44 protein-coding genes and 3 tRNA genes are annotated in these 57,671 nt (G+C 33.0%); 38 read left to right on the top strand and 9 right to left on the bottom strand.

The features are described 5' to 3' along the window. Positions 1-129: 129 nt before the first annotated feature. A complete protein-coding gene (locus ACYSNX_RS05530) occupies positions 130-1,026 on the bottom strand; it encodes a lysophospholipid acyltransferase family protein (protein ID WP_461753688.1) in 897 nt (298 codons plus the stop codon). A gap of 95 nt (positions 1,027-1,121) precedes the next feature. On the opposite strand from ACYSNX_RS05530, the gene ACYSNX_RS05535 reads away from it, so the two are divergent. Beyond that, complete coding sequence (locus tag ACYSNX_RS05535; RefSeq protein ID WP_461753689.1) at positions 1,122-1,769, top strand: rhomboid family intramembrane serine protease; 648 nt, start codon at positions 1,122-1,124, stop codon at positions 1,767-1,769. 146 nt (positions 1,770-1,915) lie between these two features. Beyond that, positions 1,916-2,611 carry an SIMPL domain-containing protein gene (locus tag ACYSNX_RS05540; protein ID WP_461753690.1) on the top strand — a complete coding sequence of 232 codons (696 nt, stop codon included), beginning with the start codon at positions 1,916-1,918 and terminating at the stop codon, positions 2,609-2,611. A gap of 96 nt (positions 2,612-2,707) precedes the next feature. Here the strand turns inward: ACYSNX_RS05540 and ACYSNX_RS05545 are convergent, their stop codons facing one another. Together ACYSNX_RS05545 and ACYSNX_RS05550 are read right to left on the bottom strand one after the other, a co-directional pair. Beyond that, a complete protein-coding gene (locus ACYSNX_RS05545; RefSeq protein WP_461753691.1) occupies positions 2,708-4,399 on the bottom strand; it encodes an acyl-CoA synthetase in 1,692 nt (563 codons plus the stop codon). Between the two features lie 309 nt (positions 4,400-4,708). Beyond that, positions 4,709-5,677: an aminodeoxychorismate synthase component I gene (locus tag ACYSNX_RS05550; protein ID WP_461753692.1), complete on the bottom strand. Its 969-nt coding sequence runs from the start codon at positions 5,675-5,677 to the stop codon at positions 4,709-4,711. A 42-nt stretch (positions 5,678-5,719) separates the two neighbouring features. Here ACYSNX_RS05550 and ACYSNX_RS05555 point away from each other — a divergent pair, with 42 nt between their 5' ends. From ACYSNX_RS05555 to ACYSNX_RS05595, 9 genes are all read left to right on the top strand, one after another. Beyond that, a complete protein-coding gene (locus tag ACYSNX_RS05555) occupies positions 5,720-6,301 on the top strand; it encodes an anthranilate synthase component II (protein ID WP_461753693.1) in 582 nt (193 codons plus the stop codon). A gap of 181 nt (positions 6,302-6,482) precedes the next feature. Beyond that, positions 6,483-7,892 (top strand): multidrug transporter subunit MdtD, encoded by a 1,410-nt coding sequence (gene mdtD / locus ACYSNX_RS05560; protein ID WP_461753694.1) that lies wholly within the window; start codon positions 6,483-6,485, stop codon positions 7,890-7,892. Between the two features lie 599 nt (positions 7,893-8,491). Next, on the top strand, positions 8,492-9,145 hold the full coding sequence (locus tag ACYSNX_RS05565; RefSeq protein ID WP_461753695.1) for a succinate dehydrogenase cytochrome b subunit: 654 nt from the start codon (positions 8,492-8,494) through the stop codon (positions 9,143-9,145). Positions 9,146-9,153: 8 nt separating this feature from the next. Further along, complete coding sequence (locus ACYSNX_RS05570; RefSeq protein ID WP_461753696.1) at positions 9,154-11,073, top strand: fumarate reductase/succinate dehydrogenase flavoprotein subunit; 1,920 nt, start codon at positions 9,154-9,156, stop codon at positions 11,071-11,073. Positions 11,074-11,081: 8 nt separating this feature from the next. Beyond that, the gene (locus tag ACYSNX_RS05575) at positions 11,082-11,834 is read left to right on the top strand and encodes a succinate dehydrogenase/fumarate reductase iron-sulfur subunit (protein WP_461753697.1); all 753 of its coding nucleotides are present in this window, start codon (positions 11,082-11,084) and stop codon (positions 11,832-11,834) included. A 3-nt stretch (positions 11,835-11,837) separates the two neighbouring features. Further along, a complete protein-coding gene (locus ACYSNX_RS05580; RefSeq protein ID WP_461753698.1) occupies positions 11,838-13,025 on the top strand; it encodes a porin in 1,188 nt (395 codons plus the stop codon). Positions 13,026-13,043: 18 nt separating this feature from the next. After that, entirely contained in the window at positions 13,044-14,474 is a 1,431-nt protein-coding gene (locus tag ACYSNX_RS05585) for an anion permease (protein ID WP_461753699.1), read from the top strand. A gap of 85 nt (positions 14,475-14,559) precedes the next feature. Then, positions 14,560-15,867 (top strand): cryptochrome/photolyase family protein, encoded by a 1,308-nt coding sequence (locus ACYSNX_RS05590; protein ID WP_461753700.1) that lies wholly within the window; start codon positions 14,560-14,562, stop codon positions 15,865-15,867. Between the two features lie 81 nt (positions 15,868-15,948). Then, on the top strand, positions 15,949-16,980 hold the full coding sequence (locus ACYSNX_RS05595; protein ID WP_461753732.1) for a linear amide C-N hydrolase: 1,032 nt from the start codon (positions 15,949-15,951) through the stop codon (positions 16,978-16,980). A gap of 74 nt (positions 16,981-17,054) precedes the next feature. On the opposite strand, the gene ACYSNX_RS05600 is transcribed toward ACYSNX_RS05595, so the two are convergent. Further along, entirely contained in the window at positions 17,055-18,536 is a 1,482-nt protein-coding gene (locus ACYSNX_RS05600) for a catalase (protein ID WP_461753701.1), read from the bottom strand. Between the two features lie 437 nt (positions 18,537-18,973). Here ACYSNX_RS05600 and ACYSNX_RS05605 point away from each other — a divergent pair, with 437 nt between their 5' ends. From ACYSNX_RS05605 to ACYSNX_RS05635, 7 genes are all read left to right on the top strand, one after another. After that, complete coding sequence (locus ACYSNX_RS05605; RefSeq protein ID WP_461753702.1) at positions 18,974-19,612, top strand: hypothetical protein; 639 nt, start codon at positions 18,974-18,976, stop codon at positions 19,610-19,612. Further along, on the top strand, positions 19,600-20,295 hold the full coding sequence (locus ACYSNX_RS05610; RefSeq protein WP_461753703.1) for a DUF4328 domain-containing protein: 696 nt from the start codon (positions 19,600-19,602) through the stop codon (positions 20,293-20,295). Before ACYSNX_RS05605 ends, ACYSNX_RS05610 begins: the two co-directional genes overlap by 13 nt. 82 nt (positions 20,296-20,377) lie before the next feature. After that, positions 20,378-20,704, top strand: a complete 327-nt coding sequence (locus ACYSNX_RS05615; protein WP_461753704.1) for a DMT family transporter — start codon at positions 20,378-20,380, stop codon at positions 20,702-20,704. A 186-nt stretch (positions 20,705-20,890) separates the two neighbouring features. Next, a complete protein-coding gene (gene pdxY, locus ACYSNX_RS05620) occupies positions 20,891-21,727 on the top strand; it encodes a pyridoxal kinase (protein WP_461753705.1) in 837 nt (278 codons plus the stop codon). Positions 21,728-22,161: 434 nt separating this feature from the next. Then, complete coding sequence (locus ACYSNX_RS05625) at positions 22,162-24,591, top strand: hypothetical protein (RefSeq protein ID WP_461753706.1); 2,430 nt, start codon at positions 22,162-22,164, stop codon at positions 24,589-24,591. A 35-nt stretch (positions 24,592-24,626) separates the two neighbouring features. Further along, on the top strand, positions 24,627-25,919 hold the full coding sequence (locus ACYSNX_RS05630) for a gliding motility-associated C-terminal domain-containing protein (RefSeq protein ID WP_461753707.1): 1,293 nt from the start codon (positions 24,627-24,629) through the stop codon (positions 25,917-25,919). An 11-nt stretch (positions 25,920-25,930) separates the two neighbouring features. Further along, entirely contained in the window at positions 25,931-26,842 is a 912-nt protein-coding gene (locus ACYSNX_RS05635; protein WP_461753708.1) for a PorP/SprF family type IX secretion system membrane protein, read from the top strand. A gap of 213 nt (positions 26,843-27,055) precedes the next feature. Here ACYSNX_RS05635 and ACYSNX_RS05640 read toward each other — a convergent pair whose 3' ends face one another. Beyond that, positions 27,056-28,471 carry a response regulator transcription factor gene (locus ACYSNX_RS05640; protein ID WP_461753709.1) on the bottom strand — a complete coding sequence of 472 codons (1,416 nt, stop codon included), beginning with the start codon at positions 28,469-28,471 and terminating at the stop codon, positions 27,056-27,058. Positions 28,472-28,930: 459 nt separating this feature from the next. Between ACYSNX_RS05640 and ACYSNX_RS05645 the strand changes: the two genes are divergently transcribed. The 8 genes from ACYSNX_RS05645 to ACYSNX_RS05680 all read left to right on the top strand — a co-directional run bounded on the left by ACYSNX_RS05645 (position 28,931) and on the right by ACYSNX_RS05680 (position 34,120). After that, positions 28,931-29,233: a GNAT family N-acetyltransferase gene (locus ACYSNX_RS05645; protein ID WP_461753710.1), complete on the top strand. Its 303-nt coding sequence runs from the start codon at positions 28,931-28,933 to the stop codon at positions 29,231-29,233. Between the two features lie 91 nt (positions 29,234-29,324). Further along, positions 29,325-30,398 carry a hypothetical protein gene (locus ACYSNX_RS05650; protein ID WP_461753711.1) on the top strand — a complete coding sequence of 358 codons (1,074 nt, stop codon included), beginning with the start codon at positions 29,325-29,327 and terminating at the stop codon, positions 30,396-30,398. A 67-nt stretch (positions 30,399-30,465) separates the two neighbouring features. Continuing rightward, positions 30,466-30,960: a hypothetical protein gene (locus ACYSNX_RS05655; protein ID WP_461753712.1), complete on the top strand. Its 495-nt coding sequence runs from the start codon at positions 30,466-30,468 to the stop codon at positions 30,958-30,960. Positions 30,961-31,255: 295 nt separating this feature from the next. Then, positions 31,256-31,801 (top strand): HutD family protein, encoded by a 546-nt coding sequence (locus ACYSNX_RS05660; protein ID WP_461753713.1) that lies wholly within the window; start codon positions 31,256-31,258, stop codon positions 31,799-31,801. Positions 31,802-31,958: 157 nt separating this feature from the next. Then, positions 31,959-32,378, top strand: a complete 420-nt coding sequence (locus ACYSNX_RS05665; RefSeq protein WP_461753714.1) for a hypothetical protein — start codon at positions 31,959-31,961, stop codon at positions 32,376-32,378. Between the two features lie 12 nt (positions 32,379-32,390). Continuing rightward, positions 32,391-32,909 (top strand): macro domain-containing protein, encoded by a 519-nt coding sequence (locus ACYSNX_RS05670; protein WP_461753715.1) that lies wholly within the window; start codon positions 32,391-32,393, stop codon positions 32,907-32,909. Positions 32,910-33,051: 142 nt separating this feature from the next. Continuing rightward, complete coding sequence (locus ACYSNX_RS05675; protein ID WP_461753716.1) at positions 33,052-33,504, top strand: DUF7832 domain-containing protein; 453 nt, start codon at positions 33,052-33,054, stop codon at positions 33,502-33,504. A 10-nt stretch (positions 33,505-33,514) separates the two neighbouring features. Continuing rightward, complete coding sequence (locus ACYSNX_RS05680; protein WP_461753717.1) at positions 33,515-34,120, top strand: rhomboid family intramembrane serine protease; 606 nt, start codon at positions 33,515-33,517, stop codon at positions 34,118-34,120. Positions 34,121-34,135: 15 nt separating this feature from the next. On the opposite strand, the gene ACYSNX_RS05685 is transcribed toward ACYSNX_RS05680, so the two are convergent. Next, a complete protein-coding gene (locus ACYSNX_RS05685) occupies positions 34,136-34,519 on the bottom strand; it encodes a nuclear transport factor 2 family protein (RefSeq protein ID WP_461753718.1) in 384 nt (127 codons plus the stop codon). 436 nt (positions 34,520-34,955) lie between these two features. Here ACYSNX_RS05685 and ACYSNX_RS05690 point away from each other — a divergent pair, with 436 nt between their 5' ends. The 8 genes from ACYSNX_RS05690 to ACYSNX_RS05725 all read left to right on the top strand — a co-directional run bounded on the left by ACYSNX_RS05690 (position 34,956) and on the right by ACYSNX_RS05725 (position 49,539). After that, positions 34,956-35,615, top strand: coding sequence for a TetR/AcrR family transcriptional regulator (locus ACYSNX_RS05690; protein WP_461753719.1), 660 nt, complete (start codon positions 34,956-34,958; stop codon positions 35,613-35,615). 706 nt (positions 35,616-36,321) lie between these two features. Beyond that, positions 36,322-39,300, top strand: coding sequence for a hypothetical protein (locus ACYSNX_RS05695; protein ID WP_461753720.1), 2,979 nt, complete (start codon positions 36,322-36,324; stop codon positions 39,298-39,300). Positions 39,301-39,394: 94 nt separating this feature from the next. Further along, positions 39,395-40,066: a hypothetical protein gene (locus tag ACYSNX_RS05700; RefSeq protein ID WP_461753721.1), complete on the top strand. Its 672-nt coding sequence runs from the start codon at positions 39,395-39,397 to the stop codon at positions 40,064-40,066. Next, complete coding sequence (locus ACYSNX_RS05705) at positions 40,066-44,244, top strand: DUF7507 domain-containing protein (RefSeq protein WP_461753722.1); 4,179 nt, start codon at positions 40,066-40,068, stop codon at positions 44,242-44,244. The genes ACYSNX_RS05700 and ACYSNX_RS05705 overlap by 1 nt, the downstream gene beginning before the upstream one ends. Positions 44,245-44,306: 62 nt before the next feature. Next, positions 44,307-45,626, top strand: a complete 1,320-nt coding sequence (locus tag ACYSNX_RS05710) for a gliding motility-associated C-terminal domain-containing protein (RefSeq protein ID WP_461753723.1) — start codon at positions 44,307-44,309, stop codon at positions 45,624-45,626. Between the two features lie 11 nt (positions 45,627-45,637). Next, on the top strand, positions 45,638-46,570 hold the full coding sequence (locus ACYSNX_RS05715; protein ID WP_461753724.1) for a PorP/SprF family type IX secretion system membrane protein: 933 nt from the start codon (positions 45,638-45,640) through the stop codon (positions 46,568-46,570). A gap of 11 nt (positions 46,571-46,581) precedes the next feature. After that, positions 46,582-48,528 (top strand): OmpA family protein, encoded by a 1,947-nt coding sequence (locus ACYSNX_RS05720; protein WP_461753725.1) that lies wholly within the window; start codon positions 46,582-46,584, stop codon positions 48,526-48,528. Positions 48,529-49,413: 885 nt separating this feature from the next. Next, entirely contained in the window at positions 49,414-49,539 is a 126-nt protein-coding gene (locus ACYSNX_RS05725) for a hypothetical protein (protein WP_461753726.1), read from the top strand. Positions 49,540-49,841: 302 nt separating this feature from the next. Here ACYSNX_RS05725 and ACYSNX_RS05730 read toward each other — a convergent pair whose 3' ends face one another. The 3 genes from ACYSNX_RS05730 to ACYSNX_RS05740 form a co-directional block, all read right to left on the bottom strand. Then, positions 49,842-50,666, bottom strand: a complete 825-nt coding sequence (locus ACYSNX_RS05730; protein WP_461753727.1) for a class I SAM-dependent methyltransferase — start codon at positions 50,664-50,666, stop codon at positions 49,842-49,844. A 576-nt stretch (positions 50,667-51,242) separates the two neighbouring features. Continuing rightward, positions 51,243-51,327, bottom strand: a tRNA-Ser gene (locus ACYSNX_RS05735). A gap of 261 nt (positions 51,328-51,588) precedes the next feature. After that, positions 51,589-53,610, bottom strand: a complete 2,022-nt coding sequence (locus ACYSNX_RS05740) for a hypothetical protein (protein WP_461753728.1) — start codon at positions 53,608-53,610, stop codon at positions 51,589-51,591. A gap of 341 nt (positions 53,611-53,951) precedes the next feature. Between ACYSNX_RS05740 and ACYSNX_RS05745 the strand changes: the two genes are divergently transcribed. The 4 genes from ACYSNX_RS05745 to ACYSNX_RS05760 all read left to right on the top strand — a co-directional run bounded on the left by ACYSNX_RS05745 (position 53,952) and on the right by ACYSNX_RS05760 (position 57,273). Next, the gene (locus ACYSNX_RS05745; RefSeq protein WP_461753729.1) at positions 53,952-54,503 is read left to right on the top strand and encodes a GNAT family N-acetyltransferase; all 552 of its coding nucleotides are present in this window, start codon (positions 53,952-53,954) and stop codon (positions 54,501-54,503) included. Between the two features lie 227 nt (positions 54,504-54,730). Further along, a tRNA-Arg gene (locus ACYSNX_RS05750) sits at positions 54,731-54,804 on the top strand. 639 nt (positions 54,805-55,443) lie between these two features. Next, positions 55,444-55,517 (top strand) — tRNA-Arg (locus ACYSNX_RS05755). A gap of 1,291 nt (positions 55,518-56,808) precedes the next feature. Continuing rightward, entirely contained in the window at positions 56,809-57,273 is a 465-nt protein-coding gene (locus ACYSNX_RS05760; protein ID WP_461753730.1) for a lipocalin-like domain-containing protein, read from the top strand. The last annotated feature ends 398 nt before the right edge of the window (positions 57,274-57,671 follow it).

A 57,671-nucleotide genomic window follows, 5' to 3' on the forward strand; every position in this document is an offset into this window, starting at 1 on the left:
GCTATACTTCTATACATGACATCTACTTAAAAGTATCGTAAAGTTAAGAACCGCCTTGGTACGGATCCGTATGCCAGGTGGTGTGAGAGGTCGGCTGAAGAAATAATCTTCAGCCTCCTACTCGATTATTTATAAATTAGCTGGTTTATTTCCAGCGTGTTTCCAACGCTTATGTGTCCAAAAATACAACTCAGGTCTGTTTCGGATTTGCTTTTCTACCTCTTGGAAAAAACGTCTAGATAATTCGTAATTAGGAATACTTGAGACATCTTCTGCTTCTTTGGTCAAAGGAATAAAAGTACACTGGTAATATCCTCTTTTTTCTTGATTTACTTCTAAGTAATAAGGTACCATACCAAACTTCTTACATAGTGCTTCTCCTCCTGTGAAAATAGGAACTTCAATACCCATAAACTCTTGCCAACAGTTGGATTTTCCAATCATTGGAGATTGGTCACTAATAAAGGCATATAAACCTTTATTACCCTCTACTTCATTTTTTCTAATTACTCGTATAGTTTCTCTCATTTCTACTACTTTAGAACCAAAACGAGTTCTAATTCGAGCTATTAATCGATCAAAATAAGGATTGTTTATTTGCTTGTAAACTGCAAAACCTTGCAGATCTATAACACTATTCAAAATAGTAAGCCATTCCCAGTTTGCATAATGGGCGCAAAATAAGGTAACACTCTTTCCTTGTTGTTCAACTTGGTGAATTTCTTCTAGATTAGTAAAGGTATATCTTTTTGACATTTGCTTTTTTGAGATGCTCATTGGCTTGATAGTCTCTAAGAATATATCACAAAGGTGTCTGAAAAATTTCTTTTCTATTTGCTTTACTCTTTCCAAGGAAAGTTCGGGCATAGTCATTTGTATATTTTTTCTAACCGTTTTTTTACGGTATCCTATAACATAATATATAAGGATATAAAGACAATCCGATACAAAGTAAAATAAAGGGAAAGGTAATATAGAAATTAGCCACAATATTGGATAAGCAATTAGATAAGTTAAATATTTCATACTAGAGATTTTGTGCAAATATAGGCCTTGGAGTTTATTTTAAATAATTTTTAAAACGAATAGTTAGAAACATTGCTTAATTTTGAAAAAAAAACATGGATGATATTTCTTTTTTAGTTCTGTTAATTATGGGAATCAGCGCTTTAGTTACCTATAAGGGCTTACAGGATTATTCTTTCTTTTCTAAATATTGCTTCGATATGTCTGCTTTAAGACAAGGACAATATTACCGTATGATTACATCGGGATTTTTACATGTAGATTGGATGCACTTTTTATTCAATATGATTACGCTGTATTTTTTCGCAGATATTGTACTAATGCAAGTGGGCCCTGCTTATTTTGCCTTAATTTATATGGCAAGTATGGTCTTAGGAAACTTAATAACCTATCAAATCTATTACAATACCTTAAACTATAGGGCAGTAGGAGCTTCTGGGGCTGTAATGGGGGTTTTGTACGCCTCTATTATGATGTTTCCAGATATGACCATAGGGGTGTTTTTTATTATTCCAATGCCTAGTTATTTATTTGCTATTTTGTATTTGTTTTATTCGGTTTATGGTATGAAAAACAAAGGGGACAGCATAGGGCATTCTGCTCATATTGGGGGTGCTTTGGGTGGTTTGATTTTAATTATTGCGAAGTTTCCATTTTTATTAACCCAACAATTATGGCTAGTAGGCTTGATGATTTTACCAATTGCAATCTTAATGTATTTATATAAAGCAAGAAAAATATAGCTTCACTTCAGTTAGGTTGTCTTTTTTACTTTTGCCTACTAAGCTTCTAATTCTTTTTTATACAGAGGACTAATTGTATTTTAATAGTGTTTTAACATAAGGGTTGGGATTATTTAAATATCTTTAGAATAAATAAAATTATTACTATGAAAAAATGGAGTTTACTTTTCTTGGCTTTTATCAGCCTAACTACAACGGCTATGATGGCCCAAAATACTTCTACTATGCCAGTTAGTAGTGTTTCAGTTTCAGGAAGTGGTAAAGTATCAATTGTCCCAGATCAAGTGGTTCTTACTCTTGGAGTTATCAGTGAGGATGCAGATGCAAGTGTAGCTAAGACTCAAAATGATAAAGCTATTGCTAAAGTATTATTGTTTTTAAAATCGTTGAATATTCCAGTAAAAGATTACCAAACTAGAATGGTAGATTTGAATAGAAATCAAAACTATCAAACTAAAGAAATTACTTATGTTGCTTCTCAAGATATCGTAATTACTTTAAATGATATTAAACAATATGAGCCTCTTATTTTAGGAGCAATGAATCAAGGAGTTAATAGTATTTCTAATGTGACTTTCAAAACATCTAAGGCAAGTGAATTAGAAAGACAAGCAAGAGTATTAGCAGTGAAGGATGCCCAAACAAAAGCAAGCGATTACGCTAATGCACTTGGACAAAAACTAGGTAAAGCATTACAATTGCAAGAAGGAGGTAGTGATTATCGCCCTGCTCCAAGGTTGTATGCTATGAAAATGCAGAGTGCAGATGCTGTGGATCAAACCTTAGCTATTGGTGAGATAGAAATAAGTAGTTCTATTTCCGTGAGTTTTGAATTAAAATAAATAGGTTAACTATTTAAAATAAAAAACAGGATAATAAAAATACCCCAAGTAGTCTACTTTGGGGTATTTTATTATACTTTTATTTTTTAGATTAGATTACTTTACATAGTCAAACTCTAGAGAAACAGGTGTTTTTTGTGCTATTCTCTGTGCTTGTAAAGCGCGTAATTCTACTCTTTTTATCTTACCACTTATTGTTTTTGGTAGTTCCTCAACAAATTCAATTTTTCGAGGCATTTTATATGGTGCTAATAAAGATCTTGTGAAGTCAAAAAGCTCTTTGGCGAGTTCTTTACTAGGTGTATACTCTTTGTTTAAGATTACAAAAGCTTTCACCTCATATCCTTTTACAGGATGTGGACTAGCTACCACTGCAGATTCTACTACACTTGGGTGTTCTAAAAGAACACTTTCCACCTCAAAAGGGCCAATTCTATAATCCGATGCTTTAATTACATCATCATCTCTACCGATAAACCAAATGTATCCATCCGCATCTTTATAGGCCTTATCTCCAGTAAAGTAAACATTGTTTTTAAATACTTCTGCTTGTTTTTGCTTATCGTACATATATTCTTTAAATATACCATTGAGCTGTTTTGTATCTGTTCTTACACAAATGTTTCCTTCGTGATCTGCTGGTAATTCCTTTCCTTCATCATCTGCAATAATAATATCATATAAGAAGGTAGGTTTTCCCATAGAACCATATTTCACTGTTGCTCCTGGGTAATTAGCTACCATACAAGAACTCTCAGTTTGTCCAAAGCCATCTCTAACCAAAAGGCCAGTAGCATCTTTCCACTCTTCAATAATTTCTGGATTTAAAGGTTCTCCTGCTGCAACACATTGTCTTAGGCTAAACTTGAATTTTGATAAGTCCTCTTGTATAAAGAAGCGCAGCACTGTTGGTGGAGCACATAAAGTAGTTACTTTGTGTTTTTCAATTAAACTTAAGGTTGTTTTAGCATCAAATCGATTAGTGGTATGGAAGGCAAAAATAGTGGCTCCTACATTCCATGGTGCAAATAAACTGCTCCAAGCAAATTTACCCCATCCAGGTTGAGAGATATTATAATGAATATCGTCTTTAGTTACTCCAATCCATGCCGAAGTAGTTAAGTGTCCTAAAGGTTGGCTTAAATGAGTATGGCATACAATCTTTGGCATTCCTGTAGTTCCAGAGGTAAAGAATAAAAATAGTACATCATCTGGTTTGGTATCTGCTGCTTTTGCGTGATCTTCTTCATTGTCAATTTCACTTAAGCTATACCAACCCTCTCTTTGCCCATCTACAATGATTTTTACTGGAATCTCTATTCCTGCTTGGGCTTGAGCTTGATCAATTTTCTCCACATTATCGGAATCTGCTAAAATAACTTTTGGTTGAATTTTTTCAAAGCGATAGGCAAGGTCTTGCACCCCTAAAATACTAGCAGCAGGGGATAGTCTATAACCGGCTTTAATACAAGCTAGGTGGGTAACCCAATTTATACGTTGTAGCATCATTTGGGTTAATACAACATCTTGTTGCTTAATGCCTTTTGAACGTAAAAAGTTAATTAATTTATTATAACGCTTATATAGCGTTAAAAAAGAATAATGATGAGTCGTTTCTCCATCTGTCCATAAAAGGGCTGTTTTTTCTGGTGACTCCTTTACATGAATGTCTTCAAATACTTCTGTTACCCAGTTAAAATACTCTGGTTTTACAATTTTCAGATCATGTAGAGCCTGATAATTTTCTTGTTTCAGTAATTCACCGATGTTTTTATATAAATCTTTCATTTAGTTGGTTTTTGGTTTTAGAAATATACATAAAACAAAACATAGATAAAAAAACAAAAGCCTTTACTTGTTAATATTTAACAATTAAAGGCAGTGTGTTGATTTAAATAAAGTATCAATATTGTAATATATTAGAAGATAATATAATTAATTACATATTTTTATCTTTACTTTTTTAATAAAAACATATTTGAAGGTGTTTATTAAGGGTGAAATATAAAAAAATGTAAAAAATATAAATTCTGCTTTATTTAGCCCTTTACTTTACCTTAGCCAGGTCAATTACTTTGTTAATTCCTGTAAAAAGAGCTAAAAGGGGATGTAGATTTTTTGTAATAGTTCTTGATATTCCTTATCACATTGACTATCTAGAGTAATTCCACCGCCGCTTTTGTAATAAAACTGCTCTTTATCCTGTTGTATAAAACGAATCATTACACCACTATCTAAACTCTCTCCATTAAAAATGCCACATACCCCGGTATAAAACCCTCTATCGTATTGCTCTACATCTTGTATGATTTCTTGGGTTTTTTGTTTTGGTGACCCTGTAATAGATCCAGCTGGTAGAAGGGCATTGAAAATATCCCCAATGTTTTGTTGCCAATTTTCTTGTAACTGTGTGCTTATTTTTGAACTCATCTGTAAAATTGGCCCTTTTGAAGTGGAAATCGGATCTAAATATGCAAAGCGTTCTACTTTAGTGTTTTGCCCAACAATACTTAAGTCATTTCGAATTAAATCCACAATAGTATAATGTTCTGCTTTCTCTTTAGGGTCGTTTAAAAGGATTCCTTTGGCATTTTCAATAGTAGCATCTATGGTGCCTTTCATTGGAAAACACTCCATGATATTTTTGTGTATTTGTATAAAGGTCTCTGGTGAAAAACAAGTGAAATTCTCTTTTAGATAGACTCTATATCTAGCCTTTGTTTGAGAATATACATCAAGTAAACTTCCCTTTAAGTCAATAGAGGTTTGAATAGTTAAATTAGTTAAGTAACTATTACCTAGTTTTAGCTGGTCTTGTATTTTATCAAATTTTTCCTTGTAGCTTTCAAAGGACAAAGGATATGCTTTTAAAGAGGGAGTAAGTGCAGACTTAGTTACCTTTTTATTGGTAACTCCTTGGAAATCGAATAAAATTTCATCTGCATTAACTTCATCTAAGGGAAGTACAATATTGTTTTGTCCCTTATAATCCAAAATAAAAATAAAAGGTATTCTTGCCTTTCCAAGTTCATTCATTTTGTGGATAGTTGTATCTTTGATGCTCATTACAGATTTTGAATTTAGAGTTCAAAAATACAAAAATACTTTATGAGCAAAGCAAAGCAAATTGTTATAATCGACAATCAAGATTCTTTTACCTATAATTTACATCAAATTTTTGTGCAACATCCCCTTTGTCAAGTAAAGGTACTTTCAAGTAAGGGATTAAAGGTAGAAGATCTACAGGATTTTGATCAAATTGTTTTATCTCCAGGGCCTGATGTACCAACAGCTTATCCTATTTTGTTTGATGTTATTGGGCGTTATAAAAAAGACAAGCCTATTTTGGGAGTTTGCCTAGGACATCAGTGTATTGCGCAATACTTTGGAGCCGATTTACGGAATTTAGCTCATCCCTTACATGGACAAAGAATCGAACTATCTTATATAGACCAAGAGAATATTTTATTCCAAGACATTCAAAAGCCATGTTACGTAGGACTTTATCACTCTTGGGCAGTAAGTAAAGAGAATTTACCCCATGCATTATCCATTACTGCTTTAAGTGAGCAAGGGGTTATTATGGGCTTAGCCCATAAAGAGTACAATATTTGTGGTATTCAATTTCACCCAGAATCTTATATGAGTAATCAAGGTGTAGAGATGATTCACAATTGGATAGAACAATAATGAAAAAACACGACACTTGAGAACTACTTTAGAGAAAGATCCCCTAAAAGAAGTTTTATAGGCTAGTTAAATTTCTTAACTTAGTGGGTATTACTAAATGTATTAGGGTTATTATCCGTGAAAAAAATATTTAGTTAACTAATTTGGTTTATCCTTTTTCATATCTAAAAACAACGTATAAATGAAAGTTGAAGTAATACAAGATCCCAAGATACGCAAGTATTTACCATGGTTAGGAGCATTGGCTATTTTTATGCAAGCCTTAGATGGAACTATTCTAAATACAGGTTTACCTTCTATTGCTAAGAGTTTGGGAGAATCACCTTTACAGATGCAAAGTATTATTGTATCCTACACTTTAACAGTGGCGTTGCTTATTCCCCTTAGTGGTTGGTTAGCCGATAGGTATGGAACAAAACGAGTTTTTATTACAGCTGTGGTTCTCTTTAGTCTTGGTTCCTTGTTTTGTAGTTTCTCTCAGACCCTAAATCAATTAATACTCTCGAGAATTATTCAAGCTGTAGGAGGGTCAATGATGGTGCCAGTGGCCCGGTTAACCCTTATATATGCTTATCCCAAAGATCAACTCTTAGGGGTAATTAACTTTATCACTATCCCAGCTTTAATTGGTCCTATGTTAGGTCCAACAGCGGGAGGTTTTTTGGTAGAGAAATTATCCTGGCATTGGATCTTCTTAATTAATGTGCCTGTTGGTATTATAGCTGTTATAGTGGCCAACAAAATAATTCCAAATTACACTAATAACGTAAAGAAATTTGACCTGTTCGGTTGGATTTTAGTAAGCGCAGCCTTAACTAGTATAACCTTATTAATTGAAAGATGGAATTCCAATTATATGTCAGGATCCACCATAGCTTTGTTATTATGTGTTAGTATTATTGCCATTGTAGCATATGTATATCACGCTAAGAAGTCTTCTAGTCCACTTATACAACTGAGTTTATTTAAGATAGATACCTTAAGGGTGGGCTTAATAGGTAATTTAATAACCCGTTTCGGTATAGGAGGGATGCCTTTTATGATTCCTTTACTTTTGCAAATAGGTTTTGGTTATTCCCCTTTTTATGCTGGACTAATGATGATTCCCCAGGCTTTATCTAATTTGGTATGTAGAAATTTTGTGGTACCAATTGTAAAGAAATATGGGTATCGTACTACTTTAATTACCAATACAATTTTGGTGGGCGTTCTAATTAGTTTATTCTTTTTTATAGACGCTTCCACTCCATATTGGGTGATTATTCTTTTAATGATTGGAAATGGAGGTTTTAATGCCATTCAGTTTACTTCTATGAATACAATATCATTAGCAGATTTGGATAATGAGACCTCAAGTGATGGTAATAGTCTTTTATCGGTAACCCAGCAATTAGCAATTAGTTTAGGGATTTCATTAGCGGCAATGTTTTTACTTGTTTTTCAACAAAGTGCTATTGGACATGGAGACCAAAATATTGCTGTATTTAGATATACATTCTTAGTAATGGGAGTAATGACTATTTTATCTAGTGGCATTTTCTTTCGTTTAAAAAGCAATGCAGGGGCAAGTATGTCTGGGAAAGACTTATAAGTTTGACCGCGCCATGGTCTAATATAGATATTTGGCGTATAGGAACTTTAGTATACATTACCTATAGGGTGTTTAGCTATTTGCTAGACACCCTAATTATTTATATTCTGTTTTAAAATACAAAAATGTAGCTAACAGAATTGCTGTAAATTCCTGTTTTCTAGTTATAGGATGTCTTCTTTGGATAGGTGGGCACCCTAGGTCTTGTTTTATTTTAGTAAATACCAAAAAATATCTTAACAAATTTGCTTCTTTTTAGAACTTTAACTCTACTATTGAAAATCATATAGTATACTTTATTGTATTGTCTTTTAGGTAGATATGGCTTTTTGTGGAAGAAATTAAGCTATTCTAGAAGTTTAAACTCTATTTAGAATTGTTATTTTTAATTAATTTATTTAACAAAACAACATTTATAATACTTTATGTTATCAAAAATTAATAAATTTAACTTATTAAATTTGATAAAAATATACTAATAAGTGCTGTTTTATTAGTTTTTAGCGTTACTAAGAAAATAAAAAATGTTAAAATCACCCTAGTTGAAACAGAATTAATAAGGCTGAAAAGCGAGTATTTATATTTTAAACCATGTACAGATGAACACACTAACACGCAAGCTAATAATGGCTGCTACCGGATTATTCTTGGTGTTTTTCCTACTAATACACTTTTTAGGAAATACCCAGTTGTTTTTAGAACCTGAACAAGCAAGAGAGAGCTTTAATGCTTATTCTGCTTTTTTATCTGGAAACCCTTTAATTAAAGTGGTTTCTTACGTTCTATATTTATCCATTATTTTTCATGCTATTTACGCTTTAATAATTACCATGAAAAATAAGAAAAGCGGAGGGAATTACAAGAAGGACGAAAGACAAAAAGCTAGTAAATGGGCTAGTAGAAATATGGGAGTACTAGGTACTATTGTATTGATATTTATTGTTCTGCATTTTCAAAATTTTTGGTACCAATATAAATTTGGTCAAGTAGGCTTAGATGCCAATGGGCATAAAGACTTATATGAAGTAGTTATTACTGCTTTTTCCCAAGGTTGGTTAGTTGTTGTTTATGTTGTTGCTATGGTAGCCTTGTGTTATCACTTAATACATGGTATTAATAGTGGTATTCGAACACTAGGACTTTTTAATCCAAAATTTGTTCGATGGACAAAAGCGTTTGCTTTAGTTTATTCCATAGTTATTTGCTTAGGCTTTGCCTTAATGCCTGTTTATATTTATTTCACCCAAAATTAGTTGATGCAATGAAGTTAGATCCAAAAATTCCAGTAGGACCACTAGAAGATAAATGGTCCAATTATAAAAAAACCGCTCGTTTGGTAAATCCAGCTAACCGTAAAAAGCTAGATGTAATTGTTGTAGGAACTGGCCTAGCGGGTAGTTCCCTAGCAGCTTCTTTAGGTGAAATGGGTTATAATGTAAAATCTTTTTGTTTTCAAGACTCTGCCCGTCGTGCGCACTCTGTAGCTGCACAAGGAGGGGTTAATGCGGCAAAGAATTATAAAAACGATGGGGATAGTGTATATCGTATGTTCGTCGATACTTTAAAAGGAGGGGACTTTAGATCACGTGAGGCAAGTGTGTACCGCTTAGCAGAATGTTCGGTGAACTTAATTGACCAAGCAGTAGCTCAAGGAGTACCTTTTGGTAGAGAGTATGGAGGATATTTAAATAATCGATCTTTTGGTGGGGTACAAGTGAGTCGTACCTTTTACGCAAGGGGACAAACCGGACAACAATTACTTTTAGGAAGCTACCAGGCTTTAATGAGACAAGTAGAGAAAAAGACTGTTAAAATGTATACTTGCCATGAGATGTTAGATTTAGTGGTAGTAGATGGAAAGGCAAAGGGTATTATTGTTAGAAACCTTGAAACAGGAGAAATTGAAAAACACGCAGCCAATGCAGTTGTTTTAGCCACTGGTGGATTCGGTAAAATATATTACTTATCTACTTTAGCTATGGGATGTAACGGATCTGCAATTTGGAGAGCCCATAAAAAAGGAGCTTATTTTGCAAGTCCTAGTTGGACACAGATCCACCCAACTTCTTTACCTCAAAGTGGGGATTACCAATCTAAATTAACCCTAATGAGTGAATCGTTGAGAAATGACGGACGTATTTGGGTGCCTTTAGATGCAAATGATACGAGAAAAGCAAATGATATACCAGAGAATGAAAGAGACTATTACTTAGAGAGACGTTATCCAGCTTTTGGTAACCTAGCTCCTAGGGATATTTCCTCTCGTGCAGCTAAAGAAAGAATTGACGCAGGTCATGGAGTAGGGGCTTTAAAAAATGCGGTATACTTAGACTTCTCTAAAGCTATTAAAGAACAAGGTAAGGATAAGATTAAAGAAAAGTATGGTAACCTTTTTACCATGTATCAAAAAATTACGGATATAGATGCTTATAAAGAGCCTATGATGATTTCTCCAGCAGCTCACTTTTCTATGGGCGGTTTATGGGTAGATTATGAATTGCAAACCACTATACCAGGACTTTTTGCCCTTGGTGAGGCTAATTTTGCTGATCATGGTGCCAATAGACTTGGTGCTAACTCTTTGCTTCAAGCATGTGTAGATGGTTATTTTATTGCTCCTTACACTATTGCTAATTATTTAGCTGAAGATTTAAAGACTGAAAAAGTAACGGTGGATAATCCAGCTTTTGAAATTTCATTGAAGCAAACCCAGGAAAAATTAGATCATTTATTACAAATTAATGGAACTAAGACAGTGGATTATTTCCATAAAAAACTTGGGAAGTTATTGTATGACTACTGCGGATTAGCACGTAATAAAGAAGGTCTTGAATATGCCATTGAAGAGATTAAAAAGTTAAAAGAAGAGTTTTATAAAGATGTAAAAGTACCCGGTAGTACCTTAGGTATGAATAGTGAATTAGAGAAAGCTGGCCGAGTAGCAGATTACCTTGAAATAGGAGTATTAATGTGTTATGATGCTTTAACTAGAGAGGAGTCTTGTGGCGCTCATTTCAGAGAGGAATACCAAACCCCGGATGGAGAAGCGATGAGAAATGATAAGGACTTCCAGTTTATCTCTGCTTGGGAATGGCCAGGAGAACAAGCTCAAACTCCTATTTTAAACAAGGAGGAGTTAAAATTTGAATTCGTACAACCAACTATCCGTAGTTATAAATAATTGAGATTATGAAGTTGCATTTAAAAGTTTGGAGACAAGACAATCGCAATACACCAGGTAAATTAGTAGACTATACTTTAGACAATGTTAATACACATATGTCCTTTTTAGAGATGTTAGATACTTTAAATGATCAGTTAATTTTACAGGATCAAGCACCGGTTGAGTTTGATCACGATTGTAGAGAAGGAATCTGTGGGCAATGTGGTGTTGTTATTAACGGTCAAGCCCATGGTCCATTAAAAAATACTACTACATGTCAATTGCATATGAGAGAGTTTAAAGATGGAGAAACTATATTAATTGAGCCTTTTAGAGCGGAAGGATTCCCAATCAAAAAAGACTTAAAAGTAGACAGATCCGCTTTTGATAGAATTATTTCCTCTGGAGGATATGTATCGGTAAATACCGGACAAGCTCCTGAGGCAAATAGCATCCCAGTTTCTCACCAAACGGCAGAGGCAGCATTTGATTCCGCAGCTTGTATTGGATGTGGAGCTTGTGTGGCTACATGTAAGAATGGTAGTGCTGCATTATTTACCTCTGCTAAGATTACCCAAATGGCAATCTTACCTCAAGGTAAAGAAGAAAGAGATAATAGAGCTTTGAAGATGATTCATCAAATGGATCTAGAGGATTTTGGACACTGTTCTAATACAGAAGCATGTGAGGTGAAATGTCCACAGGGCATCTCTGTATTGAATATTGCGAGAATGAATTACGAATACAATCGAACCAACTTTTTTAAGTTTAAAAAGTAAGTTATGAAAATCATCAACAAAAAATTCTTCCAGGGAGTTGTAGTAGTAAGTGCTTTTTTGTTTAGTGCTTACGGCTACAGTAAAGATAAAATTATTGAAAACGATACCATTAAGATTTTCGAAGATGTGGTTGTTTTAAATGACCCGGAGCAAAAATATCCCAAATTTAAGGTTGGAGGGGTCTTTCAAGCAAGATTCTTAGACAATACAAAAAAAGGAGTGGACATTGATGGATTACAACACTCAAGTGGTGATGTAGTGAGTAATTCCTTTGATATTAAACGTATGCGCGTTTCTTTAAATGCGCGATTATCAGAGAATTTAGAGGTGGTAGCTTTAGCTAACTTTGCAGATTTTAAGAATGACACCAAGACAAAAGTATTGGAAAATGCTTATGCAAAGTATACCGTAAATCGTTATTTACAATTTACGGTAGGGCAGTTTAGACCACTTTTTGGATTAGAAGATACTTATTCTGTGGATATTGTAAAGAGTATTGATTACTCGAACTCCTACTATATGTTCGGTTCCAATGGTTGGCAAAGTTTCCAAATAGGAGCTGCTGTATCAGGTAGTGTGGATTTAGGTAAAGTTCCCCTTAGTTATGGTATTTCTGTAACTAACGGAAATGGAAAAAACACCACCGATAATGACAATGGGAAGAATTACTCTACTCGATTATTATTTCTTTTAGACAAGAAATTAAACTTTAGTGTTGGAGCAAGTGGTGGTTTAGGAGAGACTCATAAAGAGAGTATTTACGCCGCTGGTGTGGAGGCTAGTATTACGGTACCAATTGCAGATCGTTGGAGTGTAGAGATTCAAAGTGAAGCTAAACAAGGTACCAATCACAATATGTATTTTGCCACTGCGCCAGAGAATCGCTTAGGAAAGCTAGATGATTATATAATGAAGGGGTTTTATGTTCTTCCTAACTTTCGTTATGAGCTAGGGCATAAATACTTTCAGGCAATCGAATTTGCAATGCGCTACGAGTATTTAGATGCTAATTCTAAGTTGGATTCTAATCCAAGACAAACTTGGGTACCGATGCTTAGTTTAGAGTTCTTGAAGAATTACGGTGCTAGAATTCAAATAGGAATGCAAATCGATAATTATAAGAAAAATATCAAAGATACAAAGACCTATAATTCGAATCTTGCCTTTGTACAATTCCAATGCCGATTATAATCATAGAAACACAATGTCATGAAAGAAATCAATATACGTAATTTAGTAATTACTGCGATAATTGGAATATTATTGTGGTTTTGTCCTCAACCACAGGGAGTAAGCCCAGATGCATGGCATTTATTTGCCATCTTTGTTAGTACCATTATTGGTATTATCTTAAAGGCAGCTCCTATGGGTACTATGTGTATGTTAGCAGTTGCTTTAACCGCGTTTTTCCAATTATTAGCCCCTGGTAATCCAGGTAAGAGTATTGCTCTTAGTTTAAGAGGATTTGGTGATAAAGTAATTTGGCTTATTGGAATCTCTTTCTTTATTGCTAGAGGTTTTATTAAAACAGGTTTAGGTAATCGGATTGCTTATTTGTTTATTCGTGGTTTTGGAAAAAGCACTCTAGGACTTGCATATGGTTTAGGTTTAGCCGATTTAGTATTAGCTCCAGCTATTCCAAGTAACACTGCAAGAGGAGGAGGTATTATATATCCTATTATGAAGTCAATGGCTTTGAACTTTGGGTCAGATCCTTCCAAACCAGAAACCCATAGAAAGTTAGGCTCCTACCTCACGCTTAACTCTTATTATATGAATCTTATTACCTCATCTATGTTCTTAACAGGAACGGCTTCTAATCCAATGTGTCAGAAGTTTGCTGCGGATTTAGGGGTAAATATAAGTTGGATGAGTTGGGCTGCGGCAGGTTTTGTTCCTGGGATGGTTGCCTTTATTATAACGCCCATTGTTCTTTATAAAATATTTCCACCGGAACTTAAAAAAACCCAAGATGCTCCAAAATTGGCGGCAGAGAAATTAAAAGAAATGGGTAAATTAACTATCCAAGAAATTTTAATGCTAATTACCTTTGTTATCCTACTTTGCTTATGGATTACTGGAGATTTATTTAGTATTGATGCAACTACTACAGCTTTTATTGGTTTAACTATCCTTTTATTAACTTCTGTATTAACATGGGAGGATGTCAAAAGTGAGAAAAGTGCTTGGGATACTATCGTGTGGTTTGCTGTTCTAGTAATGATGGCTAGTTCATTAAATGAACTTGGTTTTATTGGATGGTTCAGCGAATTGGTACAATCGAAAATGGGTGGTATTGATTGGCATTATGCCTTCCCAATATTAGTTGGAGTGTATTTCTTTTCCCATTATTTCTTTGCAAGTGCAACAGCCCATGTGGCAGCAATGTATGCAGCTTTATTAGGAGTAGGGATTACCTTAGGTGTACCTCCTTTATTATTGGCATTAATGCTTGGATTTATGGGATCTATTTATGGAACTCTAACCCATTATGGACATGGGCCAGCACCGGTTTATTTCGGAAGTGGATATGTGGAACTAAAGGCATGGTGGTCTTATGGACTTATCATTGGAGTAATGCTTTTGGGAATTTACTTTATTGTAGGTACTTCATGGATGAGTTTAATTGGCGATTTTTAATTTTTTTACTTAAATTCGATCTCTAAATAGTATGATTACACCGGTTTGTTATACAACTAATCGGTGTTTTTTTTTGTAAATAGGTATGAGAAAAGAAAAGGTATGCGTTGTGTGGCTAGAGAGAAATTTGCGTTTACAGGATAATTATGCTTTGTTTGAAGCGGTTAAAACAGGCCATAAAGTAGTGTTTTTATATATTTTTGACCCCGAAATATTAGAGGAGTTTTCTTTGAAGGATGATAGAAGAATTAGTTACATCCATTATCACTTAACGCAGATAAACCAAACATTAAATGGTTTTGGAGCCAATATAATTGTTATGCATCAAAGTGTTTTTAAGAGCTTTGAAGATTTACAAAACCACTTTGATATTCAACAAGTTTTTGCTGTAAGAGATTATGAGCCAAAAAGAATAAAACGCAATGAAGTATTAAGGGGTTTTTTAAATAGTAAAGGTATTGGGATTCGTTTTTTATGCGATCGTATTTTAATAGAGGTAGACCAAATTGTAAAAAAGGATTCTACTGCCTATAAAGTATATGGCCACTATGCTAAAGCTTATAAAAAAGAGTTAGCTCATAGGCAAATTAAAAACTATAAAGTAGAATTATCCAGGGACTTGCTTTTAGTAGATTTCCCATGGGAGTTACCTAGTTTACAAGAGTTAGGGTTTATTGCTAGCCAGAGGGTTTTTGCTAAAATCACTTTGGAACCAGAAATTTTAAAAGAGTATGCTCAAAGTCGCGATATACCTGCTTTAGATGCAACTTCCCATATAGGTATTGCCTTGGTATATGGCACCCTAAGTATAAGAGAGTGTTTCTCCTATGCCTTAAAATATAGTTCTGTATGGTTAGATCAATTAATTTGGAGGGAGTTTTTTATTCAAATCCTTTATCATTTTCCTTTAGTAGAATTAAATTGTTTTAAAGACAAGTACCAAGGAATTGTTTGGCGTAATAATTTGGAGGAATTTGAACTTTGGTGCCAAGGAAAAACGGGGTATCCTTTAGTTGATGCAGGTATACGAGAACTACGTGCTACAGGGTTTATGCAAAATAGGGTCAGAATGGTGGTGGCTAGTTTTTTATGCAAACATTTATTAATTGACTATCGTTGGGGAGAGGCTTTTTTTGCTCAATATCTAATGGATTATGAGTTAGCTAGTAACAATGGGAATTGGCAGTGGTGTAGCTCAACTGGTTGTGACTCTGTACCTTATTTTAGAATATTTAACCCTACTTTACAAGCAAAACGGTTTGATCCAGATAATACTTATATAGAAAAATGGGTACCAGAGGCTTTCACTAAGGATTACTGTTTGCCAATAGTTGATCACCAAGAGGCTAGATTAAGGGCTATTCAATGCTATAAAAATGTTATAATACCTTAGTAATTGTTAAAATTTCAGTATCTTTATAGGGTGTTAACCAAAAAAAGTCTAGCAATGAGAAAAGGGGTAAAGAGTTTAGCAATGGTTGCTTTAACTGCAATAGCTCTTGGTACTTGGCAAGAATCAGATGCCTGTACTAGAGTAGTTTATAAAGGTCCAAAGAATACGAATATAACAGCTCGTTCTATGGATTGGAAGGATGATATCGTGCCAAATATGTGGGTATTTCCTCGTGGAATGCAAAGAAATGGAGTAGTAGGTAAGGCTTCTGCTCAGTGGACAGCTAAATATGGAAGTGTGGTAGTATCTGCCTTTGATATTGCCACTGCAGATGGAATGAATGAAAAAGGACTAGTTTCTAATATTTTATGGTTAGAAGAATCTATTTATCCTACTTATAATCCAAATGGAAACCAAAAGGGAATTTCCTTGGCTATTTGGGCGCAATATGTCTTAGATAATTATGCTACTGTTAAAGAAGCAGTAGAGGATTTGCAAGCTAATCCAGTAATTGTTGTAACAGATAATACCCCTGGAAGAGATTCATTGGCTACTGTTCACTTATCTATTTCAGATGCAAGTGGAGACAATGCTATTTTTGAATACATTGATGGAAAATTAGTGATTTACCATAGTCCAGACTATACGGTACTTACAAACTCACCTACTTATGATAAGCAATTAGCTGTTCGAGGTTATTGGGATTACTTACCAGGAAATAAAGTATTACCAGGAACGGGAAGATCAGAAGACCGTTTTGTTCGTGCAGACTATTATGCTACTGCAGTAGAACAAAGTGATAATGCTAAAATTGCCGTAGGTGCTGCTTTTAGTATTATTAGAAACTGTTCGGTACCTTATGGAGTTCACATTGATGGTCAACCTAACTTATCTTCCACTAAATGGAGAACAGTAGCAGACCAAAAGAACCTAGTGTATTATTATGAGGATCCACTTTCTTTAACGCCTATTTGGTTAGACTTTAATGAATTAGATTTTAGTGAAAAAGCTAAAGTTAAAAAAATAAATCTTGCTAATAGTCCTATGATTGCAGGTAATAGCAAAGATAAATTAATAACGGCTAAGCCTTTTGAATTCTTAGGAATCCAATAAAGAAGAACTAATATAAAAAAAAGCTGTAGAAAGATTTCTACAGCTTTTTTTATTATGTTTTATAAATGAGTTCATTAGGATTTAGAAAACTTAGTAGTATCAAAGTTTAATCCTTTAGCAATTCTCATTCCTAACTCTAAATCAGCTCTAAACCAGTGACATAATTGACGAGCGATGATCTCATCTCTTTTCTCACTGCCGATTCCACTCATTGCTCCAACAATGTTGTTTATTGTATTTGTCTTATCCTGTTCACTCATTAGGCGGTATAAATTACCTGGTTGAGTAAAGAAGTCATTATCATAGGTATTATCCACATTGAAGCGATCCGCTACTACATTGCTTCCTAAAGACATTGCAGGCTCAGCGTAGTTTGGATCTTCATAAAGATCATCAAAGCTATTTGGTGAATAGTTAGGTTTGCTTCCGCTATTACCATCTACACGCATATAACCATCTCTTTGGTAAGTGTTAACCATAAATGGGCAACGGTTTACTGGAATTTGCTCGTAGTTAGCACCTAAACGATATCTTTGGGCATCTGGATAGGCTAGAATTCTACCTTGTAACATTTTATCTGGAGAGAATCCAATTCCATCAATAATATGCGCAGGAGCAAAGGCTGCTTGCTCTACATCTTGGAAGTAGTTCTCTGGATTTCTATTTAATTCTAAAACTCCCACATCAATTAATGGAAAATCTTTATGTGGCCAAACTTTAGTAACATCGAAAGGATTAGTTGATGCTTTGCTAGCTTGTTCTAAAGTCATTACTTGGATTTTTAAATTCCATTTAGGGAAGTTACCTTCTTTAATGTTCTCATATAAATCACGTTGTGCAAAGTCCATATCTTTGGCTCTCATTTGCTCTGCCTCAGGACCTGTTAAGTTCTTGATTCCCTGTGCTGTTTTGAAGTGGAATTTCACATATACTACCTCATTGTCTTTATTGATCATTGAGAAAGTATGGCTACCATATCCATTCATATGTCTATATCCATAAGGAGTACCACGGTCACTCATAAGGATTAAAACTTGGTGTAAGCTCTCTGGAGTTAAAGACCAATAATCCCATACCATTGTTGGGTCTTTTAAGTTAGTTCCAGGGTTCCTTTTTTGAGTATGAATAAAATCCGGGAATTTTTTAGCATCTCTAACAAAGAATACAGGAGTATTGTTTCCAACAAGGTCCCAGTTTCCATCCTCTGTATAGAATTTCAATGCAAATCCGCGTGGATCTCTTTCTGAATCTGCTGATCCTTTTTCTCCTCCAACTGTTGAAAAGCGCAAAAATACATCTGTTTTTTTACCAACTTCACTGAAAAGTTTTGCTTTAGTATAAGCAGTTATATCATTTGTAACTGTAAATGTTCCAAATGCTCCTGAACCCTTAGCATGTACAATTCTCTCTGGAATTCTTTCTCTATTAAAATGAGCAAGTTTTTCATGAAGTAAGTAATCCTCTAATAAAACAGGACCTCTTTCTCCAGCTGTTAATGAAGTTTCATGGTCATTGTAGGGTCTTCCCGAAGCAGTAGTCAATCTTTGGTTTTTCATCTTATAAATTGTTTTTGATAGTTATTGCTATACTTACAAACTTAGCCCTTTTTTACCTACGTTATTCTTAAACAGATAATTATCTATTTATAATACTATAAGGTAAACTTATTACTTAAAGCCATTGCTTTGTATAAATAAGCTAAATGGCCTCTTACACCAAGGCTATAAGCTTAAAGATACAATAAATTTATAATTGAAAGGAGGTTTTTATGGCCTTGGCTCTAGACTTAAAAGTATTTTAGTAACTATTTCGTTAAAGTACCGATTTTGTAATCAAATTAAGGATATAGTGGCTGTAAAATACTTAACTTGTAGCTTATATATAGGAAAGGAACTTTTCTAACTATCTAGAGAAATAGATATATAATTTAATGCTATTTTTTAGTACAACAGCAATTTTAGTAATCTGGTAGTAAAGTAATAATTTGAAACTAATGAAAAAACAAAGCAAAGGAAATAAGTGTTTACTATTTTTATGGCTCTTTAGCTTAATTAGTGTAAGTGGTTTTAGCCAAGAAAAGCAGAGCTTCGCCCAGAAATTAGGGCAATTAATGGAGCTAGTAACCAGCCAAGAGGTGGATACCCTGAAGGTGGAGTCCCTTTTAACTACTTTAGTGGATCCTAATGGTAACCCTATGGAAATGGCAAAGATGGACTATAGTATTTACCCCAAGTTTGCAGGAGAGAAGCTGTACTATATCCCATATAAGCAAAAAAGTCAGGATCGCTTTTCTATAGAGCGTTTAACTAATGGTAAAGATGTGCTATATTCCATAGAGTTTTATTTAGATTCCAATTATACATTAAAGGATGCTAAGGTAAGTTACAAGCAAGAGGATTACTTTTATAATTGTAATTTACAACAGTTTCAAGACTTATGTACCCAAGCAATGACTTATTCTCGAGGCGTTGCTAATTTAGAAGATACTACTGTGCTTAGTTGCGTGTATATTAATCCAAAAAGCAAAAAACGATTAATGTACTGGGTGGTTCTTCAAAATCCTATTGGAGATAAGGAATCCAATGGCATTGTTCAAATTAAAATTCAAGATGCAAGATTATGGCAAAAGTAATCTATAAGGTTCCTACGTTAATATTGGATTTCTTAGTTCGATTGTTAGCTCTTTTATGTCTTTTACAACTCTTTGGTTTGCTCAATTATTCTATCATGCATTATATTATTATTGATAATATATTCCAGGGAGTATCTTATTCGACAAGAGAATTAGAACAGTTTCAAAGAGTGGGAAGTATACTAAAACAGATAGGATTTATTATTTATATAGGTTTTATTATTACTTTTTTGGCATGGTTCTTTTTAGCATATAAGAAGCTCTCTGTTATCAATCCATCTATGAAAGTACCTGTTTACTGGAGTGTACTATTGTGGTTTGTTCCATTGATGAATCTAATTTTTCCCTTAGCACTTGTCAAGAGATTATTCTTAGGTTTACAAACCTTCCACCATATAAAGTATGATAGATATTATAAGAGGTTTTCTACAAGGATAATAAACCTGTGGTGGTTATGCGTTTTACTATTTGTTAGTTTGGAATTTCTTACGATTTTATTCTACAAGAACCTTATATCTATTAATATATCTAATATTGTGATTTGTAAATACTTAATAGGATTTGTTGGGATGTTTCTTTGGTATATTATCCTAGGGGATTTTATAGAGTTATCTAAGAAGATATATAACAATAAAGCCATGTTGTTTAATGGTAAATCAGGTATATTTAAAAATCCATTCTAAGTTATTCTGTTTTTTTTTAAAAACGGGCGTTGTTATAAAATTTATATAGATATTTGCCCTACATTTTTTAAAAAGAATTAAAATGAATTGGATATTACTTATTTTAGGTGGTCTATTTGAAGTAGGGTTTACATTTTGTCTTGGTAAAGCTAAAGAAGCCCAGGGAAATGAAGCCGTTGCCTGGTATATTGGTTTTGCTATTGCACTTGTAGGAAGTATGGCTTTACTAATCAAGGCTACACAAACTTTACCTTTAGGAACTGCTTACGCAGTATGGACAGGGATAGGTGCTGTTGGAACGGTTATAATGGGCATTATCTTCTTTAAAGATCCTGCATCTTTTTGGAGATTGTTCTTTATCTTCACACTTATTGGATCTATCGTAGGATTAAAATTCGTATCTAACTAAAAAATATTTTTAGTTCAATCTACATAAAAAAAGCTGTGACAACAGCTTTTTTTTGTTGTAATATCAAGGAAATAGTTTGTGTTTACTAGTAATTAACTGGCCTTATTTTTATCTTTGTTTGCTTTGGAACTTGGCCTTTGTTATAGCTGTATACTTCCATAGTTACTAACACTCAAAAAAACACTTATGCAACAAAATAGTATCATCTCTATACAAAGCTTGGTTTCTTATGGTTATGTAGGAAATAGTATTGCAAGCTTTGCTATTCGCTTACATGGTATAGAGGTTGTTATTTTACCAACTGTACTGCTTTCTACACACGCAGAAGATAATGTCTATTATGGGGAGGTAATTACTCCGGAATTGTTTTCTCTACTTATTAAAGGGGTGAAAGAAATTAATCTGTGCCAAAAGAGTAAATACTTAATAACAGGTTATATAAATACAAAGGAATTAATAGATATTAGTAGCTCGTTTATAAAATACTATAAACAAGTGAACCCTACAGCCCTCTATGTATATGATCCAGTTTTTGGAGATACTAGGGCTAATGGATTATATATTGAAGAAGATGTAGCCCATTATTCTTTAGATCATCTATTGGAATTAGCAGATATTATTACTCCTAATCATTTCGAGGTAGAATTTATTTTACAGAGAAAGATTTCTACGCAGAAAGATTTACAACAGAGCGTTATATCGCATAGATTATTAAAGGATAAGACAATTGTACTTACTGGCGCGGTACTAGAGGATACACCTGAGGATACTTTGGAGGTCATTGTAGTTAGACAAGGTGAGATACATCGATTTAAAACTTCTTTTGTGCATTTACAGGCAGTGGGTACAGGAGATTTATTTGCCTCTGTTTTTACAAGTCAACTACATCAGGGAAAAGATATACTACAAGCCACTGAAAAAGCGGTAAGTTTTGTGACTCAAGTATTGTTAAATGTGCAGAAAAACAATGAGTTACAGCTTAGTTCAAAGGCTATTATGCAATCTCTTAGTTTTCTAGATTAGAACAAATACTTTATTATAATCCGTAAAAATCCACCCTATGGTTTGTTTTTGACAAATTATAGGGTGGATTTTTTTGTTTTAAGTGAACTTGTTTCCCATAAATGCTAGTAGACCCTATTGTAAATAGGCTAGATTTTGGATGGTAAAAGGTATAGAAAACTTAATTCAAGAGGTGTGATGGTGTTAATTAGTGTTTTAATCTAGTAGGGTATCTAAAGACGCCCTTTACAAGCCTTGTAGTATAATGCTCTAGTTTTTTAAAAGGTATGGTATTGGTTTTTAAAGGGTTAGGTAGAGGTATTAGGAGAGTATAGAAATACATGTAACTAGTTGAGTATTAGGTTTTTTAGTGGTTTTAATTTGCAATTTTACAATGTTGGCCTTTTTACTTGAAAAAGATCCAAGGTAAATCTAACTATCAAATTATTAAACCTATGAAATCAAAAAAAATCGTATGGGCATTATTATGCCTTGTTTTTCCTTTGTTGGGAAAAGCTCAAGTTGCAATTGGAACCAATCACCCTAATGCCTCTGCGGAGTTAATCTTAGAGTCCAATTCAAGAGGTTTTATTATGCCTCGAATAGCATTACATTCTTTGCAAGATACCCATAGTATAAAAGCTGGTAATATAGAAAGTCTTATTCTTTATAATACCACTTCTAATTCTGAGTTAAGTCCAGGATATTACTATTGGGCTTATGGTAAATGGAACAGAATTGCCCTTATTGAGGATATTCCTCTGATTGTAATTCAGGAATTAGAAAAAGTATTCACTAATACTGTCATTAAAGAGTTTCTATTGGAATTAATAGAAAAAACCAGTGGAAATGTATGGTTTAAAGACAATACGCTGTATTATAAAGATGAGCAGGATATAGAAAGGGAAATCAAATTGGAACAAGACTTAACTATTTTGTCCTATGATTCAGTTACAGGAGTGTTAGCCTTTTTGGATGAAAATAAAAATACTACTACACTAGATTTAAAACAAGTAGTAGAGGGATTTCAAGGAGTTTCCCTTTTAAAAGTAGATTATAAACAGGGGTTATTGCATTTTGAGGATCAAAATAACCAGGCTTCCACCATTGATTTAAAGCGCATTGTTTGGGATAATCAGAAAAAAACCTCTTTGGAAAATATGCAAAATGGGATATATACCTTTACTAATGAAGACTCTGAGACTACAACCATAGATGTTATATCGGATATTCAACGAGCTTTAGAGGATAAGAAGCCTATTTCTTTAGATAATGCTTTAAATAGCAAAATAGCTGAGCAACAAAGTCTTACTTCTTTACAACTTGATACTGTCAATAATATCTTACTATATAAAGACGAGCATAATAAAGTAAATAATGTAGATTTAAAGCCACTCTTAAAGGGAAGTTACGATGCTATTATCTTAGATACCATCACTTCCAAGCATGTTAAAATAAGCCAAAGGCTTGAAGATAACACCAAATATTACAGCCTTAATGTACCAATAGCCACCAAGCAAAGCCAAGGAGTTATTAAGCCTGGTGCGGGATTACAAATTGACCAAGAAGGAATTTTAGAGGTCGATTCCCAAGAGATTTCCTTAGAGGATCTCTCAGGTATACTAAGTTTAGATCAATTGGTAAAAGGAAACAAAGGACAGGTTTTATCGGTAAATAACGATGGAGATATAGCATGGCTAAATCAAAGCATAGACATAGAGAATTCTTTGGATTTAGAGGGAAATAAATTAGTTTCAAATGTACAAGGCACCAAAGCAAGTGTGGATCTAACTAGTAAGATAACCACAGATATGCTAAGGAATTTTGCAGTAACACGATTTAAGATAAGTAGTGATATTGCAGGGCCTGGCTTGATTAAAAACCCAAATACGGGGGTATTGGAAGTAGATTTTAAAGAAATTAAAGATAATCTAACTTATGGAAATATTAGTACAAATAGCCTTACTATTTTAGGAGATAGTGATGCTCTATTAGGAGATTTAGAGATAAACATTAAACACGGCTTAGCGAATCAGATACTAGTTACCAATAATTTTGGGAGCGGAGTAGAGTGGAGAGATAGTTCAAAATTATTATCCGACTTTAAAAATGAAATATCTTTTATTGATAATATCCTAAAAACTAAAGTCAATGAAGTAGAAGCTTGGGTTAATTTGACCAATAAAATCTCTAACAGCATGCTTAGAGATGAGTCAGTTTCTGTCCATAAATTAGACTTAGATTTTGTTGGGGAAGGTTTAAAGGTTAATTTCGAATCTAATAGTCTTGAAGTAGATATAAATAGAATAAGTGAGCACATTAAAAGGGGAGATATTCAATCAAAGACCTTAGAAGTTAAAAGGTCTAGTCAAGAAAATCCCAAGGATGTTCTCTTAGAAATTAAACCTGGAAAAGCTAATCAAGTTTTGATTACAAGTGCTGACGAAAGCGGGGTAGAATGGGTGAATGCTAATACCTTAATTTGCAAAGATACCTTTGCACAAACTACCCGTTTTACTCCAGGAACTACTGCTTTAAATAACCAGAGATTTAGTAGTGACTCAAAAAGTAGTAATAGCTTACAATGCAATGCAATTTTTATTTATCAGTATTCTTTTTCTGTTCTTCCAACCCAGCAAATCCAAGAAATTAATCTCTATAGCCTTTACCAAGAATCTTTTGGAACTCCTCTTATTCAAAGCAATACCCAGAGTACTGTGCAAGAGCTCAAAGCCTCCGAGATAGATTATTTTGTAACTAAAATGGATCAGGATTACTTGGAAGTTGTTTCACTCTCTAAAGAGGGAGTCTTGAGTTTTAAAGCAAAGGATAGTGCAAAGAAAAGTAGTGTAAGTTCCTTGAATTTAGTATTTCGTTTAAAATAATCCTTTCATTGTTTCATGTATTAATCCGGATTTTTATGATACAGATATATTCTCATAAATATATTCTTAGTCTATTTATGCTTCTATATACTTCATTGTCTATAGCGTATAATTGGCAAGAACAAGTTTCCCCTGCTTTGACTATAAATGGTTATTTGAGCATTGGGGCCCAAGGAGTGCTAAGCACTAGTTATAAGTTTGTTGGCTTGTCTGATGCACAAGTTTCTAGCAAAGGGGTCACCTATTTTTTTGATGATTTTCACAATGACGGTTTTTTTGAGAGCAATAGCGATAAGTCGCATAGTGTGTTTGAAAATATAAGGGAAGAATCTAAAATTATTTCTGGAGAGTCGATCTCTAAGTTTAACGATATTACCTGGAACTCTTTTGGAGATAGTGATGGCTTTACCCTTAAAAGTAACTTAGATGTTTATGGACAAATGGACTTTGTCCAAGGCATTATTTTTATGGATGAGGTTCAAAAAACTACCGACCATAGAACTTTAGGTGCAATTGCTGTAAATAATAAAAGTACTGCCTCAGGAGCAAATGATTTAAGTTATGTACAAGGAAGCATAGAGAAACATGGAAAGCATTCCTATACATTTCCAATTGGCGATAATAATTTATATCGCCCCCTTGTTATTGCTGCTGTAGACTGTCCCAAAGCTGCCTTTAAGGTTAAGTATGTTTATGGTGATCAAGATTTCTTTTCTACAAGAGAAAATAAAGCTAGTATCATTAAAAGTATAAATAACCAGGAATATTGGGTTATAGATAAAGACAAGAAGACTACTGGCGCGGTTTTTTTGAGCTTAAGTATAGACAAAAGAACTCTAGATACTACCGATAGTCTTGAGGCCTTATCTATAGTACAGTGGAATGAACTCCTAGGTATTTGGGAAGATAAAGGAGGTAAAGTAGAAAAAGATGGAGCATATATTGGGGCTAGCTTAAACTTAAGGCCACAGACTTCTGTTGTTACTCTTGCCTATGTGGATAAAGACCAACTTTTACCTGGGGATGTTTTAGTGTATAATTTTGTTTCTGCTAACCACGATGGTAAAAACGACTACCTCTATATTCAAAATATTCATAAGTACTCTTCTACTCAAGTGGAGATTTATGACCGTTGGGGAGTGAAAGTATTTGCAGTAAAGGATTATGATAAATACGCAGATGGAAGTACAAATGTATTTACAGGTATGCAAAATGGTAAGAAATTACCCTCTGGCACTTATTACTATGTACTAAAGTATCAATTGGGCCAAAAAGAGCAATACAGGATGATTACAAAATCTGGTAACCTTCATTTAGAAACGATTTAATACATAGAATTATGAAAAGGACTAGTTTGTTATCTCATTTTTTAGCTTTGTTACTAGCTGGGTTGGGATGTTGTTTACCTAGCTTTTCTCAAGAGGCTGGGGGGATTACCCAAACAGTGTATAATGCTTCGGTTTTTAATCCAGGTTTTATATATTTTAAGAATGGCCCTCATATTTTTGCAGGGTATAGCACCCAATGGGTTGGATTACAAGGGGCGCCAAAGTCTGTTGAACTTTCTGCTAATAGTCTGATTGGATATTCCGCTTTTGGTATGGGCTTAAATGTCGTACAAGAATCTATTGGTGTGATTGATCAGTTAGATGTAGCACTTAATTTATCTTATGGGGTGGAGCTAAGTTCTGGTTATGCTCTACGCATTGGTTTAAAGGCAGCTATGCAGCGAACGCAGATTAATTATAATGATCTCACTTTTTTAGATACTAGTGATCCTTATTGGGATCTAGGGCAGTTAAAAAAAATCAATCCCAATATTGGTTTGGGAGCTGTATTGGAAATGAACAGTGCATACATTGGGGTGTCTATTTTGGACTTAATACCTAATAAAGTATATCAAAATAAAGTGTTGCCTGTTTTAAAGAGAAGTCCTGTAATGTATATACATGGGGGATATGATTTTTATATTAATCCAAGCTTAAATCTTCTAGCTACAGGACTTTTAAAAATACATAGACCCTATACTTTAGGTTTTGAAGTAAATGGTATAGCTAGCTTTAAGCAAAGAATTGATTTAGGATTATCCTATCGTAATAAGTCTTCGATGGGTTTTTTAGCAGCCTATAGGCTTTCACCTAATTTGCTTTTAGGATATTCTTATACCATGTCTCTCAATAGCCTACACTCTTATAATGTAGGCTCTCATCAACTGTTTTTAACTTTAGATCTATTTAAAAAACCTTGGTAAGCACGCTAAAGGTCTTGAACAGATCTATTAAAAGAGGTCTTCACCTAGTAGAAAGTAAAGTTTTCAAAGATGCTTTAAACTGCTAATTAGCACTTTTGGAGTGGCTTTCTACCTGGAAACTATACGCCTTATATTCACTTTAGATGTTGTGGTACAACAAAAAAAAGCCAAAAAAAGCCTTGTTGATTTGTTACAAGGCTTTTTTGTTTTAGTCTAAGACATTGTTTTTAAATAATGGTCTCTAAGTTCTAGAGCTTGGGTGCGATTTTTAACTTTTATTTTACTGTATACTCTTGTGGTATGGAATTTTATTGTACTAGGGGATACAAACATCTGTTCAGAAATTTGTTTTATGCTATTCTCCTGCCAAATATAAAATAATGTATCCGCTTCTCGATTGGTTAAGTTATGCTGGTTTTTAGCATAAGTGACACATTTTTTAAGAAAATCTTCTTCTTGCCATTTATTGAGTACCTCTGAGCTTACATCGTGCACATCCCTTAAAGAGTCCTGTAGTAGTTGTTGTTTGTAAGATAATTGTTTAGATTTTAAAATAGATAGACCGTAAGAGGATATAAGAACTATCACTACCATATAATTCCAAAGTGGCAGATACTCATTATAGTTTAGACTATAGTTCATAGTCATTTGAATGAGTAAAGAGTAGGTAAGTAGCATGGATAAAACGGTAAACAGGAATAGTAGTTTAAATTTTGTGGAATAGTAATTGGAAAGAAAACTCAAGGTTAAAGCAACCAATAAACTAAGGAAGATTAAAATGCTTATACACAATAGGAATGCCTTTAAAGGATAAAAAAAATAGACAATAGAAAAACTAATTGCTAGAATGAGTAAGAAGCTGTTTTTAAGAAAATTACTTCTATTAAAGTAACTGCTATCTCCTATTTTATATATTAAAAGGATTCCAGTCCATGTACTTAAGGGAATGGCAAGGAGTAAAAAGTTTTTAACTAGCCATTTACTTTGGGTTATATAGGAGATAAAGCCATAATTATATAAAAGAAGTAGTAAAATACTAGTATAATATAAAATCAGTGTTTTTTTTAAAGGCAAAATTTTCATAATTGTAAAATAGGAGACAAGACTAAATAATAAACAAACTATAGCAGAGTAAAGGGCTAAGTAAGAAGTAGCGTTTTCCTGTTGTAACTGCTCTAGTAGGTCTTGACGCTGATAAATTTCAATTGGAATCTTCTTTTCAACTTTTTGTTTAATATGAATGTAAAATTCATTGTGTAAAGTGCAGAAGTTATAATGAGGGAATAGATTGTCTTGTATGATTCCCCTTTTGTAAACAGGTAGGGTTTGCTTGACATATTTACTGTCTTTAACAATGTACAGATCATAGTCCTGTAATAAGGGACTCATAATGCGTAAGGAAATGGGAGTTCCTAGTTCGTTTGGACTAAAATACCCTTTAATCCAGCTATTACCATTTTGGTCTTTAGCAAAAGCTAATGAACTTGAAGGCGTGTCTTTAGTAAAATTTAAGCTACTTAATTGCCTTTTATCCAAATGGATATTAGTGGCTTGTAATTTACCAGGGCTAATGGGTAAAAAAACCACTAAATAGAGTGAGACAATAAATCGTTTTGTAAGGTGTAACATATTTTTTGATTGTTTGTTGAATATCAAAAGTATATATTATTAGATATAAAGCAATTTATGTGGTAATATTTTAATAAATAAATGCTATTTATATGTTTTTTTCATCAATTCCTGAGATATGTATAATAATTTAAAATACGATTGTTAATATTGTCTTATTTTTATTAGGTAATTGTAGTATTTGTGTTATTAATGTCCTTTTTTATTAAATTTTATAATATAAATGATTTAGAAATTTATTTATATCTTAAAATCATTGCTATTTTAGTAGTAAAAGGTATAAAAAGATATATATGTTGTTTTGACCTATGTGTTGGTATAAAGAGATAAATGTTAGTTTATATTTTGTATTTTTTATTTAGAATGTTTTTTTTTCAAACACAGATTCCTCTTCTAATATTTTTAATCTAGAACAATATGTGCTAAATTTATTAGTTCAATAATTTAAATTCTTTCACGATGGATATTGCACACGAAGATCAAACACATAAGGGATTTTTTATGGCCTTTATCGACACCCATCGTGCTGGGGAGATGGCTTATCACATTCGTGATAATACCATAGTAATTGACCATACTATGGTAAAGTCTAAATACAGGCAAAAAGGGGTGGGTACGGAATTATTTTTAAAGGGATTAATCAATTATGTCAAAGAGCATTCTTTGAAAATCGTATCTTGTTGTAGTTTCGTGGATGCAATGCTACAGAAGTACCCTGAGTATAAGGAGTTTGTAGCCATTAATCCTAACCTACTGCATTAATACCTTTATAAGGGAAAATGTATTTTTCTGAACCAATTAAACAATTTTGTTTTTCTTACCTTTGTAGGGAATTAAAAAGTATATTTTTTTTATGAACGAACAAACATCATTTGGATTAATTACAACAATAAAAGTGCCTTTTGCTATTCAAGCCAAAGGGAGTTGTTGGAGCAATCAAGGATTGCTATTGGCAAATTATGTTTATAGTCAAGCCACAGATAGTAGTGATTTTAAGTTGGTGTATACTATAATAGATCAACAGGGACAAACCAAAGAAGTTGTAGAGAATAAAGGAACTCTTCCTTGTTTTTTCATTAGCCCAAATAAAGAAAGCTTTGTATCGGTGGTAATGCATGAGGGAGAAAAAGATTTTGCTTTTTGCAAACCTGTGCTTTCTCCTGATGAAACGGGCTTTAGAACAAGCAAAGATTTTAAAGGCAGATTTATAGGAACCACTAGTGATAGCTCTATTTTTTACGAAGTAGATTTGTGGAAAGAGGCTAAAGCTGATACTATGCGCGTTATTCACTTTGAAGATAATGCTATTGTAAAGGAAAGCAAAGTGGCTATTGCTTTACCTAAGGATAATAAAGTATGTGTTACAGGTAACACTATACAGCTAATCACTGAGATAGAACAGGGTTGGCTACATAGGGAAATAGATCAAAACGGGAAGGAGTTAAGAAGAAGAGTTTTGGAGTTTGATATTCCTTTTGTACATGAGGCTTTAGCTTTGTCTTTTGAGGGAAATTCTTACCTTTTATGTGAAGAGGATGGTGAAATAGGCTTAGTAGAAATCGATGGCCAAGGTCAAGGGATGTATATTGATTTATTTGATATAAAGGACGAGTTTTTCGGAACATGGCATCCTCAGAAAATAAACCAAGATACTACAGCGGTTCAATTTACTACCGAATTTGGTAATGGATGGTTAGTGGTGCAAAAAGATAACTTATTGGAACTTTTCTATAATAAAAACAAATCTGGCTATACCAATGTTTTAAATAAAGAGGTGCTTAATATAGATAATAACAATTTAGTTCTATCTAGTATTAGCCCTATAGAAGAGAATAAATTTGGTATTGTGTTTTACCCACGTAAACCTAGAAAAACACCTTATGACACTGTTTTTGTGCTACAAAGGAATATTTTGCAGAATTCGTAAATCTTTTTAAGGGAAGAATATACTAAAATTGTCTTGTTTTCGTTGATAGGGTATTAAACGATGAAATATGAAAAAGACACTTTTAATAGGACTTATTTCTTGCATGGGCTTTTTAGCTTGTGATAAAGTCAAAGAGCCAACTGTAACTGTTCAACAAGAAATTTCCCAAAAGACTGCAACTCTAAGTAATGCAATAGTACCATATAAGGTGATCGAGAACTATTTTGTTCTGAATACCATTGAGAATACTTCTGTGATTAGTTTAAAAATAGAATCAAAACAACAATTCGACACTTATTTTTCCATAGGCAGAACAATGAGTGAAGATAGCAAGGCAACTCCTATCGATTTTGATAAATACTTTGTTATTGTTATCATAGGTCCGGTTACCAATCAAGAAACTGTAATTAAGCCAATTAGCTTAAAGGACAGAGAAAACCATTTAGAGTTTATCTACTCTATTGAAAGTGAAAACCAGCAAAGAAGTTTCTCTATACATCCTTTTGTTGGGATAGTTGTCGACAAGCAGTACAATAAAGATGTTAAATTCATCATGGAATAAGAACATGATATCCTAAGGAGATTGTCTTATATATAGTAAGGCTACTCTTAGAGAAATACTCATAGAGCAAGAGGTAAATTACAAGGGCAATGATCTTTGTGATTTGCCTCTTTTTAATTTATATACTTTGGGCTTTGCAATTTTTTAAAAAGAACAATTCAAATTATACAATACACCCCAATGTATTGCCCTTAGTTGAGGTAGAAGATAAAGAAGGGAGTTTAAAACTCTCTAGTTTTTTTTAAAGGAATTCTCCCTGTAAATAAAGGCTTTTATTTATCTTTAAATAAAAAATATGTCTTTAGTTACAAAAAATCAAACAACCTCTGTACAATGGGCCGGAGGAGAGACTTTCTCCTACTTTATCTATCCTAGAGAGTCTAGCTATGAAAAAAAAGATTTTCTCTTCCGTATAAGTGTAGCAACAATCCGTAGTGTTCCAAGTATTTTTAGCCAATTTTTACATTATCACCGCTACTTAGTAATGCTAAACAATGATCTAAAAGTGGAGCAAAATGCCAAGGAGAAGCATTTTAAAAGACAGGAGGTGTTTTATTTTAACTCTAGTGATTATATTGAAAGTTTTAGTTTAGGTATGGATTTTAATCTAATGCTACATCAAAGTATAAAAGAGCATTTACTAAGGGTAGACCATAGTATAGAGATTAAAAATAATGGCTTTGTAATGGTATTTTCCCTTGAGCCTACCACTGTGGTGACTAATCTTAATAGCTATCGTTTAAGGGAGCAAGAGCTCTTGTTGTTTGATTTATCTAAAGAGGAGTTAAGGAGCTTATTTTGCGATAAGAAGGCGATTATAGCTCATTGGAAACTGCCTTAAAATAAAGTGTTTTCTATTTTATTTGGGGTCTTTGTATGGGTGTAGTGAATAGGTTTATTAAAGTAGAATTAACATTGTCATCGTGGTTTAATAATCTAGTTTATTTCATTAAAGTACTTGTTTATACTATATTGTAGTATATGACAAATCTTTAATTATGGAAGTAGCTTTTCTTTTTTTAGAAGTTTCTCAAAACAATCCAAGTGAGTTCACTCAACAACTACAGTATTTGTTTCCACTAGCGGTGATTGATATTTTGACTTTGAAAGATAAAAAAATATTAGTACTTTATAATGATATTAAATCCTTCTTAGACCAAGACTTATGCCAGGAAGAAATAGCTTATGCTTTAGAGAGTGGAGTAGTGGAGTTTTCTAATAAGTATCCCTATTTAGAACTAGTTTACGTCTACGTAATTGGATGTAGATCAATGGTCTTTAGTGAGGGATTCGTTTTAAAAAACAGAAAAAAAATAATTCAAAACAGTGGAACAAAGGATGCCTACCTAGTCCTTTTACAAGAAATTCTTCCCATAGAAGAGGATTTTTTTAAGGACTTGTGTAAGAAATTCTTATAAGAGTTTTAAATAATGGATAAAGCAATTAAGGTACTTCAAGGAGATATCTCTCAAGTTAAGGCTCAGGTAATTGTTATTGGGGCTAATACTAAATTATTACCAGCAAAAGGGGTAAATGAGCAAATTCATCAACAAGCAGGTAAACAAGTTTATCTACAAAGTTTGCAGTTTTTAGCCAAATATCCAAAAATACCTATAGGATTTGTAGTGCAAACTCAAGCTGGAAATTTAGATTTTAAAAGTATTTTTCACACCGTTGTGCCGCTTTATTCTGCTGGATATAAGGATTTTGAGAAATTATTGGCTTTGTGCTATTATAATGCCATGGAATTGTGTTGCGCTAAAGGATATAAAAGTATTGCCTTTAGTAATATCTCTACCTATTGCTATGGGGTAGACAAGAGGCTTGCTGCAAAAATTGCTATGGATACCGTGCGAGAATTTCTAAAAGATAGGTATACTAAATTTGAGGTGTTATTTGTTTGTGCTGATTTCGAAAACTATGTTATTTACAATGAATTAATGGAATAACGACTTTTATTAGGGCGTTTTTATCCTTGTTGTTTAGCTATTTCTTAAATTTAAAAAAAAATAAGTATTTTTGTAAAATGTGAGCTAAAGAAACTCCAAATTCTATGGAAGTTTTTTATTTTTAGTCTTACAACTTATGTGTATGGTAAAATACGACGATTATATATGGCATTGTAAGGGTGAATATCCCATTGATTTACCCCCTGAAAATGGAGCTACTCATATTGGAATTTATTTTACTTGGTGTTTAGATAATAATTTGTTGTCTTCTAAAATATGGGAAGATCATCGAAAGGAATTAGAAGATATTAAGAAAAGAAAACTAACTGGTAGTCAGTTTTTACTTTTTCATTATAGAGGAATTTTAACAAGTGACCTACTCAATGAGCTTGGCAATGCTTTTACTTTGCAGTATTATGAGGAAGATGGAGAGTTTTCTACTTCTATAGCTAACTATTTTAGTGACTATTCCCAAAGTTACCACCTAGGTGCTGACCAAGATTTGTACTATGTTTTAGATACATGGGAAAACTATTTTTTAATAGAGGATGTATTAGATCATCGCTTTAAGCAATACCAGATGTTGTGCAATTAAAATCTATCTTATGAAAGATAAAGCAAATAAACTTTTTTTGACAAAGAGGGATTTGATTAACACTTTAGTATTAATAGGTGTGTTATGGCTATTTTTTATACTTCAGAAAATTGGTCTTTTCTCAGGATGTTATGGCGTAATTCCTTACCACTTAAGCGGACTAAAGGGTATTTTATTGGCTCCAGTTTTTCATGGTGATTTTGCTCATCTTTTATCCAATTGTGCTGCTCTTGCACCACTTTGTTTGGCCTTATTTCTATTTTATCGTTTTTTGGCTTGGAAGGTCTTTTTTTTTGGATGGTTATTAAGTGGACTGTTTTTATGGCTTTGGCCTGAATTTATAAAAGGAACTGCTTCTTGTCATATAGGGGCTAGTGGTTTAATTTATATGCTAGTTAGTTTTTTGTTTTTTGCAGGACTATATACCAAAAAAATAATTAGCTTAATTGTTTCTCTTGCTATAGGGCTTATTTATTACAGTTTAGTCTTTGGACTATTTCCCAATGATCAATTAGCCTATAATATTTCTTGGCAAGCCCACCTTTGTGGAGCCATAGCTGGTTTAGTATTAGCTAGATACTTTTGTAAAACTTTAAAAAAACAAAACTCAAAATAGATATAGTACACAATGCTATTGGCTATTATCGGTTAACTTGATGATTTTAGCATCTTTAAACTCAAAAGTACTTTGTCCTTTAAGATGAATATTCTCTCCTTTTTTAAGACCGTTAGGTAAGTCTTGACAAAGCGTTGCTTTAAAGTGAATGTCCACTAAGTAAGTATTGTGGCTTTGCTTGGTTATTTTTTTGATGATCTGTTTCCTAGAGCTAAAGTACTCCTTGTTCAGACAAGCTTGCTTTTTAAAGGCCTGTAATCCTCTAAGGTGGATTACTAGTCTATGTTCGTGTATATCCATAAACTCAATATCCTCACTGAGGTGTTCTAGCATTTTCTCTAAATCAAAATGGTTATACCCATTTATATACTCTTTAATAATTTGTTCTTTATTTGGCATAGAAAATACAGGTGTTTTGTTGATATAAATACCTTTGTATAGGTATTAAAGTTATAAAAAAACAAGCTATAAAATAAATTTTATTATAGTAGAAACTAAAAAATATGCTTTTTATTTAAGATTGGACTATGTCTACAAAGGCATATTTGGATTATTTCAGTGAAAGTAGTCTCTTTGGTGTTCTATTTTATTTAAATTATTAGAAACCAAATGATAATATAATAGGATAAGGGTATTAATTTTTGTTATATCTCAAGATTTGGATGGTAAATTAACACAATTGTTTTTACAAGGTCTTATACTGTAGAGGGGATGCTAAGTTTAACTTTTGTTCTTTGTTTAGCGAAAAAAAATACTTTATCTTACTGCTTGTGTTTTCCTGGCCTTTACAAGAGGAAGACAAAAAAAAATTCTTAAGCATTTTATTTATATTAGTATGGAGTCAAAAAAGAACAATTCAAATAAGCCAAGGAAGGTTACCTCTGGTCCAATTCGAGATAAAGCAAGAACCATGAGTAATATGATTGATGCCGTAGGCAGGGTTTTAAAAAGAGAAGGATATCAAGGTTTAACCATTACTAATATCACTAAGGAAGCAGGGGTGGATAGACGCTTAATTTCTTTTTATTTTGGAGATGTAGACAATCTTATTACTACATTTTTAAAACAAAATGATTATTGGCAAAACAAGGGAAAACAGCAAATAGAAGCCTTAGTAGAAGAGTTACCCTCTATGGATACAACTGCTATTACTTCATTACTTCAAGGACAGTTCAATACACTCAATCAGCAAGAGATTTTACGTAAACTAATTCATTGGGAATTAGGAGACGATAATCCGACCTTAAAGAAGCTAGCTCAAAGTAGAGAGGAGTTATCTGTAGATATTTTACAAAAAGTAGAAGATCGGTATGCTAATTCAAACAAGGATTTAAGAGCCTTGCTAGCGATTCAAATAGCAGGGTTATATTACTTATCACTACATGCTTCAAGCAATGGTAGTACTTTTTGTGGAGTAGATATTTCAACCGACCAAGGGAAAGAGAGAATTAACGCTGCAGTAGAGTCGCTTGTTGATTTAATTTTTACTCCTTAATATAGGGCTTTTATAGCCTTATTAGTTATTAGATTTTTTACTTTCTCTAGCAAAGAATGAGTAGCCAAACTAATAGCATCTCCAAAATGGAAGATATATTTTTAAAAAGTTATGTTTTTCAAAAAACATTGTTTTTAAGGTGAAAAATACATATATTTAAATACTTAATAGATGTAAAGCCTTAGATGTATTTAAAAGGCAAGGTTTAAATTGCTTTATAAATACATATTTCTGAAATCTTCATAAAAAGAATTTAAGACTATTTATTTTGTTTTAATTAATTAGTCTGTCTACATTGAGTTTTAAAATTTTTAGAGATATTTCTATTTTTTATTTTAAATAAATTAGAATTAGTTGTTATAATAATTTAATTTATTTTTTTAGATTCTCAAAATCTTCATATAGTTTAATTAAATTCCTCCAAATTAAGATACCCTCTAATATTATGATACAAGTATAGGTTTCATAATGTTAGGGGGTTGATTTTCATTTATTTGCATTTGTTTCATTTAATTAGGTTGTTGTACGACCTTAATTTTTTGCTACTTTTTTAAGATATGGATTTTAGATTTTTGTTGTAACCATCCCTGTTGTGATAGCCTACTAACGAAATAAAGTGGTCTTTGAAGTTTTACTACAGTAAATGGTAATTGTTTCATTCAAAAAGAATTCTATTAAAAACGTTGCTTAAGCAAAAAGTTAAATTATGAAAAAAAGATTAATACCAATTGCTCTTGTTATGGGGGCTTTATCTGCAAATGCACAAGTAGGAATCGGAACCAATAAACCTAATAAATCTGCTGAGTTGATTATTGAGTCATCCAACCGTGGTTTACTAATTCCTAATGTAAAACTGACTGATACCAAGGACAGTAAAACTATATCCAATGGAAATGTTAATAGCTTAATGGTTTTTAACACAAGTGATAACTCAAGTATAAAACCAGGATATTATTATTGGTTTATCGATACATGGCATCGCTTGGCTTCAGATAGTGAAATTCCTAGTATTGTTGTAAATCAGTTTGAACAAATATTAAATATGCAAGGTGATAAGGTGGAAAACCTTATTAAGCAAATTGTATTAAATACTTCAGGTAACGTTATATACGAAGGAGATAAACTATACCATATTAATGATGCTGGACAAAAAGTTGAAATCAATTTTAGTGATATCGTTAAACTTCACGAAACAGTTACAACCTTAGATTATAATCGCGATACCAATATTTTAACTTACGTAAATGAAAAGGGACAACCTAAGGTTGTTGATTTAAATGTGGGCGGAATTGAATATTCTCCGCAAGAAAATAGAATTATATATACAGATGCGGATGGGATGCCAACTCATCTTGATTTAAATAAAACTAGTCTTAAATACAATAAGGATAAAGGTGTTTTAACTTATATATCTTCAGATGGTAGTTCAACAGAAATCAATATAAAAGATTTACTTCATGCCAATGAGACTGTAACTACATTAAAAGATAACAAAGACGGTACTTACACTTACACTAGTGAAGATAATACTGAAACTATTATAAATGTTCCAGGTTCTGTTGTGGAGAATTTTGAGAATATTTACAATCAGATTGTAAATGAAGAAATTACCGTAGGTGGGGATACTTATAGTTCTTTTGAAGAGTACTTAACTCAGATAGTAAACTCAAACACCAACTTTAAGGATAATGATTTTATTGAAGTAACTGGTGATGGTACAGAAAATAGTCCTTTTGAGATCACAATCAAAGAGGGAGATAAGAACTCTATGTTAATTACCGATGCAGAAGGTAATTTAAAGTGGGTTACTATTGCTGATATTGTTAAGTCTAACGAGACTGTAACTACATTAGTTAAGAATGACAATGGTACTTACACTTATTATAATGAAGAGGATTTTGACAAAGACGGTATTCCTCTTCCAAAATCAGGTGTAACAATTGATCCTGCATTAGTTATTGTAGAAGATTTATCAAAAGATGAAGGTAGATATGTTTTCAAAGATTCTGAAGGTAATGTACTTACTACAATCGATGTTAATTCCAATAATATCTTATATGATAACTCAAATTCTGGATTAGCTGCAGACAATGTACAAGATGCCTTGGATGAATTAGTAGCGAAAATTGAAAATAAAAAGGGAAACCTAAGTCTTGCTGGAGGTTTAGAGTTTATAACAGATACTAACGGAGCTGGTAAGTTATTAGCTGATGCTGGTATTCAAATCTCTGATGGCGGAGTAACAACGGATAAATTAGGTGATAAGGCTGTTACTTCTGATAAAATCAAAGGAGGAGAAGATGGTGATATTCTTGTAAGTAATGCGGATGGAAGTACAAGTTGGATAAATAAAAAGGACGCTACTTCGAATTCTTTGGCATTAGACGGTAATAAACTTACAAGTACGGTAAATGGTGTAGTTGCTGAAGTTTCTTTAACGGATGAAAATATTAGTTCTAGTAAAGGAATTACAGGTACAGAAATCACAGTGAAAGGCGGTGAAAATGCAACATTAAAAGATGTTACCTTATCCATTACTCCAGGGGATGATAACACTGTTATGACTACAAAAGACGGAGCTGTTACTTGGGTACCTCAATCAGAAATTGTTCCAAATACAACCAATGTTTTATCCAAGAAAGCAGAAAGTAATGGAAATACATTAATCTCTACAGTGAACGGCGTAGCATCTGAAACTACTTTAATAGAATATGCTGGTAACAGCATTGTAGACGGTAAGCTTGTTACTACTATTAATGGTAAAGCATCAGAACCATTAGACTTAACCGATGTAGTTCAAGCTGGGCAATTAAGGACTGAAATAATTGAGGGTGTAAATACTACTGTTTCTACTTCTACCGAAGGAAATACTACAAAATATGCGGTTAATATTTCTAAGGAAGCAATTCAAGGTGCAGTAACTTTAGATGGAGATGTTACTGGTACTGCCGGAAATAATACTCTTTCCAAAATTCAAGGAACTGAATTAAACACGGATGGTAAAGAGGAAGGAAATGCTTTGATTTTTAAAGATGGTAAATGGATTCCAGGAAAACCAGATATAAATGTTGAAAATGTTTTAAATGGTAAAAACCTTTCAGCGGCGCTTGATCCAAGTGAGGATGAGGAAAATCCTTCTACTAATACAACTATTGAAGTAGTAGATGGTATAGGAGCTACATTAAAAGACACAAGTATTCGAGTAAAAGGAGAATCTATCACTACGGATCATATTCAAAATGGTACAATTAAGCCAGTTGATTTAGCCAAAGCAGGGGCAGATAATGTGTTGTCAACGGATAGTGAAGGTACACCAGTTTGGAAAAAAGAGGCACCTCGTTTCTTCTACATGCCAGCTGTTATTTTTGATACCGCTGTAAATGGCGTGGGTAAAAGGGATTTATATCAAGAATACGTAAATCAGTTTGAAGGTATAGAGCATGATATTTCACATGGAGTAAATGAAAATTCATCTATCACTTATACAGGTGGTTTAGTTGCAAGTGAAGGAGCACCAACAAAAATAGCTGTTTACTCTAGAGGAGAAATGTACTATTATGTTTCTTATTATGATACTTCAGTTTTTGAAGATTTAGCAATTGATGAGAATGGAGTTTTAACTTACAAGGTTATTGGTAATGCAACTCCTAGATCATACATGAATATTGTATTTGTTATTAAATAATAATTTTAGAAAAATAGGACTTCTAGTGTGGTTATAAGCCACACTAGAGTTTTAAAAAAACATCTAAGAAAATTATTATAAATACGTATTGAAAATGAGAAAATATATAAATAAAGTAAATCCAAAAAAAATTACTGCAACCCTTGTATTTGCAGGGTCTTTACTATCTACAAATGTTTTTTGGGCACAAAACAAAACCCATGAGCAATATGACGTACTAATTCCATATAATACAGCATTTGATTATAATTTGGATAATAATACAAGTTGGAGAATTAAAAACTCTAAGGGAGAAAATTTTCAAAGTGGAACAGGTAATATAAAAGATATTTCCTTTACTACTACAGGTGATTATGTGTTAAGTATTCAAGGAGATTCAAATTCTGACTCATGTAATATTGGACAGTCTACTAAAGAGTTAAAGTTAAAAGTCAGCCCTATGAAAATGGATTTTGACTTTTCAAGTATTCGTTTCTCTAGAGAAATTAGTGGTGGTCAAGCAGATGGAATTATTCTAAGTGTAGATGCTGTGTTTTCTTCCCAAGAGGAGGATAAACAAATGTATACTAATGGGTTTGTGACAGCTGGGGCCAATACTTCTATAAAAGGAGAATTACAAAATGGCCAAGTTGTTTTACAGCAAGGGGTAAATACGCTTAATTTTATCTTGAAAGGAAAGGCTTCTGTCGGAAATTATATCATGATTGATTTTGTGGATATTAATGGAGAAGTTCAATCTTTTGGGTTAACTGAAAAAATTAGATAATGAAAAGAAATTATATAAAACAAACCCTTTTACTAGCTGTAGTATTCTTATCTGCTCTAGGCGCACAAGCACAGGGGGCAGAATCGTTTTGTATTTCTGGGTGTAACGACAATACTTTTATTCAGTCACATGACCCTAATACAATTGAGTATGATAACATGGTTTCTGGATTCCACTCTACAATATTAAGAGAAGCAGATGGAACAGTGAAGGTTTGGGGCCAAGGGGCAGATGCTAGTGGAAATACAGTTACTACACCTTTAATTGTGTCTCCTGAGAATGGCTTCAATTATGAGGGAGAGATCTTAAAAATTACATTGGGGAGTCAACAAGGACAAACAGATAAAGAACAACAGTTTGCAATATTGACTACTGAAGGACTTTATATTTGGGGTGGGACTAATATGTTGGTTCATTCTCTTGTAAAACCTACTAGATCTTTTGGTAAAGTTGGCGCAGTTAATCTGAAAAGGAACAAATATGGACTGCCTATTGGTGTAAACCCTCAGGATGTAAAGATGCTATTTGGAAGCTATAAAACTTTAGGAATTGTCACTTGTGATGGAAATGCTTGGATGATGTCCACAATGGGAAATAAAAACGGGCAAGCAGTAAGACCAGCTGATAGCAATACTGAAGGCTGGACACAAGTAAAAACTGGAGAAAATCAGAACCTGAATAATGTTGTTGCCATGAGAGGTAGCGCTAATGCGATGATGGCTTTAACTAGTACAGGGGAAGTTTATACTTGGGGTAGTAGTATCTATTTAGGAAATAACACTGATAGACGCAATGAAACCTATGCAACAAAAATGACTTTACCAGCTAATGTTAAAGTTAAAATGATTGGGGTGACTTATGGTAAGAGAAATAGCTATTTTATATTAAGTACTAATGGTGAACTTTATTCTTTAGGAGCTAATGATTTTAGAGAACTAGGAGATTTTACAACACAGGAGAGGAAAAGTTGGGTTAGGGTAAAACTTTCCAAAAAAAATACGGGAAACGATAGTGATATAGACAAGATAGCTTGGTTCAGCCCTAGTGAACATAGTCATCAAGGTACTGCCACAGTAAGCGCCTTAACAGTAGATGGAAAGTTGTGGTCATGGGGATCAAATAGTGGACAAATGATAGGAGGTAGTAATACTTCTGGAGGAGTTTCTGATCCTATTTATATGGGAAGAGGTCTAGGGGATGATGATACACTAATTGCTTTAGAAACAGGAGGCCATACTACAATGGTTGTTCGTGAATGTAGCTTTAAGTATGGTTATATTGGGCATAGAATCAATGGTAGTATGGGGGATGGAACTACTGTAACTGGTAATGAAAGAGAATTTAACTTCCAAAATACTAGCGAGATAAATCTATGTGGAGCTCCTACCGCGCCTGTTGTAAAAAGTTTACTGAAGATGTGTCAGGGAACTACAATGCATTTAGATCAGGCTCGTATTGAAGGGGTACAGTTAAATGGAGAGTTAAAGTGGTTTGAAGATGCACAGGCTACCATTGAATTAAAAGATATTTCTAAAGTAGGTCCTGGTGAGTATTATGTAGCTTATGCTGAAAATACTTGTGAGAAGGTTCCTGCTGCAAAGGTGGTGGTTAAATACTATGATAAAGACGATGTAGAGTTCCAAGACTGTAATCCTGCAGATTTATATACAGAGATTACTTATTCTATTAATCAAAGAGATAATGCATCTATTGGAAGTGTTGGAGAGCAGATTATTTATAAAGTAAAAGCCGGTAATTACGGGCCTTCTAATGTACAAGGAGCTACTTTTACTTTTACAGTTCCTGTAGGAGTAGAGATAATTAATCCAGAAAATATTTCATTTACAACTAGCTGTGCTAATGGAACAGTATCTGAGTCTGTAGCATTGACTTATGATTCAGCAACAAGAACTTTTAGTTCAGAATTAAATTTACCTGACGGATGTAGTATTATTTATACTTTTACTGGTACACTATCGGGCTTAATGGGAACAAAGATAGCAGAGTCAACTATCCTTCGTCCAAATGGAGTCTTTGATCAAGATGCTACAAACAAATTTGATGAAGCCCCTACCAATCCACACTATGAGTGTTATAATCACCCTGGAAGTGGTGATGCTTTTAGCTGTAATAATAATCAAGAAGTAAGCTTTACTTTAACGGAATCTTGTATAGCAGAGCTATTGTATTTTGAAGACTTTGGACGAAATACTTGGGCTGTTAACTCTGGTAGAACAGATTGGTCAAACAAACAATCTTATAGTATTGTAGGAAATATTTTTGCAGATACACGAAATGGTAAACATGGAGGTGCAACCTCTTCCTATCTTTTCGCGCCAGGAATAGCAGATACTCGTTACCAAGGAGCTAATAATTCTAGTTTAGGACATTCGGATGCTATTTCGGTTGCTCGTATTAAAAATGGATATTATTCTGTGAATCCACCAAGTTATGTGCAGATGGGAATTCCTCAATCTGACTTATGGCATGAAGGGTTGTGGCAAGCGGACGCTCCAACAAATGACCCTAATATAGCAAATAGTAATTATGACTGGACACCGGCTTGGGATAATGAAAAAGCTATTCGTGATGTTTCTGGAGCAGTAAATGGATCTGCTTTTTTAGTTCGAGGAGCTACTTCTAGAACTCAAAGCGTTAAACCATTTTACGAATTTGAAGTTCCAGGTACAGTTGAAGATAAACAAATTTACACCCTTTCGCTGTATTCTTATGTAACTTATCACAATAAGGACTATATGCTAATGGATGTTATTGATGTAGAATCAGGTCATATTTATGCTACGGTTCCTTTAACTTATCCAGGGAAGCAATTGCCTCCAGGTGCATCGCCAGAAGGATTTAGTTTAGGATGGGTTCCTTTACAAGCTAGTGTGAAGTTTACAGATGATGGCTGTGAGACTTCTATTGTAGGCAAAAGAATAAAAGTGGCTATCCGTGGTAGTCATAATCGCGCTTTGAGCACTGGAAAAGGATTTGGACATACTTTAATTGATGACATTAGTTTTACTAAACGTTCTAATTCTTCAGAGTGTACATTAGACGCAGTTGATGTGAATTGTCAAGATGCATGTTATACGCAAATACGCGGGAAAGGTTATAAATGGGTATATCCATTAGGTGCTCTGCCTCCAAGCCCTGTTACACAGACGTTTACTCAACCAGCAACAGATGGTGGTTTTACCATGGATATTTACTATTTGGATAACTCCTTTAATATGGAGATAAATGGAGTTATGCTTTCCGATATAGAATTAGAATTTGAAGATGGAGTTACAAATTCAAAGCCTAATGTGCGCTTTAAATCAGATGGTAGCATATGGAAAGAACAAAATGAAAATATTTGGGTGATAAATAGAGAAGAAGAAATTGACTTTGATGATATTCATAGTAATACTACACCAGTAATTCGTGTACAGATTGATAGATGGGGTAATGCAAAGTTGTTTGGAATTAAAAAAACAGGTGCAGCTTTAGAAGAGTTAGAAGTATTCGATGGTTATAATCCAACTGAATTAAAGCCTTTAAATCGAGTAATGTGGAATGATGGAACCACAGATGAACTTGAGAATACTATTGTGGTCAAACAAAATGTGGTGAACGCCACAGCAATGACGGTTTATGGTTATGGAATGAATATAAAGGAGTGTGAGACTTGTACTTTGGAGAAAACAGGTGAGTTTAACGATGAGGACGGAGATGGTTTTGCAAGGGTAGGAGAAACAATTACATACACCTTCCAGGTGAAAAATTCTGGTGATATGGATATAACCGATATAGAGATTGTAGATCCTTTATTTGGTTTTAATATCAAATTAGATCCTGATACTAACAAACCTACATTAGATCACGTAACAATGTCAGGAGACATCAATGGAAATGGTGTGCTAAATAGAAGCGAAACGTGGGAGTTTACCGTGAGTTATCCAGTAACTGAAAAGCAAATTTTTCAAGACAAAGGAGTCTATAATCGCGCAAGGGTAACTGGTGTTGGTATTCTACCTAATACAGAAATTGTAATAGATGAAAAATCTGTTGACCCTAACTTCAAGGATGGTGATCCTAATAAGGAGGAAGGTTTTAAATTTCACACTTTCGTGCCTTTAAAAGGTAGTACTATATTGATAACCAATCCAATGATCTATCAACGCATGAAATAGAATCTAATTAGCTAGCTTTTATTTAGTATTAAAGCTAGCTAGTATATCTAAAACCAGAAATTATGAAAAAACAATATATCTATCTATCGGTATTCTTGCTAGTTTGCATTGGTGGGCCTACAGTTAGTTTTGGACAAACAAGTAAGGATGTTTTCTTTAATAACAGTACTATTTCAGTAGACTCGCAAGGGGTTATTTCCACCTTATATAATTTTGACAATACCCAAGAGGGGTCCCTTACCAATGATGGGGAAATTTTTTACTATAGAGATTTTAACAATGATGGAACCTATAGCTTCTCTTCTAAAGCAAAAAGTGGCAAGGCTATTTTTATGCGCTATGGGCAAGAGAGAGGAACTCAGATAATTAGTGGAGATTCTTTTTCGGAGTTCTATGATGTGGAGTTGAATAATGCAACTCCAATTGTAGCCTTCGATTTAAAAAACAATATGGACGTACATGGAACAGTAGATTTTTTAGATGGAATTATAAAGATTGATTCCTTAGAGAATAGCGCAACTAATTTAAGTTATGGTATGCTGAGTTTTCAACAAGGAGCAAAGGCTGTCAATGTTAAAGACGCTTCTCATGCAGAAGGAATGGTGGAAAAAATAGGAAGTGAGATGTTTCAGTATCCTAAGGGGGATAAAGGACTTTATCGTTATGCAAGAATATCTGGGCCAAAGAGTGTAAAAGATGCTTTTGTTGGACAGTATGTATTAAATGATCAGCGCTTTTTTGATTCACGTCCTTCTATAGCTGGAGTTATTAATCTATTAGATACCAAGGAGTATTGGCTAGTTGACAAAGGTAGTAATACCACTAGTGATATTCTTTTAACCCTTAGTTGGGATGAGCGTACTACTCCTAAAGAACTATTAGTAGACCCGGAGAATGAGCTGCATATTGTACGTTGGGATGCCACAGAGCAATTATGGGTAGATGAGGGTGGAGTTGTTGATTTGGCTAATAAGGAAATTACGACAGTTTCAGCGGTTAAAGGATATGGTTTTTTCACTTTAGCAACGGTGAAAAAAGACTGGATTCTTGATGGAGATGTAGTTATCTATAACTTAGTTACTCCTGATGGAAATGGTAAGAATGACTACTTTATTATTGACAATATTAATAAGTACCCTAATAATACAGTAGAGGTATATAATCGTTGGGGAGTGCGTGTGTTTGAAACTAGTAACTATGATCCTAAGGGAGATGGAAGCGTGAATGTATTTAATGGTTTCTCGCAAGGAAGGGTAACAGTTGATAAAAATAAAATGCTACCAAGCGGTACTTATTATTATGTAGTTACTTATGAATACAAAGATAAAGATGGTAGCCGTATGATCAAAAAGGCTGCTAACTTACACCTAGAGACCAACTAAAGAGTAAATAAATGAAAGCAAATAGGATAATTAAAAATGTGGCTATAGCAGCAGTGACATTATGTAGTTTCGCTAAAGTATATGCCCAACAAGATCCACAATATACCCAATACATGTATAATCAGTCCAATATAAACCCAGGTTATGCTGGTAGTAGTGGAGCGCTGAATATTTTCGGATTGTACCGTACCCAGTGGGTTGGGTTAGAGGGAGCTCCCAAAACAGCTACCTTATCTATAGATACACCACTTGGATATTCCGGGTTTGGATTAGGTGTGAATTTCACCAATGACCGTTTGGGGATCATGGATGAAAATAACATTGCCATTGACTTATCGTATGCCATTGACTTAAACTACAACTATAAGTTAGCCTTTGGTTTAAAGGGAACTGCTAGTTTATTGGATGTAAATTACAATAGATTGCATATTAATAATCCTACAGATCCAGTTGCAGGGGAGAACTTAAAAAATGAGTTTACACCAAATATTGGGGCTGGGATATTTTTATATTCCGATAGAGCTTATGTAGGATTTTCGGCTCCACATTTACTGACCCGTACAAGATATGACGACAATCACATTAATACACTTCGTCAAAAAACACATTTATATTTAACTGGAGGATATGTTTTTGATTTAAATCAGAACTTAAAATTCAAACCAGCAGCTATGGTAAAGGCTGTAGAAGGTGCCCCATTACAAGTGGATGTGACGGCAAACTTTATGTTTGCTGAACGCTTCACTTTAGGGGCAGCCTACCGTTGGGATGCTTCACTTAGTGCTTTGGCAGGTTTCCAAGTGAACGAAAACATTATGATTGGTTATAGTTATGATGCAGAAACAACTAAATTGGCCAATTATAATTCTGGTTCTCATGAATTTTTTCTGCGTTTCACATTGTTTAATAACTTGAAGCGTATCAATGCGCCAAGGTTCTTTTAATATTGAACTGTATGATAAAACAATTAAAAAACCTGTTTATTTTAAGTTTAGCCCTAGTATACTGCTCGCTAACTTATGGACAGATAAAGCGTGAGAGGCAAGCTGATAAGAACTTTCAGACCATGTCCTATGTCAATGCTATTGATATATATGAACGAATAGCCAATAAAGGGTATATAAATGAAAGTGTTTTAAAGAATTTAGCTGACGCATATTATTTCAATGGTTTACTTATAGAGGCCAACAAATGGTATGAACAATTATTCCAGGGGGATTATCCCGGTAAAGATACATCCCAATTAAGTTCAGAGTATTTATATCGCTACGCTCAGACTTTAAAGGCTATTGAAAATTACGACAAAGCCCAAGAGATAATGGGATTATTTGTAGAAATAGAAAGCCAAGATGCTCGTGCAGAATTCTATAAAGCCAATAAGGATTATCTAGAGCAAATAAAAGATCAGTCGGATCGCTACAAGGTAGAGTTAGTGGATTTCAATACAGACTTATCCGATTATGGAAGTACTATAGTTCAAAATCAATTGATTTTCACCTCTGCAAGATCAGACAAGAAAACCCATAGCTGGACCAATGAGAATTTTACAAGTTTGTATGCTAGTGAAATCGGAGAGGATGGCTTTGGTGAGCCAGTTTTATTCGCTCCAGAGATTGGATCTAAGGTTAACGATGCTACAGCGGTGTTTACCAAGGATGGAAATACGATGTTTTTTACTCGTAATAACTCTAAAAGCAATGGGAAAAGTAAACAAAACCGTAAGAAAAAGTCTCTTTTAAAGATATACAAAGCTAGTAAAGATGAGAACGGACTTTGGGGACAAGTACAGGAATTACCTTTTAATTCCGATAACTTTAATACCGCACACCCAGCATTAACTCCAGATGAGAAATGGCTGTATTTTGCTTCGGATCGAAAATCTACTTTTGGGCAATCTGACTTATACCGCGTTGCTTTATTAGAAGATGGACAGTATGGAGAACTAGAGAATTTAGGTCAGAAGATTAACACACCTGGAAGAGAAAGCTTTCCTTTTATTAGCTCAGATAACCATTTGTATTTTGCCTCTGATGGACATCCTGGCTTAGGCGGCTTAGATGTTTTTGTTACTAAGATTAGCGGAAGTGGAAACTTTGGAGATGTACAAAATATAGGAGCTCCTGTGAATAGTAATTTAGATGACTTTGCTTTTTATTTGGATGTAGATACCAATAAAGGTTTTGTTAGTTCTAATCGTTTGAATGGAGTAGGTGGAGATGATATTTATTTTGTAGCTTTAAAGCCTTGCCAGGTGAAAATTCAAGGAACTATCTTTGACCAAGATAGCAATGAGGTTTTAGCTAACGCTATTGTTGTGATTTCAGACGCTTTGTACCAAAAATCAGATACTTTAACTAGTGATAGTAATGGATTCTATAGCAGTGAATGGTTACCATGTAATACAAAGTATCGCATACTTGCACAAAAACAAGATTATCTTAGCCAGGAAGTTGTGTTAGCTATAGACAATACATCAGGTGTTGTAACTCAAGATATAGGACTAAACAAAACAAATAAACCTATTGGTGTAGATGATGATTTGTTTAAAGCTTTAGCCTTAGAGCCAATTTATTTTAATTTTGATAAATCTAATATCCGCAATGATGCATCTATTGAATTAAGTAAAGTAGTAGAGGTATTAAAACTTTATCCAACTATGAAAATTGATGTGCGTTCACACACCGATAGTAGAGGAAACGATGCTTATAATATGTCGCTTTCAGATAGACGCGTAAAATCTACCATTAAATGGATGATAGAACAAGGTATTGAACCTGAGCGTTTAAGTGGAAGAGGATATGGAGAAAGTCAACTGCAAAATAACTGTAGTAATGGAGTTAATTGTAGTGAGAAAGATCATCAATTAAATCGTAGAAGTGAGTTTATTATACTACAAATGTAAAAGCTTGGGAAGTTAACCCTATCTCCAAGAAGTTAAGCTTCAAAATAGAATAATTCTTTAATATGTTAAACCGGGGCTGTCTCTCTTTTCTTTAGAGACAGCCCCTTTAAATATAGAGAAAGGCGTTGTAATGGTTAAGTTCTCTCGTTGATTTACTAAAGTAGAAAAAGCAAACCTTAAACAGGTTAATACTATCCTAAAGATATTTAATATACAGTATAATTATATCCTAAATTACGTTTATACAATTAGTACAACTACTTTTGCAGGATCCTTTTATGTCAAAATCAAACACTTTAGAAAGATGTATTGAAACAAAGCTTTTTGGTTAGTCCTTAAGTTTTTTACTTGATCCCGAATATTTTTAGGTGCACTTTTGAACAGAATGTGATACCCCTAAAAAAGAAAAAACCTATAACTTGTTGTGGATCATAGGTTTTGTGCTTTTTTGACGACTTTTTAAAAAGTTAGCTTTTATAAATCAGCGGAGAAAGAGGGAATAGAACCTATGTATCAATAGAATGCATTAAAGTATTATTTACCTGATTTATTGATGGTTATGTATTTATTAAGTCAATACAATACTATAAAATAGTATATGATAGTATTGAAATTGGGTGTATATTTGGGTGCTGTTACAAACAAGATCCTTATTTGGTATCTCATTAAGTTTCAAATTTGTTAGATACTTAGATTTTTCCTTGCTAGATATTGACAAAATTAATTGCAAATAAGATTTAACAATGGAGTTGCTGTACGGACTTTCTGCTTCATATTCAAGTTCCTTGTCCATCTTATAAGTAGTAGCTACAATTTCTTCAAAATTAGATTTTTCTATATTGAAAAAAGGTTTTTCGTAGATGTTATTGAACAAAATACCATTGCATGAAATCATGTTTTTATGATACTCAATACAATAAGAATCACCATGAAATTGAATCAATTTTAATTCAGTTTCTTTGTTTTCCAACCATTAAAATTGTTGATATGGACTTAAGAATAGTATTGTAAAACCAAAACATTCATGGTGTGTCAGATTGACTTCCAATTTGCCATAACCTTCAAATACTAAAATTTGGTAAAAAGGATTGTTTATACGCTTAAGAAAATGTTTACTACTAATGTTTTGTATGGAAATTTGATTCAATTGTGATGTTCTTTAAAAATTACAGCTAACGTCTGGCGCTTTGCGTTCGGGCAGGTCTTTATCGTAAATTTTAAAACGAAGTACCAAATTTCACATATACTAAAAACTTTGAAACGAAGCGATTTACCCGCCTGACGCAAAACGACTTGTTATGTGTAGCCATTTGTCAATCATTTTTTTGAGCGACAATAAACATTACATCATTTGACGTAAAATTGTTGCTTTCAATCAATTTCTTTTCAATAGCTTTTATTTTAAATCCATTCTCTTTCAAAAGGTTTTCAATGCTATTGTTGTCATAGTATTTATCCCAATTTATATACTCTTTTATCTCTCTGTTTTTGGAATTTATAACGAAATATCGGGAAGCAATTGAGTCAAACTCTTTAAAATGTTTCACTTCTTCTAATAGAAAATATGGTTCTTTGCTCCAGAAATCATTTCCATTCGAAATTAGCCAATCTTTTTTCTCTTGTTTCTTCTCAAGTATTCCCCTTTCAAAAACGTCAAAAATAAACAATCCATTATCTGTTAGTCCATTCCGTATATTGTTTAGAATTGTTTTTTGTTCATTTGGCAACAAAGCTCCAAAATCACAATAAATCATCATTGCGACAGAGAAAATGCCTTCAAATGAGTTTTCTAAATAATTCCCATATATATAAGAAGTCTGATTTTCGACTTCATTATTCTGTTTCGCATATTTAATTGATTCGATATTAAAATCAATTCCCAAAACTTTATGTCCAAGTTTTGCTAATTTGGACGCATAAAGACCAGGTCCACAACCTAAATCTATTATATTTGAATTTCTTTTGATATGTGAATCTATCCAATTAACAGTTTTCTCTATTGCTAAGACATTTCTTGAAGCTCCATCATTCAAATTGTCTAAATGTGCATTCAACATATTTTTCGCAATATATTCATCAGTCCATATTGAATATTCACTTCTTTGGAACAACTCTATTTTTTTCAAATATTCACTCATCTTCGTTTGGTTACACATAACATTGTTTTTTACGAAACAAAACGTGGTGTAGTTTCGTAAAAAAACACCTATATGCGCATTTCGTAAGATTTGTTACTAATATAATTATTTTTTGGTGAATTAGATACTTAGTAAGTTGTTTTTTATGGATAGCGAAACAAAATAGGCTAAATTAGATTTATTTAAGTATGGATAGCGAAACAATATTAAAAACTTTACATGACCGATTGTAAGTGCAACGCTATGCCAATAATACCATAAAATCGTATTGTGGTTATGCACAAATATTCTTAGAGTATATATATAAATATTGTACGCTCAACGAAATACCTATTGCTGAAATAGAGGGTTTTATTAATGAAAAAGTATTTCAAGACAATATTAGTGCATCCATGCATACAAGTTAAAAGGTGCACATCGCTTAGATGTTTTTTTGTGCACCGAATCTATAACCTTTTTAGGTGCATTTTTGAACAAAATGCGATACCCCAAAAAATAAAAAACCTATAACTCATTGTGAATCATAGGTTTTGTGCTTTTTTGATGACTTTTAAAAAGTTATCATTTATAATTTCGCGGAGAAAGAGGGATTCGAACCCCCGGACCTGTTACAGTCAATAGTTTTCAAGACTACCGCAATCGACCACTCTGCCATTTCTCCAAGGTTATTCCTTCGGTCTAACTGAGTGCAAATTTACTATAAAAATAAGATAATACAAGTCTTTTTGATAAAAAAAGAAACTCTTTTCCTTTGTTGTTTTGTAAAGTCTTTTAAGCTAAGGTGTTAGTTTTTAAAATATTTCTTTTAAAAAGTTGTTTTTGTATCTTATTGCAGTAAAAAGTTTAGTTATTGATGCTAAAATTTGATAAAGCCATAGGAGTAGTTTTACTTAAAACTACTCCTATGGCTTTATTTATGCTGTTATTTAAACAATTTTGAGAAAAACCCTTTACTAGAAGTTTTACCTCCAAATTGATCTACATATTGGTCTAACCATGGTACATCCGCATTATTGCTGACTAAAGTATCTAACCATTCGTTTACGTGTTCTGCGTTGGTTGGATAGCAAACAGGTAGATATCTCTCCATAATATAGTAGAATTCAGTCCCCCACATATAATCCATAGCTGCATACGCGTCAAAATACAAATCAGCATAATGCTCAAATAAGTCCATTTGGCCGTTTTCATAATAAGCTTTTGCTAAACGGAATAATACATCATCACTTTGAGGGTAAAACTGATAGTATTCAAATGGAGTATAGATAGGTTCTCGCTGACTTTCTTGTAAATGCTCAGCGATTGTATCATCGGCTTCAAAGGCATGTACTAAATAGCTTTGTTCAAAACTAGAAGTTCCATTGTCTCTAAAGTACTGCATTAGCTCAGGCTTTACTTCGGTATATACCTCGATGGCTTTAGATATATCTCCAAGTTTTGTTAAGGTTGTTACTAGTTGCAGCTTAAATCTAAAGTAATCGGAAGGATCTGCCTCTTTCATAGGGTAGGATAAGTACTCTTGGATAGCTTGAGCAAATTCCTTGTCTTTTCCAAGTATTTTATATAGGTTACATTTTACACTTAATTGGTAATAGAAGAAAGATAGTTCTTGACTGGCTTTACTATATTCTATTGCCTTTTCATACATATGCTCAATCTCATTGTTTAAGATAAAACACACAATGTTATGATAGCATTGAGCTAATTGATGGTTTTGCATTAAAGAAGATGTAGCATACATATCTTTATGTAAATAGTTGTCAATTAATTCTGCTCCTTTAGCATATAGCTCTAATCGTATATTTATGTATTGGTCGTATAATGGTCCTTTGTCTAGTTCATTCTCTAATTGATCTAAATAATACATATTATCCAAAAGTTTAACTGGATTGCCTTTAGCTTTGGAAAGGTCTAATGTAGGAACTTCATTGTATTCTCTAATGTAAGTAGCTACGTATAAAGGTATAAAGGCTGTTTCTACAACTGGTAAAAACATAGTTTCTTTTAATAAGCTTAATACTTTTTTGTTTTTATTATCCTCTACAAGTAAACTTGCATAAGCACACATTAAGTAAGGATCTTTAGGATTCTGTAGGTAAAGGCTTTCTGCTTCTTGTTGCCACTTTCTATCTCCATACATGCAGTACTGTAAAGATAAGTAAGCGTGGGCGATAGCAGTAGTGATAGGGTGGTTGTTTATTAAAAATAGAAGTAGCTCTTCTAAGTTTTGGTCATAACCTTGTGGCTGGTGTCCATTTTGAATAACCGATATAATTTGTAATGCCAATTGATCTACTAATTCTAAATCTTGCTGATCCATTGCAATAGACATGAAAAAGAAGATAGGGTAGGTGTCTTTATAGGCTAATGTGGTTACGTGTTTTCTAATTAGGTCTAAAGCATTCTCTAACTGGTTTACTTCCTCATCACATAAGTAGTACACACAGTGGTATAAGTAAAGGCTTACGTAAAAGTCTCTTTCTATGCGGTGCTCTATAGTTTGTGCAAAATCAATATTGATTAAGTATAGTTCAATGGCTTTAAATTTATTGCCTTGGTACAGACAAAGGTCTATGTTAAATAGATTTCCTTTTAAAAAGTAGTTCTTATCCTTTTTAAGGAATTCAAAGTAATTTGTAAAACGTTCAATATCGGTTTGTTCAAAGTTAAATGTAACTTGAAGAAATAGCCAATCTATAATAGCTTGTGGGTTTTTCTCATCAATATCTAAAATTTGTTCTACTAAAGTAAGTAGTTCGATTTGCTTTGCTAATGGATCTAAATCATGATCAATTAAATCACTAATTAGTTGATTAAGTAGTTCGCTTAATAATAAACGAGATTCAAGATGCCCTGGATTACTATAAGCAAATTCTTTAATGGTTTGCTCTGCATTTTGCAATGTACCGTCTTTTAGTGCCTGTTGTATTTGAGAGAAATTCATGCTTTTTGAGTTTAAATTACAAGACAAAACTATTTAAGAATTTAGTGCAAAACAAGGCGATTTTTAAAAATACCTGAAAACAGGGAGTAGGTTTTTTCTCGTGGAAATTCTCATTAAATAAAGTTAAGTTATTGGTTTGTAGTTATTTGTAATGATGTTTACCTGGAAAATAAAAAAATGAAATAGTTTTTTAATGTGTAAGCTAGGGGATTAGTAGATAGTGCATAAACGGCCTAGCTCTAAACAACTTTTAAATCGACAAAAGCCTTGTTAGTTGTTTTTTTATTTTAACTTTAATATTCCTTTAAAAGGCCTTATATATAAACCAATACTATTTTCGCATGGAAACAATTTCTTTACAACCTGCTTTATCCAATGAGCAGGTAACTCTTATTCCTTTATCTACCCAAGACCTTATGGGACTATATGAGGTAGCTAAAGATCCTAAAATATGGGAACAGCATCCCAATAAAGATAGATGGGAGTATTCCAATTTTATTGTTTTCTTTGAAAATGCTCTTTTAAGCAAGGGAGCCTTTAAGATTGTAGATAATGCTACGCAGCAGATAATAGGCAGCACTAGATTCTATAATTATGATCTTATTGAAAACTCCATAATGATTGGGTTTACTTTCTTTAGTAGAAAATACTGGGGAAAAGGATATAATGCCCTTGTAAAGCAACTAATGCTGGATTATATCTTCATTACTGTAGATAAGGTTATTTTCCATATTGGAGCAAATAATATACGCTCTCAAATGGCTATTGAGAAAATAGGGGCTAAAAAAGTAGCTCAAGAATTAGTAGATTATCCCAATGAAGAGCCTAGACTCAATTGTATTTACCAAATTACTAAGGAAGATTGGCAAAAATCAGGATTGTCTAAACAATAATTTTGGTGGCTTTTTACTTAAAAACGCCTTTAGTACTTAGAATGGAAGGGAATAAGAAAAAAGTTTACCTATAACAAACTACCTTTCAGGTAGTTGTTTTTTTTTATTAAAAAAATCATTCTTTTTATTTGTTTTGTGCTTATAAAAAGCAATATATTTGCAGTGTTCAAAACAAAAACATATCCATGTTTACGGATTGAATGGGAAAATTTTGAGTATCAAAATGAGGTCCAATAGCTCAGCTGGATAGAGCAACTGCCTTCTAAGCAGTAGGTCTCAGGTTCGAATCCTGATTGGATCACTTAGCGTTTTAAAGAGCGTTGATTTCTAGATAGTTCGCTAGATAAAGACAGTAGAAATATTGTTTTTAAAAGGCAAATTAGCTATTTAAAACTTATAAAAAAGACTACTAAGTATTTAGTGGTCTTTTTTGATTTTAGCCCCTTTGGTATAACCCTAAAATTTTTCGAATATAGATTTTAGGCATTCCTGAAATATTAATATAATAGGGATAAATCTTTTTACTTTTTAGATTGTTATCTGGGCGGATTATACTTTGAAATAAATTACCTTATTGGGTAATTTGTTATATTTGGAATGAGCGTTGTATAATAAGAGCCTATTAGCTAATATCTTATGTATTTCACTAATGAAAATGTTATAGGATAAGAGAGAGATTTACTTACTATAACTGCTTTACTTAGCATTTTATTACTAATAGTATAATGTGTTAGTACCCAAAAGGATAGAGTTTTATTTAGTTTTTTTAGTTGTTGAATTAATGTAAGTTACTGATAATCATAGGTATGTGTTTATTTTTAAAATAAACTGAAAAAATATTTAAAATACTTGTTTTTGTATTATATAATTTTATATATTTGCACTCTCAAAATAAAGGAATAAGTCATTGCAAAAAGATGGTTTTTCTTTATAAAGAGATGGTCCAATAGCTCAGCTGGATAGAGCAACTGCCTTCTAAGCAGTAGGTCTCAGGTTCGAATCCTGATTGGATCACAAAAGGGGCTATCTCATTTGAGACAGCCCCTTTTTTGTCTGCATATCTAAGTATGTAGCTTTTTAAGATGTAAATACTGCTTGTTAAGATTAAAGCTTATCAAAAGAGGTGTTTTAGATAGTCTTTACTTGTTTTATCTTTAGTTAAGGCTACTTTGTTTGCTTGTCTTATGATTAGCGCTGTATTTACCTCATATATGCGTTTTGTGTTTTTTTAGGTATGTATTAAAAACATGTTTTACTATGACCAGCTGAATTTTTGAAATACCAGCTGTTTTTTGCGATCTATGTAAGGGGAAATTCGGTCCTCTCCAAATCCGTCAATGTAGTTATAGCCAATTACTTTGCCTATTAATTCGTTACTTCGGTTTGTTATACCTGTTTTACTTAGTGTTTCGTGAATTTTTCTTTCATGATCACTATAGTCACCCGTATAGGCACTACCTTGAATAAATAAGCCCGTTTGTAAGTATTTATCTCTAGTTATCCAGTAATTGATAACTCCTTGTACATAGTTGTAATATTCGAAAGAGATTTGTTTTCTACGGCGATTTTCTATAGCAAAATGACTATTTTTGATTTGAGAATATTTTTTCTTGGTAAGATAATCTTCTTTATTCTCTTTATATTCTTTATATTCTTTTTCAGCCTCTAAGTACCATTCATATACTTTGCCATAGGTTTGAACAATGCTTAAATCTCCATTAAAGATATATTATTCACCTGTCCAATCGAATTTAATGAAGTCATAGTTAAATAAGTCATCCTTATATTTTAATTCAGGGTTGCCGTCTCCCCAAACGCTCACAAAATGTACTTTTCCATCTCCTTTGTTTAATTCAGGTAGGTCTATGGTTAATAATGGGAAAAATATTGCTTTGAAAATTTCAGGAGGGTTGTCAAAACTTCTTCAATAGTTGGAAATGCTTTCATAAGGTCGATTTTATAATTTTAGCTTATTGATTTACTAGATGGTACAATGATTATAGTTATATCTTTATGGATAGTCGAAAAAAATGTTTTTTTTGCTTCAATGAAGCTAGAGCTACCCCCAAAGCTATTTAGATGCTGATTTAATCCAAAACTCTAATAATTACCTTTTTTGTTAAAATAAATACGTTGTTTTTTATTAACTTTCTTATTGTTGTAGTGTATTGGAAATTATATTAGCGCAAGTAGTGCTAATATAATTATTCTTATAGTTATCTTAGATAGGTATTTATAGTGAAAAGCTTTTAAATACTTAAAAAGGAAGAAACATTTGATTTTATTAATACAATATACAGGCAAAATGAATAGAAGAAATCCTTTACTTATCATACTAATACTTAGTCTTTTTATGTTTTCATGTATTGGAACTCATAAGCAGAGTTTACAAGATCAACATATGCGGGAGCAAATTATAGGAACATGGGATGTCGTTTCTATTTACAAAGATGGACATTATTATGATTTGGATAAGTGTGAGTTAGAGAAGGGAAAATTTGTTTTTTTGCAGGATAATAAGATGAAAGAGCAGAAAGGAGAATTAGATGATAATGACCAGTGTAATATTGTTGAACAGGAGTATAACTACGAAATTTCAGGTGGACATCTTTACCTTTATGGTGTAAATGACCAAACAGAAGTGCGTATGAAATATGTACATGTAGATGAAAATACGATCTATTTAGGGGTTCAATATTCTTATGAGGCTGGGAGAACAATAAACCAATATAAATACGGCGAAGAAATAATATACACTTTAGAGAAATAGGAGTAAGTTCTTTTTTATACTTATACTCTTAATTTATACCCGTTCTATAGGGTATAGGTGGAATCTAATGTCTTAATCCTTTGTTTTAGAAACTAAAATGCTAGTAGAAAGATTTTATGAAGTGACCAGTTATTTTTCCAGCTTTGAATATGAAAAAAATGGCCATTACTAAAGCTAGATATAAGGCTAGTTTGTTGTTAAGTATATATGCTAATACTTTTTTTAAAAATAACTCATTCATGGTAATTAGTTTTAATATTCGCTCTATTTAAAGTGTGAATTTTCGGTTTTAAAAGCTAAGTTAGTGAAAATGATTTAATTAAATCTCTTTTAGAAATGATTTAATTAGGGCATAGGATTTCTTTAATTGGGGTTTTGCAATTGGTTAATAAAATTGC

Source organism: Myroides sp. LJL115 (genome assembly GCF_054871665.1).

Bases quoted from the DNA above. Each gene is read 5' to 3' on its own strand.
- ACYSNX_RS05530 (WP_461753688.1), bottom strand. From the start codon at position 1,026: ATGAAATATTTAACTTATCTAATTGCTTATCCAATATTGTGGCTAATT.
- ACYSNX_RS05535 (WP_461753689.1), top strand. From the start codon at position 1,122: ATGGATGATATTTCTTTTTTAGTTCTGTTAATTATGGGAATCAGCGCT.
- ACYSNX_RS05540 (WP_461753690.1), top strand. From the start codon at position 1,916: ATGAAAAAATGGAGTTTACTTTTCTTGGCTTTTATCAGCCTAACTACA.
- ACYSNX_RS05545 (WP_461753691.1), bottom strand. From the start codon at position 4,399: ATGAAAGATTTATATAAAAACATCGGTGAATTACTGAAACAAGAAAAT.
- ACYSNX_RS05550 (WP_461753692.1), bottom strand. From the start codon at position 5,677: ATGAGCATCAAAGATACAACTATCCACAAAATGAATGAACTTGGAAAG.
- ACYSNX_RS05555 (WP_461753693.1), top strand. From the start codon at position 5,720: ATGAGCAAAGCAAAGCAAATTGTTATAATCGACAATCAAGATTCTTTT.
- mdtD (WP_461753694.1), top strand. From the start codon at position 6,483: ATGAAAGTTGAAGTAATACAAGATCCCAAGATACGCAAGTATTTACCA.
- ACYSNX_RS05565 (WP_461753695.1), top strand. From the start codon at position 8,492: ATGAACACACTAACACGCAAGCTAATAATGGCTGCTACCGGATTATTC.
- ACYSNX_RS05570 (WP_461753696.1), top strand. From the start codon at position 9,154: ATGAAGTTAGATCCAAAAATTCCAGTAGGACCACTAGAAGATAAATGG.
- ACYSNX_RS05575 (WP_461753697.1), top strand. From the start codon at position 11,082: ATGAAGTTGCATTTAAAAGTTTGGAGACAAGACAATCGCAATACACCA.
- ACYSNX_RS05580 (WP_461753698.1), top strand. From the start codon at position 11,838: ATGAAAATCATCAACAAAAAATTCTTCCAGGGAGTTGTAGTAGTAAGT.
- ACYSNX_RS05585 (WP_461753699.1), top strand. From the start codon at position 13,044: ATGAAAGAAATCAATATACGTAATTTAGTAATTACTGCGATAATTGGA.
- ACYSNX_RS05590 (WP_461753700.1), top strand. From the start codon at position 14,560: ATGAGAAAAGAAAAGGTATGCGTTGTGTGGCTAGAGAGAAATTTGCGT.
- ACYSNX_RS05595 (WP_461753732.1), top strand. From the start codon at position 15,949: ATGGTTGCTTTAACTGCAATAGCTCTTGGTACTTGGCAAGAATCAGAT.
- ACYSNX_RS05600 (WP_461753701.1), bottom strand. From the start codon at position 18,536: ATGAAAAACCAAAGATTGACTACTGCTTCGGGAAGACCCTACAATGAC.
- ACYSNX_RS05605 (WP_461753702.1), top strand. From the start codon at position 18,974: ATGAAAAAACAAAGCAAAGGAAATAAGTGTTTACTATTTTTATGGCTC.
- ACYSNX_RS05610 (WP_461753703.1), top strand. From the start codon at position 19,600: ATGGCAAAAGTAATCTATAAGGTTCCTACGTTAATATTGGATTTCTTA.
- ACYSNX_RS05615 (WP_461753704.1), top strand. From the start codon at position 20,378: ATGAATTGGATATTACTTATTTTAGGTGGTCTATTTGAAGTAGGGTTT.
- pdxY (WP_461753705.1), top strand. From the start codon at position 20,891: ATGCAACAAAATAGTATCATCTCTATACAAAGCTTGGTTTCTTATGGT.
- ACYSNX_RS05625 (WP_461753706.1), top strand. From the start codon at position 22,162: ATGAAATCAAAAAAAATCGTATGGGCATTATTATGCCTTGTTTTTCCT.
- ACYSNX_RS05630 (WP_461753707.1), top strand. From the start codon at position 24,627: ATGATACAGATATATTCTCATAAATATATTCTTAGTCTATTTATGCTT.
- ACYSNX_RS05635 (WP_461753708.1), top strand. From the start codon at position 25,931: ATGAAAAGGACTAGTTTGTTATCTCATTTTTTAGCTTTGTTACTAGCT.
- ACYSNX_RS05640 (WP_461753709.1), bottom strand. From the start codon at position 28,471: ATGTTACACCTTACAAAACGATTTATTGTCTCACTCTATTTAGTGGTT.
- ACYSNX_RS05645 (WP_461753710.1), top strand. From the start codon at position 28,931: ATGGATATTGCACACGAAGATCAAACACATAAGGGATTTTTTATGGCC.
- ACYSNX_RS05650 (WP_461753711.1), top strand. From the start codon at position 29,325: ATGAACGAACAAACATCATTTGGATTAATTACAACAATAAAAGTGCCT.
- ACYSNX_RS05655 (WP_461753712.1), top strand. From the start codon at position 30,466: ATGAAAAAGACACTTTTAATAGGACTTATTTCTTGCATGGGCTTTTTA.
- ACYSNX_RS05660 (WP_461753713.1), top strand. From the start codon at position 31,256: ATGTCTTTAGTTACAAAAAATCAAACAACCTCTGTACAATGGGCCGGA.
- ACYSNX_RS05665 (WP_461753714.1), top strand. From the start codon at position 31,959: ATGGAAGTAGCTTTTCTTTTTTTAGAAGTTTCTCAAAACAATCCAAGT.
- ACYSNX_RS05670 (WP_461753715.1), top strand. From the start codon at position 32,391: ATGGATAAAGCAATTAAGGTACTTCAAGGAGATATCTCTCAAGTTAAG.
- ACYSNX_RS05675 (WP_461753716.1), top strand. From the start codon at position 33,052: ATGGTAAAATACGACGATTATATATGGCATTGTAAGGGTGAATATCCC.
- ACYSNX_RS05680 (WP_461753717.1), top strand. From the start codon at position 33,515: ATGAAAGATAAAGCAAATAAACTTTTTTTGACAAAGAGGGATTTGATT.
- ACYSNX_RS05685 (WP_461753718.1), bottom strand. From the start codon at position 34,519: ATGCCAAATAAAGAACAAATTATTAAAGAGTATATAAATGGGTATAAC.
- ACYSNX_RS05690 (WP_461753719.1), top strand. From the start codon at position 34,956: ATGGAGTCAAAAAAGAACAATTCAAATAAGCCAAGGAAGGTTACCTCT.
- ACYSNX_RS05695 (WP_461753720.1), top strand. From the start codon at position 36,322: ATGAAAAAAAGATTAATACCAATTGCTCTTGTTATGGGGGCTTTATCT.
- ACYSNX_RS05700 (WP_461753721.1), top strand. From the start codon at position 39,395: ATGAGAAAATATATAAATAAAGTAAATCCAAAAAAAATTACTGCAACC.
- ACYSNX_RS05705 (WP_461753722.1), top strand. From the start codon at position 40,066: ATGAAAAGAAATTATATAAAACAAACCCTTTTACTAGCTGTAGTATTC.
- ACYSNX_RS05710 (WP_461753723.1), top strand. From the start codon at position 44,307: ATGAAAAAACAATATATCTATCTATCGGTATTCTTGCTAGTTTGCATT.
- ACYSNX_RS05715 (WP_461753724.1), top strand. From the start codon at position 45,638: ATGAAAGCAAATAGGATAATTAAAAATGTGGCTATAGCAGCAGTGACA.
- ACYSNX_RS05720 (WP_461753725.1), top strand. From the start codon at position 46,582: ATGATAAAACAATTAAAAAACCTGTTTATTTTAAGTTTAGCCCTAGTA.
- ACYSNX_RS05725 (WP_461753726.1), top strand. From the start codon at position 49,414: ATGAAATCATGTTTTTATGATACTCAATACAATAAGAATCACCATGAA.
- ACYSNX_RS05730 (WP_461753727.1), bottom strand. From the start codon at position 50,666: ATGAGTGAATATTTGAAAAAAATAGAGTTGTTCCAAAGAAGTGAATAT.
- ACYSNX_RS05740 (WP_461753728.1), bottom strand. From the start codon at position 53,610: ATGAATTTCTCTCAAATACAACAGGCACTAAAAGACGGTACATTGCAA.
- ACYSNX_RS05745 (WP_461753729.1), top strand. From the start codon at position 53,952: ATGGAAACAATTTCTTTACAACCTGCTTTATCCAATGAGCAGGTAACT.
- ACYSNX_RS05760 (WP_461753730.1), top strand. From the start codon at position 56,809: ATGAATAGAAGAAATCCTTTACTTATCATACTAATACTTAGTCTTTTT.